Origin of the sequence: Lysinibacillus antri (genome assembly GCF_003977595.1) — a bacterium.
Lineage (GTDB): Bacteria > Bacillota > Bacilli > Bacillales_A > Planococcaceae > Ureibacillus > Ureibacillus antri.
Genome location: NZ_RYYR01000004.1, coordinates 1 through 57,671, shown reverse-complemented (window position 1 = coordinate 57,671; position 57,671 = coordinate 1). Strand labels below are relative to the sequence as shown.

Here is a 57,671-nt window from a genome sequence, read left to right as displayed (position 1 = left end):
TTGAAGTAAATTTTATTTCCATTCACATCGCCCTTCCATGCAATAGGTACATAAAGTAATTATATCATATGACTATTATAAAAGGGATTAGAAGAAATTAATATTCTTTCTGTTCTACTTTCATATGAATCGTCATGGATGAATAAGTTGAAAAATGTCAAAACGTGCGCTTGCCCGGGAAATTATTTTTATAATTTTCTAAATAATAAATTATTTCCTTTGTAGTTTCGATTCAATTCGCTTTAAACGTTTAGTCCATTCTGCTATTTTCTTTTGTTGTTGCTCTTTTTTAAAGAAATGACTTGTAGAAATGTATTCAATACCTTCCATTGTGTAGGCTAATGCTTTATCATATTGGCAATCATAATGTTCATAAATGATCGCCAATTGTTCAAACGCTTTTAGTTTTTCTCGATTATTGATATGCGGTATCGCTTTTTCAAAGGAATTAGCCGCATGCTCAAACTGTTTATTACGTTTTTGATTTATAGCTAAGTAATAGTAAGCTAACCCTGCTTCTTCATCATTAAAACTTTTCGTTACATTTAGTAGTACATTGTCACTTTGTTGAGTATGTTTTAAATCCCCAAACCATTTCCCAATATTCGTATACGTAGTCGCAGCTTCATCTGTTTTGCCTTCAAGTAATAAATTTGTAGAATGAATATATAACGATATGAGCGACAATAAGTCCCATTCATTATGAAAGAGTACTTTCATTAAACTTTCTGGATTGCCACTTTTCACTGCATCTGTATAAATGATTGGGGCCAAAAAACCTGGAATATCCCCGGACCGTTTAAATCCTAGCTTTTCTTCTTCAACCTGTGTTAACTTCATTCTTTCCAAATTATTTTTCCATATTCGTTTTGAACTATGTAATAAGTCAATTTGTCGATGGGTTTTTAATTTTGGCAATAGATGCTGGTTTAAAGTCCACCTTGTTTCTAATTGTGGCCAATCAAAACTTTTTCCATTATACGTAATAACCGTTTTTTTCTGTTGCCAAAACTTCGATTCAAATAAAAATGCAGCTTCATTGGCTGGATCCGCTAAAACATATTGGGTTAATACAAATGCATCCGATTGCGCTTCAAGTAAGCCAATTAAAAAAATATTTGTTCCCACACCTTTTAATCCTGTTGTTTCTGTATCGAAGAAAACAACTTGTTCATCATAACCGATTGAATATGGATGTTCAATGTTTGTCCCTTGCCATTTTGTTAAAGCGTCAAAGAACATACTTAATGGAAAATCGCCATGAACATAATCCATCGGGTATTCTACTTCCCTTTTGAATAGCACACCAAAATCATTTTCGACGATTGCTAATCCAGCCTTTTCCCATCGATGAAGATACTCGGGTTTGTCCGGTTTTTTGAACATTGGTTTTTCGCTCTGTTTATCCACTGTTTTTCCGAGCATTTGCTTTAGTTGCATCATTTTATTTTCATACGACATACAATCACATCATTTCACTCAATAGAATGGATAATACTTTTATTACTTTATGTTTGCTTTCACTCAAACTATCTTGAGCACCAATACAAGATGGACAACCTGTTTGACAAGGACAGTTGTTTACATGCTGGATCGTCTTCTCTAAAATCGGCACTAACAGATCGTAAACTCTTTCACTTAAACCAATTCCACCTGGATAACTATCGTATATAAATAGTGTTGGTTTATTATTATGAACGGCTTTTACTTGCGGAACGACCGATAAATCACTTCGATCACATTGTATATAAAGCGGAATAAAGGAACTAATTGCATACGCAGCTCCCGTTAAAGCGCTCGTTAACATTTCTTCAGACCAATTTTCTGGTAATTCGAAACTTGTCCACGTTGCATTTGTATGCATTTCTAATGGTGGAATATGAATTTTGCCCGAGCCAATATTTTCATGACTTTGGAATTTAATTTTTTTAAAAATGGTCGGGATCGCTAGCAAACTAATATCTCCATAGCTAACACTTGCTGCTTTATACTCTGCTTTTTTATCTTCGTTTAACACTTTTAATTCAACAGCCAAGTTGGCATCTGTAAAATAATCGACATCCACTTCTCGCACATAGGCTTTCTTTTCTTCCCAATCCAACTTCTCCACTTGGAATTGTGTTCCTTGATGTAAGTAGATTGCTTCTTCGTGTAATAACGTCATCGCACTATATGTATCCATCTCACCAATTACTTTTGTTCCAGCAGGGATGGATTGGTCAATGATGACAACATTTTCTTGGGAAGCAGATCTTAAGCTAATTTCATGGGCAGGGAATCGATCACTCATCCAATACCACTGGGAGCTTGTCTTAATGACGACACCTTCTTCTTGTAAAAACTCAAGTAATTGCTGGATATCGAATTCTCCATAACTATCGGTCATTGAAAATGGTAATTCAAATGCCGCACATTTTAAATGATCCATTAGAATTAAAATGTTTTCCGGATTAATTAATGCCTCTTCTGGTGTACTGCCGAGTAAATATTGTGGATGGTTCACGACATATTGATCCAAAGCCGTTGAATTGGCAACATAAATAATTAAGGAGGAATCTTGACGTCTTCCCGCGCGCCCTGCTTGCTGCCATGCACTTGCGATATTCCCTGGATACCCTGTCATAATACACGCTTGCAATTGGCCTATATCCACCCCAAGCTCTAGGGCATTCGTACTGACCACTATTTGAATTTGACCGTTCCGTAATCCCTTTTCGATTGCACGTCGTTCGGTTGGCAAATACCCACCTCGATACCCTTGAATAGAGTCATCCTGAATTTTATTTTTCGTTAAACTTTTTAAGTAGGTCACGAGCATTTCAACTCTGACACGAGATTTCGCAAAAACAATCGATTGAATACCAGCTTCATAGAGTCTCGTAGCTAAGTCTCGTACTTCTAAAATACTACTTCTTCTAACACCAAAAGTCGGATGTACAATGGGTGGATTATAAAATAAAAATGTTTTTTTCCCTACAGGAGCCCCTGAATCTGAAATTAATTCGTGTGTTGTATTCGTCAACTTTTCAGCTAGTTCTTTAGGATTTTTAATGGTTGCAGAAGTGCAAATGAAAATAGGATCACTTCCATAAAATGCACAAATTCTTTTCAATCTCCGAAGTACATGCGCAACATGGCTTCCAAATACGCCTTTATATGTATGTAATTCATCTATGACAATATATTTTAAGTTTTCAAATAGTGAAACCCATTTCGTATGGTGTGGCAAAATACCAGAATGTAACATATCTGGATTTGTCATAATAATATGACCTGCTTTTCGAACTTTTTGTCTTATGGCTGGTGCCGTATCGCCATCGTACGTATAACTTAATATTTCTTCTCCCATTAATTCGATTAAATCATTTAAATCGGTTTTTTGATCTTGTGCTAATGCTTTTGTAGGAAATAAGTAAATGGCACGGCTAGATTTGTCTTCTAAAATTTTTTGTAGGACAGGTAAATGATAACAAAGTGATTTACCAGAGGCGGTAGGAGTAACTGCAGTAAAGGATCGACCAGTTGATGCATAATCAAAAGCTTGTCGTTGGTGCGTATAAAGTTGTTCGATTCCTCGAGCTTGTAATGCCTTTACGATGGATGGGTGAAGTTGATCAGGTAGTGTCGCAAATCGTGCTGGTTTCGCATCTAACGTTTGCCAATGGATGATATTTTGCTTAAGTTCTTCATCGTACATCCATTCGTTTAATAATTCATCAATTGTGCGTTTTTTACTAAACATGTTCATCACCCTCCTCTAAATGTCGTAAAAAGAACGATAATGTATAATGAACAGATTGAATGGATTGTGTAAATCTCTTTTTACTTGTCTCTTTATAGAAGGACTGTACGACAAATTGGTTCATCGCATCCACCACATTGTCAATTTGTACAGGGTGAATATATTTCGGTTTCATTTCATTCATCCACCACAAGGACTGCTCTTTCCAATCCATAAGCAAAGTTTGAACCTCATCTGCATGTGGCTTCACTTCATTATAAAAATCAGGCGATGCGTCAAGTTCTCTTTGTTTATAAAAGCGATCCAGTGACGCATCACATTCATGAAGCAGTTGTTTCGTCAATATAATAAGTTGCATATAAAGTACCTCGTAATCAATCATTTTGTTGTTTTTAGTTTACCAAAAACAACAGCGTAACACTAGTGTTTAGGGGAACACCCATTCTTTACATAGAATTGCTTTTCTGCTAAGCTTATTTTTTGATAAGTAGTCCCTAATTGAGAGAAAAATTGGTCTTGCATTGAGGCGCGTTCATTTTCAATTTTAGCTGTCATCATTTTATCAACACAGTCAATTTGCGAAATGAGCATTTGAATTCTATCCATTGTCATTCCTCCTTTGACTGTATATTTCAGCTTAAATTTCGAAACTCCTTTACACCTGCCAAAACTAGACAAAGGACGATAAAACAACAAAATTTTCGCGCTTTTTCTATGATAAGATTAATTTAATATTCATCAATTACAAGAGGTGATTTAATGGTCATCCGTTATCCGAATGGCAAGCAATTTAAGTCCAATTCGAATGAAATGACAGAAAAAAAGAAAAGAATAATAAAAAAAGAAAAAGACATTTCATTTAGTAATCGAGGAAAAACTCTTGAAGATGAAATTAACGACACCAATATATATTACTTAAATCAACAAATTGCCATTATTCATAAGAAACCTGTTCCCGTACAAATCGTTAAAGTAGAGTATCCATCACGAAGCGCCGCCGTTATTCGTGAAGCATACTTCCGCACACCATCAACTACCGACTATAATGGTGTATGGAATGGCTATTACATTGACTTTGAAGCAAAAGAAACGGAGAATCGAACTTCATTCCCATTAAAAAATGTACACCAACACCAAGTGACCCACATGCAGCAAGTGACAAATCAAAAAGGAATTGCGTTTACAATTGTACGATTTTCATCATTAGACCGTTATTTTGTCGTCCCCTTCAACATTCTTTACGAAGCATGGACAACTATGGAAAATGGTGGTCGTAAATCCATTCCTTTAAATGTGTTCGAAACAAAAACTTTTGAAATTAAGCCTGGATATAATCCAAAAATCGACTATTTATCCGTCATGACGAATTTAATAGTGAACGAAGAATGATAGTTTGTTAAAGCGAGGAGATTAACTTGACCGAAAAACGACGTACACGCGAAGAATTGAAACGCCAGCGTGAACAACAAAAAAAAGCAACAAAAAAACCATTGAAGCAGTGGGTTAAAAGAATAGGCATTATTGCTGTGTTAATTGGTGTAGTTGGCTTTTTAGGTGGCTTAGGATTATTTGCTGTTTATGCAAGCTCTGCCCCAGAATTAGACGAAGAATTATTAAAAGACCCGATATCATCGGAATTTTACGATATGAACGGTGAACTATTTGCAACCATTGGTAAAATCGATCGAAAGTATGTGGAATATGAAGATATCCCCCCTGAAATGGTCGATGCAATCTTAGCAACAGAAGATGTTCGATTCTTTAACCATTTTGGTGTTGATATTCGACGTACAGCGGGTGCAGTACTAGCAAACTTCCGTGATGGCTTTGGTTCGCAAGGTGGTAGTACAATTACACAACAAGTAGTTAAAAACTCATTTTTAAGCTTCGATAAAAAATTAAAGCGTAAAGCCCAAGAAGCTTGGTTAGCAATTCAACTAGAGCGCCAATATGAAAAAGAAGAAATTTTTGAAATGTATTTCAATAAAATTCTTATGTCCGGCAGAATTTATGGATTCGGTACAGCTGCTAAACACTTTTACGGAAAAGAACTTAATGAATTAGAGTTAGATGAAATGGCTTTATTAGCGGGTATGCCACAAAGTCCAAATAACTATAATCCATTCCGAAATCCTGAACGTGCACAGCAACGTCGTGATTTAGTGCTAGATTTAATGGTTCTACATGACAAAATTACAGAACAAGAAGCTGCAGCAGCAAAAGAAATTGATGTGACAAGTCGCTTACTTCCAGAAGAAGAACGTCAATCGGTATCAGGTACTAAATATGATGCATTTTTAGATGTCGTTTTAAGTGAAATTGAAGCAAATGGTGATGGAGAATCACTCGCTGAAGGAATTAAAGTATATACGACATTAGATCCAAACGCTCAATCCGTAGTAGAGACTATTATGAATAATGGCGCAAACTTCCCTACTGAAACAATCCAATCCGGCGTATCGGTAATTGATACAAAGACTGGGCAAATTCGCGCAATTGGTGGAGGGCGAAGTTATGGTTCTGATCGTGGATATAATTTTGCCTATGACCTTAAAACGCGTGCACCTGGATCTACAATCAAGCCTTTATTAGATTACGGTCCTGCAATCGAAAATTTAAAATGGTCAACTGGTCAAACAATTGTAGACGAACGAATGACTTACACAAAATCAGATAAAGTCATCTCAAACTGGGATAATAAATATTTAGGTGCGATGACAGTGCGAGAAGCATTATATACCTCTCGTAACGTTCCGGCTGTAAAAGCCTTACAAGAAGTAGGGACAGATAAAGCAAAACAATTTATTGCAAAACTAGGGTTAGAAGTAGAAAATGTCTATGAATCCGATGCAATTGGTGGAGGGAATGTTAGCATGACACCGATCCAGATGGCTGCTTCCTATGCCGCATTTGGTAATAATGGTGTGTATAATGAACCTACTGCAATTAAAGAAGTTGTTTACCGTGATGGGTCGAAAAAAACTTACAAAAATGAGCCTGTAGTCGCAATGAATGACTATACTGCCTATATGGTAACCGATATATTACGTGATGTTGTTAGTAATAAACGAAACGCATCTGGTACGGCTGCAAATGTTCCAAATTTAGACATTGCAGGTAAAACAGGAACAACAAACTACGATGCAAAGGATTTTGCAGATTACAATTTACCAAGTACGGCTGTACCTGATTCTTGGTTTGCGGGGTATTCGACAAATTACTCCATCGCCATTTGGAGTGGCTATCGTGATCATAAAGAGCCTATTACAACATGGGATGAGCGCCGATTACCACAAACACTGTTTAAATCCATTATGTCTCAAATTTCAGCAGACATTGAAACACCAAGATTCACAAAACCAAGTACGGTGGTAGAAGCAACAATTGAAGTGGGTTCAATCCCATTAAAATTAGCTAGTGAATTTACCCCTTCTGAACGTCGACAAACGGAATTGTTTGTAAAAGGAACAGAACCAGTCGAAGTCTCAGACGAATTTGAACAAAAAGAATTACCTGCACCGTTTAACTTACAAGCAAATTACGGAGTGGGTGGACTAGTCGATTTAACTTGGGAATTTACACCACCAGAAATCGATGAAGAAGATGAGGATACAAACTCAAACATTACTTTTGAAGTATCGATGACTGTCGATAATGAATCCCCTGTTGTCATTACAACGACAAGTAACACGCAGGCGACATTATCAAATATTGAAGCCGGCCGAAATTATACATTCTCTGTTGTGGCCGTATCCGATGATGTACGTAGTCAGCCAGCAACTGTATCCATTTATATTGATAATGCAGTTTCCGATCCTGAAGTCGAGTGGCCGGAAGATGAATTTTATGAAGACAATAACGGAAACAACGGCAATGGTAACGGGAATAACAATGGTAATAATGGAAATGGCAACGGGAATAACGGGAATGGCAATAACGGAAACAACAGCAATGGAGATGGCAACAATAACGATTTAGAAGAATGGTTTGGACCTGGAGAAAATGGCGAAGTCGTTCCACCAACCCAACCAACAAATCCTACGACTGAAAATCAGTAAAATACGAAAGAACGGGGCTGTCCAAAAACAGCCTCGACTAGTTCCATAAATAAAGGGATAATTAACAAGTTTCGCTACTCGTTAATTATCCCTTTTCATTTTGATTTAATTCGGAGGCGAGCAAGACGTTTTCTCATCTCTTTAAATAACTCGTCTAATTGCCGATAACAAGCATATTGAGCTGGTCTCGCTTTAATGAACTGAAACCGCTCCATTCCATTAATCGGTAAAACTTCATACTGTTCTTTTTCGTTCATGACCATTCCATCAGCCTCTGAGCAAAAAATGACACATTGTTCAAATAACGAAATCCCTTGTTCCATTAGAGATTTGGCTTCACCGCTTCGTTCATCATGGGCTTCGAAAATTAATTGACTTAGCTTTTCCCATTGTTCAAAATACGGGTCAGTTTTATCCTTATCAATTGCATTCGTGTTTACGTGGATCATTGTTTCACCAACCCTTTTTTCAGGCGCTTTTGCCCTTCCCGACAATCATCAAGGAGTGGACAAGAACCACATTGCGGATTTTGAGCTTTACAATGGTACCTGCCAAAGAAAATAAGTTGATGATGGGTTTTTGACCATTTTTCCATTGGGGTTTTCTTCATAATCGTTTCTTCTACCTCAAGAACTGTATCTTTTAGACGACATAAGCCAAGCCGTTTTGTTACACGTTCAACATGGGTATCCACTGCAAGCGCTGGGATGTCGAATGCGACCGATAAAACTACGTTAGCCGTTTTTCGCCCTACCCCTGGCAAAGTAACAAGTTGTTCTCGTGTTTGCGGAATTTCTCCATTAAACTCACATAGTAACTTTTCACATAAAGCTTGTATATTTTTCGCTTTATTTCGATAAAGACCGATAGAACGAATGTCATTTTGTAACTCTTCCAATGATACGGCTAAATAATCTTCTGGTGTTTTGTATTTTTCAAATAGGCTTTTTGTTACTTTATTTACTAATACATCCGTACATTGTGCGGATAGCAATGTTGCAATTGTTAACTCGAATGGGTTATCGTGTACGAGCTCACAATGCGCTTCTGGAAACATTCTCTCCATTTCATCTAAGCAATGTTCCCATTGTTTCTTTGTTAGCACGACTGCACCCCCTACTCTCTTTCCTCAAGCCAATTGTAAAATGATACTTTTTGTTGTGTTGTTTCTTGTTGTTGCTGATTTCTTGTTTGTACCGTCGTTGTTTTATTATGAAATTGCTCCGTATGTTTTTCTACTTGTTTTACCGACGTAATGTTTTTCTTTTTCCATTCAAATAAAATCCGATCAATATAACGGAGTGAAAGTTTTCCAGCTAACACGGCTTCTTTTAGTGCCGCTTTAATAATTGCAGGTGAATGTTTATCTATGTCCATCCACATGGAGATTGATTCTATTTCCATCGGGGATAACAGGCGTCCGAATTCCTGTTCGAATAAGGAAAAGATTTCGCCCTCTAAATTTTTTTCTTCCTGTTTTTCTTTTGAAAGAATGGACGCTTCAATTAATTCTAAGATTCTTTCCCAAAGTGGATAAACGGAGTATTTTTCAAATAATTTTCCATTCGCATCGACTCCTTGAGTAATCTCAAGGAAGCCTTTTTGCATCAGTCTTTGTAGCTTTAACGAAATATCATTTTCATTGAAATGCAATCTTAAAGCTAAATCAGTAGGTGTTGGAAATTCATTTTTTTCAGAATGAAACGCTAGTAAGTGGAGTAATAGCAGGGCTTCATCATCTGTAATTCTTAACTCCTTATAATGTTGAAAAAAAAGCTGAGGAATTGTCACATTCCCCTGCTCAGTCCACATTCGGAGTCGTTGATTTTTATTGTTCATAAGTAGACTCCTTTCTTAAACTGAAGGAAAGCGCCCGAATACACGGACGCTTTTATTTGTTCTCTATGGGTAAAGTCTATTTAGTAAACGTGGGAATGGGATACATTCACGTACGTGTTCGGCACCACTAATCCAGGCCACAGTTCGTTCTAAACCAAGTCCAAAACCTGAGTGAGGGACCGATCCTTGTTTACGTAAATCTAAATACCATGCATACGCTTTTTCATCTAAATTATGCTCTGCAATACGTTGTTTTAATAAGTCATAATCATTGATTCGCTCTGATCCACCAATGATTTCTCCATAGCCTTCAGGAGCAATTAAGTCCGCGCATAACACAACATCGTCACGTTCTGGATGTGGTTGCATATAGAACGGCTTAATACCTACTGGGTAGCATGTAATAAACACTGGTTTGTCATAGTGTTCGGCGATCGCTGTTTCATGCGGTGCACCAAAGTCGTCACCCCACTGAATATCTGTAAATCCTTTTTCGTGTAAGAACTTAATGGCATCATCATACGTAATACGTGGGAATGGTGCTTGAATATGTTCTAACTTCGATGTATCTCGCCCTAAACGTTCTAGGTCAATTTTGCAATTTTTCAGCACAGATTGAACGATATACGATACATACTGTTCTTGTATTTCTAAGCTTTCTTCAAACTCACAAAAAGCAATTTCTGGTTCGATCATCCAGAATTCAATTAAATGACGGCGCGTTTTTGATTTTTCTGCGCGGAATGTTGGACCAAAGGAAAATACTTTTCCAAGAGCCATTGCCGCTGCTTCCATATATAATTGACCTGATTGTGATAAGTAAGCATCTTCATCAAAATATTTCGTTGCAAAAAGCTCTGACGTTCCTTCTGGAGCCGAACCTGTTAAAATTGGCGGGTCAATTTTCACAAAACCGTTCATATTGAAAAATTCATATGTTGCACGAATCACTTCATTACGCACTTTCATAATCGCATGTTGCTTACGAGAGCGTAGCCATAAATGACGGTTGTCCATTAAAAATTCAACACCATGTTCTTTTGGTGTAATTGGGTAATCTACTGCAGCATGAATCACTTCAATCGCAGTAACGTTTAATTCACAACCAAAAGTTGATCGCGTATCTTCCTTCACTACACCTGTAATATACATTGATGTTTCTTGAGTTAAACCTTTTGCTGTTGCAAATAGCTCTTCTCCTACTTCTTCTTTTACAATAACGGCTTGGACAAATCCAGAACCATCACGTAATTGTAAAAAAGCAATTTTTCCACTTGAACGTTTGTTAGCTAACCAAACGCCTAATTTTACAGTTTCGCCAATATGATTTGGCATGTCATGAATCATAATTTTTTTCATATTGTTCCTCCAACAAAAGAACTGATTTTTTAATAATTGGAACCTTCTCCGTCTCGAGTTGATTCTAATTTGGCACTATCCGTTAATTAGTCTTGCCATTTTGATTTAACGTAGTTGTCCATACGTCTAACTGCTTCTTCTAATAAATCTAAAGAAGTTGCATAACTTAATCGAATTGTATTTGGTACGCCAAATCCTGAACCAGGTATAACAGCAACATTTGCTTCTGTTAATAAAGCCGTTGCGAAGTCATCAACAGAATTAAAACCTGTTTTTGCTGCCGCTTCTGATACATCTGGTAATAAATAAAATGCACCTTGTGGCTTTAATACTTTGAACCCTGGAATCGCGCTTAGCTTTGGATAGATCACTTCTAAACGTGATTCAAATGCTTGACGCATTTTCTCAACAGAATCTTGAGATCCATTGTATGCTTCAATTGTTGCATATTGAGAAGTTGTTGTTGGGTTAGATGTTGAGTGAGATGCTAAGTCTGTCATTGCATTAATGATTGCTGCATTCCCAGCTGCATATCCGATACGCCACCCTGTCATTGAGTGTGATTTTGCTACACCATTTACTACGATTGTACGCGCTTTAACCTCTTCAGATGTTTCAGCAATTGAGTAATGTTCCACTCCATTGTATAAAAGCTTTTCATAAATTTCATCTGAAACGATTAGAATATCTTTTTCAACTGCGACTGCAGCAAGCTCGATTAACTCTTCACGTGTATAAACCATTCCAGAAGGATTGCTTGGTGAGTTAATGATAACTGCTTTTGTTTTATCTGTAATCGCATCACGTAATTGTGCAGGCGTAATTTTGAAATTTTGTTCTGCATCACTTTCTATATAGACTGGTACTCCCCCGGCAAGCTTCACTTGTTCTGGATAAGATACCCAATATGGAATTGGAATAATTACTTCATCGCCCTCGTTTAAAATAACTTGGAACAATGTATATAGTACGTGTTTTGCACCGATTCCAACGATAATTTCATTTTGTTTATATTCTAAGTTATTATCTCGTAATAGTTTGTCGATGATTGCCTTTTTTAAAGCTGGAAGTCCGCCAGCTGGAGTATATTTTGTGAATCCTTGGTTCATTGAGTCTAATGCTGCATCTAGTATATTTTGAGGTGTATTAAAATCTGGTTCACCTGCACCTAGACCAATCACATCGATCCCTTGTTCTTTTAATTCCTTTGCTTTAGCAGTAATTGCTAATGTAGCTGACGGTGATAATGTTTTTACTCGATTCGCTAGTAGTTCGTTCATTTTCGAAATTCCCCTTTATAAATTCAAAATTCTTTTCCACCATTCTCCATCTTCAAAGAGTATATAAACATAATTAAGATTTTCTGAATCGCTCGTATAGGTAATTTCCCAGACAGGACCCACTTCTTCATATCCTAATTTTGTATGGAGAATTTCTTTTGCTTTTACTTCATTATTTAAAACCGACAATGCTTGATCCTTAGTAATACCGTCTTGCAAAAACACTTCCTGAATCGAATTTTCTTCTAAACTGACCGGAACAAATATTGCTTTTTGTTTACCGTTTTCATCTTCCCCGAACACAGTAACATACGGTTTATTACCATTGTAAACATAGCTATCCGATACTTTTTCAAGCTTTCCAGATGACACTGCGAGTTCTTCTGCCTGCTTTTCGATTTTATTAAACGGAGCATCGGACTTCCATATTACGAGAACAGATATAACAAGGGCTAATGAAAGTAAAAAAACGGAAATGAAAATTATCCAGTTTTTCATTGAATCACCTTCATTGGTAAAGTATTACTTTTCATTGTTGCCAACCTGCTTTCTATCCTTATCATTGCTATTATACCAATGTTCTATCTCTAAAACCATATCTTGTAATGGTAGTTTATTAACAGAAATTTGTGGTAATGCGCGTAAAAATTCTACACCATAAGATTTTGTCTCTATTCTACGATCTAATACAATAAATACACCTTTATCATGGGAAGAACGAATTAATCTTCCAAACCCCTGTTTGAAGCGTAAAATGGCTTCCGGTAATGATAATTCGGTAAAAGAATTCCGTCCTTGTTGTTGAATCAATGAAGACTTCGCTTTAAATGTCGGTTCTTCTGGTGAAGAGAATGGAAGACGAACAATAATGACAGAAGATAAACCATCTCCCGGTACGTCTACCCCTTCCCAAAAACTATTTGTTCCAAACAAGACGGAATGACTAAATTTCTGAAATGATTTTAATAACCGCATGCGACTTCCATTTGTAACTCCTTGTGCAAATAACATGTAATCATGTAAAAGCTCACTTTCTGTAATAAGCTCTACTGTTTTCCTTAGCATGTCTTGTGAGGTAAATAAGACAAAACAACGACCATTTGTTGTACGAACAATTCTCGTAATGGCTAATGCCACCGATTCGATATAATCCGTTTGTGAAACCGATTGAATATCAGGCATGTCCGTTACAATATAGGCCTTTGCACCAGCATAGTAATTTGCTGGAGCTTGAAGTGAGAGAATGGGCACATTTTTGTCAATTCCTAATTGATCTGCAATAAAACGTTCGTTATTCGGAACCGATAACGTTCCTGAAGTCCAAATGACCGCACCCGACTTTCTGAAGGGTTCAAATAACTGGTGAATGGACGCGGTAATATTAATCGGCTTTTTCAATACACGTATACTACCTGGTACATTACGACGGTCGATTTCAATCCAAGTGGTTGAGTCAGTTTCTCCTTGTAAAAACAGCTCTTCCCATTGCGCAACTTTCATTTTAAATTCACGTATCCAATATTCCCATTGTTCCAGTACTAATTGATGTTCAGGTGCAATCTCTTCAACATCATTTTTGAAAGTAGTCGCAATTCGTTCAGCCAAATCAATCCAATTTTGAATCGCATGAGAAACACTTTTCATTAATCCGTTATCCAGCTCAATTTGCGATAAAAACACGGTATGTTTTGTATCTTGTTTTGTTTGGATTGTATAATTTTTCATTTGATGTACAAGTTCTTGCATCGCCTTATTAAATAAATTCGTTACACGTATATACTTCTTTTCTAATTGATTAAACAATTGAAGAGGTACTCGTTGTTTCTTTAGTGCGATTTTTTGAAACCTAGTAAATATTCCATTGTCTGTTGCAAGACCAATTTGTCCAAATAAATATTTCCAATTGGTATACGTGAAAATAGACTCGTCTTGATTGACTGCTGCCTGAATAAATTGATGTGCTTCGTCAATAATCCAACCATCAATTTTTTCAAAGATCGGCTCTTTTCGTACAAGATCTACTAGTATCATCGAATGATTGGTCACGATTAAATCGGCTTCTTCACTTTCACGTATAGCACGGTCATAGAAGTCAAAGTGTGGATCAATTGTTTGGGACTTTTCGTTACTTTTTCGGATTTTGTCAATAAATAATTGACCTCCACCAGAAACATTTAATTCCGTTACATCGCCAGTCTTTGTTTTAGATAGCCAAACTAATACTTGGAGTACCGTTAATGTTTCATCATAAGAAAGATCTTCAAATTTAATCAACTGTTCAAAAGTACCAATATCTACATAGTTCTGCTTCCCTTTTAATAGTGTTACGTTAATTTGACGTCCTAAAATTTCCTCCATTTTAGGAATTTCGTTAATAAGCAATTGTTCAAGTAAATGAGAAGTATACGTACTAATACAGATTTTTCTGTTATTTTGGATTGCATAAATTAATGCAGGAAATAAATAGCCAATTGTTTTACCGATTCCAGTCGAAGCTTCGATGGCGATTTCAGATTTACGATTTAACGACTCCCAAATGGAATCCATCATTTGAAATTGCTGTACCCGTTCTTCAAAGGCAGGAATTTTTTCAGTAAATAATTTGATTTTTTCTTCTTTCGACATCGGATACTGAAGCGGTTTTTCATTTGTTTTTGATCGGGCTACCGGTTGTTGTAGGGCAATTTTATTATAATAAATAATATTTTCTGTATCGATTACCGAACGACGCTTTGTTTGTAACGCATCAAAAAACAGCTGCGATAAATTTGATTTAAGACGAAATGATTTTTTATGCAACTGTTCTAATGTCGTTAATGGCAACGAAATTAACTCTTCCCAACATTTCTTCAATAAATGTGCACATGCTCTAGCATCGTCATCCGCGCGATGTGCATTATCTAAAGGAATATTTAAATCCGCAGCTAAATCCCCGAGTTTATAACTTAAAGATGTTGGAAATAAAATTTTTGCTAATTCAACAGTATCAATTTTCTTTCCGAACCATTTTGGCAACCCCGCTCGTTGAAATTCTGCTTGCAAAAACGACAAGTCAAAATCCGTATTATGAGCAACAAATATGGAGTCTTGCAGCAACTCATAAATATAATCTGCATGTGCTTCGAATGGTAAAGCATCTTTTACGTCTGCATCCGTTATGTTTGTTAAATCTTGTATAAACAGTGGAATTGGTTTTCCAGGATGAATGAATGATGTAAAAGTCTTTTCTATACACCAATCTTTCATAATGACAATTGCAATTTGAATCATACGATCTCCCGAAGCTGGTGAGTGACCTGTTGTTTCTAAATCAACAATTGCATATTTTTGACTTTCCATCATTTTTCTCAACTCACAATGTAAATAATTATAAGCGAATTTTATCATACTTACGGACTTCAGGTCACCCTAAACCCATTACAGAAATGGGTTGTTCAAACACATTTCAAATGTAAAACAAAAATCGCCTATTCTACTATTAGAATAGACGTTTCTATGTATATAAAAAGAGCAGGGGCTCATCTCCCTGCTCATGAAAAAAAGCATTCCGACAATCCGCGTCGTTAATGAATGCTTAGTTTGTAAAGTTATGCACTTTACTTAGGTTTGGCACCTAATATGATTCTATCAAGTGAACAAAAAATAAGCAAGAATTATTTTGGGATACATTAATTTTCGAAAATTTTAAAAAATTAAACTACACATCAGTAATATTAAGTGCTATATTATTTTATATATAATAATACTTTAGCCTCATTTATAGCACATGCTAGAATATTATTTTTAATAACGTATATAGGTGGGTTTTTATGAAAAAACAAAAAAATCTTGTATTACGTCTTTCTCTATTAACTATTAGTATTTTTATTCTGTTATTTGCAGTATTTAGTATCACAACGAATGTACTAGTTTATCGTAATAGTGTTGAACAAAGTGAAATCAATATCCAAGCAAAAACTGAAACTGCTTCAAAGGAAATTCAACAAGTATTCGAAAAGACAATTAGTTTATTAAAGACTGAGAAAGATTCTATAGCATCGTTATATAACCAAGGTGAGTTAAATACAGCTCAAGTGGTGAATTTACAACAACAAGTTCTATCCACAAATGAAAATATTTTAGGTCTTTCTATAATACTAGATCCTAGTAAATTACAAGAAACTAGTGAGAATGAAACCAATTACATTAACAACTCCAATCACTTTGCCCCTTATACTTATAGAGATACAAACAAAATCGACAATATGCCTATAGATGATACTGCACAAGCCGAGTGGTATACAAAACCAAAAGAGTTAAAGAAAACTTATATTACTGAACCATACGATTATGATCTTAATGGAGATATCGTTTCTTTAGTTTCCGTTACAGTTCCAATTATAATAAATGATGAATTTTTCGGCGTCGCTTTAGCCGATTTCACACTTAACTTTCTAGATGAGATTGTTGCTAAAAATGTACCAGATACAGCTTTACAACGTGTTATTTCACCAGCTGGCATTGTCATTTCTGATAGTTCAGGAATGGAAAGTAAACATCAACAAATGTCTAATTACGTTACGGAATGGGACAAGCACTCACAATCTTTGCAATCTGGTGAGAAGGTATCGTATTATGCAAAATCCGATATATTTAATGAAGAAACATTCACATTGCTTACGCCATTACAAATCGATGAAAATATAGGCAAATGGATAATTGAAACATCTATTCCGAAGTCATCTATATTATCAACTTTTAATTCAGTTATTAAAATATCAGTGGTTGCCGCAATATTAATGGCTATTATCCTGGCAGCATTAACTTATTATTTTATCTCAAAAAATTTAAAACCATTACAAAGTGTGAAATTTGCACTAGAAGAAGCAGCAGCGGGTAAATTAACGGTGGAAGTTGAAAAAAATCGCCTTAAAAATGATGAAATTGGCGCAGTTGGGAATGCATACAACTATATGCGTGAACAAATGTATACAGTGGTTCAAAATGTAAGTAATGCCTCTGATCTGATACTCGATCAATCAGAAAAAATGAATCGTTCAGTTGAAGAAATGTCTCAAAGTAGTGAAGAAATTTCTCGAGCGATTGAAGAAATTGCGAAAGGTGCACAAGTCCAATCAGAGGAAATTGACCAATCGAACAGTCAAATGTCCGCTTTAGGTGAAAAAATTGATATTCTTTCAAAACTGTCAAATGAAGTACTCATTAGTATCCAAGAATCGAACAACCAAGCGAAGATGGGAATGGATGAAGTAGAAAACTTACGTCAACAAACGAGTGAAGTAACTACCGTTAATAATGAGTTAGATATTCAAATGGGCAATTTAGAAGAAAAACTTCAAAGTATTAATAAAGTCATGGTATCCATTCAAAACATTACTGCGCAAACCAATTTACTTGCACTAAATGCATCCATTGAGGCAGCCCGTGCTGGTGAACATGGGAAAGGATTTGCTGTTGTTGCTGAAGAAGTGCGTAAATTAGCAGAGCAATCCCAACATGAAACCGAAGAAGTACAAAAAACAGTGTCATCCATCCTTCAACAAGCCGAGCAGACATCTCAAATTGTCCAAAAAAGTAATGTATTAGTGTCTCACCAAAAAGAATCTGTTAGTCGTACAGAACTTGCATTTAAACAGCAACTAACTGCGGCAACCCATATAGAAAGTCGTATCAACCAGTTTATTGAACGCTTAAATGTTATGCTTCAAGAAAAAGAAAATACAATGTTAGGTATGCAACAGATTGTAGCAATTTCCGAGCAATCCGCTGCAAGTGCAGAAGAAGTAACAGCAGGTGCAGCCGAGCAATATAACGAGATGGAAAAAGTAGCAATTATGATGAATGAATTAAAGGATTTAGCCCATGAATTGAAAATCACTACACAAAAATTCACGTTATAACACCCAAAAAGTGTACCTTAGATCAGCTATTCTAAGGTACACTTTCAAATTAGTTAAGAATGAATCGCCTTCCAAAAAACTGCTCTAGCAGCATCGCCTATATGTTCACTAACGGTTGGGTGTGGGAAAATCATTTTTGATAGATCATCTGCATTTCCACCTGCTACTTTTACCGCTAACATCGAATTTAAAATTTCCGTCGCACCGTCGCCAACAACACAAGCTCCTAAAATCTCATGTTGATCTTGGGAAGCGATGAACTTAATAAATCCTTCTGTATTCCCTTCCATCAATGCTTTTGGATTTGTTCTGAGCGGTAATGTTGTTACAATACATGGTTCTTTTACTTCCTCTTCCAATAAGCCAAACGTTGCAATTTCCGGGCTCGTATACACACATCGAGGTACTGTTGTTTGGTCGATTGGTTTTGGTTTATTTCCTAATATTGCTTCTACTGCATGAATCCCTTCAGCACTTGCCGCATGAGCTAGCTGGAATCCTCCGATAATATCCCCGATTGCATAAAGGTTTGGAATGCTCGTTTCATATTCATCATTTACTTTAATAAAACGCCCATCCATTTCCAAATTCAAATCTTTTACAATTTCAAGATTTGCTCTTCTTCCTGTGGCAAATAGTAAATTTTCGTATTCATAATTCCCACGAGATGTAACGATTGAGTTTTCACGTATTTCTTGGAACTCAAAATCGAGTACGAGATTAATGCCTAAATCGTGCATTTTCTGACGTATAATTGGCCGCGCTTCTGGTTCTTCCGTTTGTAAAATGTCTTTACTATGATTTAAAATCGTTACTTTTGTGCCAAACGGAGCTAAACTAAAGGCCATTTCGACAGCAATGACTCCCCCACCGATAATCGTTAATTGTTTCGGTAGTTCGGTAATATTAAAAATCGTATCAGTTGTGTGATAGTTGGCTGTTTCAATCCCTTTAAATGGTGGAACAAAGGGCTTGCTACCAGTTGCCAAAATAATATGTTTCGATTGAATTTTTTCATCATTTACCGCCACAACGCCATCTTGTAGTAGTTTTGCTTCGCCTGTAAAAAATGTAATTGATGCATTTTGGACAAATACATGGATATCATCAAGAAGTTGTTGAATCACCACTTCTTTACGTTGCATCAATTTTGGGAAGTCAATGTCAATGGTTGGTACATGAATCCCCCACTCATTGGCACGACGTATTGTTTGGATGACTTTACTATGCTCAAGCATAATTTTTGATGGAATACATCCAAGATTAAAACAAGCGCCACCCACTTTTCCTTTCTCCACAAGTGCTACTTTCAATCCACTCTTCGCTGCATGAATGGCTGCTACATACCCACCAGCACCTGCTCCAATTACCGTTAAATCAAATTTCTTCATGGTCTTCACCTCATTGTTAACGATAGCATTACTCCATTGGTAAAATCAATTATTGTTATAATATTCGCATTTTGCTGGAAAATTAAGAAGCTCAAACATAGAGCGGATATCTATCCAAGTTTGGCGGGATTTAAGTCTGATTTGGCGGAATTCCACGCGATTTTGGCGGAAATCGAGCGTGATTTGGCGGGATTCTATACGATTTTGGCGGAATTATCTCTATTTAAAATATAAAAAAGCATTCTAACGGATTGGATTATCCAAAAGAATGCTTTCTACCATTATAGTACTGTCGCTTCAGGTTCGTAGCTAATCATATCCACAATCGTGTTATTTTCTCCCATAATAGCTACGGTTGGTTGATGATTTTTTACTTCATTGTTATCAACATAAACATAAGAAATAATAATGACAATATCACCTTTTTGAACAAGTCGTGCAGCTGCACCATTTACACAAATGACACCACTTCCACGTTCTCCAGCAATTATATACGTCTCAAAACGTGCACCGTTATTATTATTTACAATATGAACTTTTTCATTTGGTAACATTCCAACTGCATCTAATATATCCTGATCAATTGTAATGGAGCCAACATAGTTTAAATCAGCTTGCGTCACCTGTGCTCGATGGATTTTACTATTCATCATCATTCTAAACATTTTTAGTTTCCCCTTTTAGCGCAAAAATTATATTATCTATTAATCTCGTTGTGCCAATATAAACAGCAGTTGCCAATAAAAATTGTTCTGTATCTTCTTTTATATCCGATAAATCTGGGTAGGAAAGGAATTGTAAATAATCGATTCGTCCAGATGTTTTCTTTTCAATATGGTTTGTCGCTAGCGCCACCGCTTCTTTTACTTCTCTCGTTGCTAAAAAATGTTCCTTAGCAATTTGTAGCGCCTCATAGATAGCAGGTGCTTCTTGGCGATGCTGTTTTGATAAATAAACATTTCGAGAAGATTTCGCCAGTCCATCTTCCTCCCGTACAATAGGAACAGTACGGATTTCAAGCGGGAAATTAAAATCTCTCACAAGGGTTTGGATAATTGCTACTTGTTGCGCATCTTTTTGCCCAAAATAGGCAGTCGTTGGTTCTACAATATTGAATAATTTTGATACGACTTGTAACACACCATCAAAATGACCTGGTCGGGATGCCCCACATAATATTTCGGATTGTCTACCTGCACGAATCGATATTCCCCCATCTGTTGGGTACATTTCTTCTACTGATGGTGCGAAAATGACGTCCACACCAACAGAGTTCGCTAGTTTGCAATCTCTATCTAAATCTCGTGGATACGATTCAAAATCTTCATTTGGACCAAATTGTGTTGGATTTACAAAGATACTCATCACAACAAGATCATTTTCTCTTTTTGCTGTGCTCGCTAGTGTTAAATGGCCTTCATGTAAATAGCCCATCGTTGGAACTAAGCCAATTGTTTCGCCTTCATTTTTGCTATTTTTAATAATTGATTTTAGTTCTGCAATTGCTGTTACAACTTTCATTTATTTTACGCCCCCATAAATTTGCGTTAATTCTTCTTCTTTCATCGTAAAACTATGGGCAAGTGTAGGGAAAGTATTACTTTTCACAGCCTTTGTATAAGCTTTAATCCCCCGCTCCACCTCATCCCCTACAAATGAGAAACTCTCGACAAATTTAGGGATATGATGTTTCCCAAAACGTAATAAATCATGGAATACTAATACTTGACCGTCTGCATTTGGACCGGCACCAATTCCGATTGTTGGGATCGTTAATTGGGCAGTTACCACTTCTGTTACTTGATGTGGGATACATTCTAATACGACAGCACATGCACCTGCTGCTTCCACTGCTTTTGCTTCTGTCAGTAGGATTTCAGCTTGTTCTGCCGTTTTTCCTTGCACTTTATATCCACCTAGTACGCCTGCTTGTTGTGGTTGTAACCCTAAATGCGCTACAACAGGAATTCCAGCATTCGATAACTTTTTAATAACATCACAAACTTCTCCTGCACCCTCTACTTTTAAAGCATTCGCACCTGTTTCTTGCATCATTTTTACGGCTGTTTTTAATGTATCATTCACATCACCATGGTAAGATCCAAAAGGCATATCCACAACGACAAATGTATCTTTGGCACCTCTTCGTACAGCCTTAGAATGATGAATCATATCATCAACTGTAACGGGCATGGTAGAATCATAGCCTAAAACAACCATTCCTAATGAATCACCAACTAAAATCATATCTACTCCTGCTTCTTCAGAAAATTTCGCAGCAGGATAATCGTAAGCGGTAATCATCACAATTTTTTCGTGCTTTTCTTTCATTTTCAAAAAATCCGATACACTTTTCATTATTTTCTCCTCCTTTTTTGTAAAAGAAGAAAACAGTTGAAAAACCACTAGAGTGCTAGGTTTGTAGTTTTTCGTATACTGAAAAACTTTATTCCAGTAAAAAACCCTTCTGTCCAAAAATGAACAGAAGGGTAGCGTCGTCAAAATTAAAAACGCAATTGTTTTCTTCCGTCCCTGTCTATTTAGATCAAGGCAGATCTTTTTAGTAGTTTGTAAGTTTAAAAGGTACAGTTCCACATAGATACTGTCCATAAACTACTATAACAAGTTTTGAAGAAAACGTATAGTAAATAATATTGACCTATTCTTTTAATCTAATATACAACCTATTCAAAGATTTACGTCAATTCAATATCAGCGGAATAGACACCTTTGATTTCCCCATTATCTAGTTGAATTTCCAAGACACCTGATTCTGTAATTCCAATGGCTGTACCTTCAATCACTTCACGTAAAGTAGTTGCTTTAATCCGTTTGCCTATCGTACCTGATGATTCTTCCCATAATGCTTTAATCGGTAAAAATCCTTCACTTAAATAAACATTCGTATAGTTTTCTAAATAGCTTAAGATCGTTGCCACCAGTTGCGCCCGATTAATTGGTTCATGTTCTTCGATGGATAGAGACGTGGCAATGGATTGTAAACTTTCAGGAAAATCTTTTAGTTGCTGATTGGCATTAATGCCGATTCCAATTAATAATGCTTCTACTCTGTCCATTTCAGCTAGCATCTCTGTTAAAATCCCCGTACATTTACGCCCATTGATTAATATATCGTTTGGCCATTTAATCGTTGGCGTAAAGTTTTTGTACAAGGACTTAATTGCATTGACTATCGCAACTGCTGCCACTAACGTAAATTGAGGTGCCTGGGATGGGGGGACATTCGGTCGAATAATGACGGTCATCCATATCCCCTTGCCTTTTGTCGATTCCCACGGTCTTGCCATACGCCCTTTTCCATTCGTTTGCGTTTCAGCAATGACTAATGTACCGTCCTGTGCCCCATCTTTAGCTAATTCATGGGCGATTATTTGTGTAGAAGTACATTCCTCTAAATAATGAATACGCTGACCGAATCGTTCAGTAGTTAAAAAGGAGGTTACTCTAGCAGGATCTACCTTATCCGGAGTTGATGATAAAAGATAACCTTTTTTCTTAATCGTCTCAAAACCATATCCTTCTTCTTGCAGGGTCTGCAAATGCTTCCAAATAGCTGTGCGAGAAATTCCTAGTTCGTCGGCTAAATGTTGGCCAGAGATGGGGGTGTTATTAGCAAGTAAAAAACGTTTTAATATTTCATCTTTCATTGATAAAGTCATTCATAAACCATTCCTTCAACGTCAGTTCGTCATTTTTTACATATCCATTTAACACGGCAACAATTGCGGCATCTAATGCTACTTTGATCCATGGACCTCTTTTTTTATCTGTCCACTTCATTAAATGATTGCCGTTTATCGCTAGTTCATCAACCGATTGAATTGTTAAATGATCTTTTGTTTCTTTGATTGTTGTTTTTTCAAAGGGAATATCTTTGTTTTGCCAAATTGCAAAATCATAGGCAGTTTCTAACACAATTAAATCGTTGGAGAAGTAGTCCATCACATTCCATTCTTTTAACAATGCATTATACGCATTTAACACTTTTCGAACAAAGGTCTTTTCTCGATTCGATAAACGATAAAAATCAAATATATCCTGAATTTCATCACGATTTAAAAGACATAAATATGCCCAACCAACCTCTGACTTGTCTGTACGAAACTGTTCCCAATGATTTTTATTCTCCTGAAAATTACCAACTAAATAAGTAGCTAATTGGCTTTCAATTAGTGCTAAAATCCCCTGGTAAACATTTTGGCCTTTCCACATTTTCGAAAACTCCATAGCAATTCTTTCACGCGCAATAAATTCGATTAGGTCACTATCTTGTTTTATTGCTTTTAATGTGCTTTCATCAATTGTAAATCCTAATTGGGCACTAAATCGAATCGCTCGTAGCATACGTAGGGCGTCTTCACGGAAACGAACGGATGCATCACCTACAGAACGAATGACACCGTTTTTTAAATCGTCTTTCCCATTAAAACTGTCAACAATGTCACCGTCTTTAGTAATCGCCATTGCATTAATTGTAAAATCACGACGTTGTAAGTCTTTTTCTAAGTTCCGTACGAATGTTACTTGTTCTGGTCTGCGGTAATCGATATATGTACTTTCTGTGCGATAAGTTGTCACTTCAATCGGTAGACCTTCATCTAGAACAAGTATTGTACCATGTTCAATCCCTACATCAACTGTGGCTGAAAATATTCTTTTCACTTCCGTTGGCAAAGCACTTGTGGCAACATCAATGTCATTTACTTCTTTTCCAAGTAAATAATCCCTGACTGCACCACCGACAATAACTGCTTCAAAACCTGCTTCTTCAATTCGGTTCACAACACGATGAGCTACTTGCCATTCCTCACTGTTCATCATACTCGTAATGCCACCAATCGTTCATATAATTGTACATAATGATCGATAATCGGATCAGCTAAAAATTTTGTTTGTACGGTATTAATTGCCGCTTGACGGAAAGTGATTAATTTTTCAGGATCAGATAATAATTCAATTGCGTATTGGGCTGCTTGATCTACATCTCCAAGTTCTACAACAAAACCATTTTCACCATGATCAATTACTTCTGGAATCCCACCAATATTTGTGCCGATTCCAGGAACTCCACAAGCCATTGCTTCTAATAAGACTAATCCAAACGCTTCTTTTTCAGATAACAATAATTTCACATCACTAATACCGAAAAGTTCTGCCACATTTTCCTGTTTTCCTAAAAATAAAACATCCTCTTTATAAGGAGACATTTTTACTTCTTCTAATACACGATGCTTTTCAGGACCGTCTCCAACTAATAATAGCTTTGCTGGCATTTTTTCACGCACTTTAAAGAACGTACTGATGATATCTGGTAAATTTTTGATTTTCCGGAAGTTCGACACATGGATCAAAACACGCTCATTTTCTTTTATTCCATATTGATCTTTTAATAAACTCGAATCGATCGGTTTAAAAACGGACTCGTCTACAAAGTTATAAACGGTCTCAATTTCTTTCGTTGTGCCGATATAGTCATACGTTTGTTCTTTTAACGAATTGGATACAGACGTAACAATATCTGATTTTTCAATACCATAACGGATTGCTGGAGCAAGGGTTGAATCTTGACCTAAAACAGAAATATCTGTTCCATGTAATGTTGTGACGATTCCAATATTTTCACCAGACATTTCACGAGCCAGTACTGCACAAACCGCGTGAGGTATTGCATAATGAACGTGTAGCACATCTAATTTTTCTTCTTTAATTACATCCGCCATTTTACTAGCTAATGCAATGTCGTATGGCGGATATTGAAATACTGAATAATTACTTACTTCTACTTCGTGGAAAAATACGTTCGGATATAATTTTTTCAGTCGAAAAGGAACGCTTGAGGTGATGAAATGAATTTCATGACCTCTCTCAGCTAACATTTTTCCTAGCTCGGTTGCAAGCACTCCAGATCCACCCACTGTTGGATAACATGTAATACCTATTTTTAATTTTTTCATCCGACGTTCATCCCTTCTTTACAATATTTAATTATTTAATTCATTTATTGTTGTCATTCAATTAAACGAGTCAATTAATCAAATACCTGTACCTTGTTCCTTTTATTTTGTTTTTGCCAAAATAAAATCGCGCATTCATCAGAAGGTCAATCTATTCAGCTTTAACTATTTCTTCTTTCTTGAATTAGTCTCCAGTCCACAAAACCTTCCTGTAAACCTTTTAATAAAATTTCAGCTGTTCCCATATTTGTTGCTAACGGTATATGATAGACATCACATAAACGGACAAGTGCTGTTACATCTGGCTCATGCGGCTGCGCAGTTAATGGATCTCGGAAAAAAAAGACCATATCCATATCATTGTTCGCAATCATAGAACCAATTTGTTGATCTCCACCTAATGGGCCAGATCGAAATCTTGTAACTGTTAGACCCACTTCATCTTGAATGCGTTGACCTGTCGTGCCTGTAGCAAACAAGTCATGCTGTTGTAGTATATCTTTATAGGCGATGGCAAACTCAACTAGACTATCCTTCTTACGGTCATGAGCAATTAGTGCTATTTTCATTTCAACCATTCCATTCTTATAGGATATTTTCTAATCCGTATACTAATTCTTCTAAAGTCATTACAGTTTCTACACAGAACATAACACCACTCATGAAAGACTCCCGATTGAAAGAATCATGACGAATCGTTAACATTTGTCCTTCCCCACCAAATATTACTTCTTGATGAGCAACTAATCCAGGTAAACGAACTGAATGAATTCGCATTCCTTCAAAATCTGCACCTCTTGCACCTGCAATTGTTTCAATCTCGTTTGGATGCCCTTGTTGCTGACTTTCACGTACTTCAGCAATCATTTGTGCTGTTTTCTTACCAGTACCTGATGGCGCATCCAGTTTACGGTCATGATGAAGTTCAATAATTTCAACATTTGGTAAATACTTCGCTGCTTCTTTTGCAAATTTCATCATTAAAATTGCCCCAATTGCAAAGTTCGGTGCAATGATACAGCCACAATGTTTATCTCTAGCTAAATTTCTTAGTTCCTCTAATTGTTCATCAGTAAAACCAGTAGTACCAATGACAGTACGAACATTATGTAACATCGCTTCTTTTGTATGCTCATAAACGGAATGAGGATTTGTTAAATCAATTAATACATCAGGGGACGTTTCGGATATTAATAATGATAAGTTTGTATAAATAGGAACATCTAAGTTTGGAGGAAACATTTCAAGTTGTGATAAACTTTCTCCAACATGTTTATAATCTAATGCTGCAACAAGTTCCATGCCCTCACGATTTACTACTGTTTTTACAGCTTCTGAGCCCATTTTCCCTCGAGCTCCTGCAATTGCTACGCGTATTGTCATATTTGTTCGTCCTTTCGTGTCCAACGATCTTTATCTCTCGTTTCAAACTTCTTTACTACTTTTAATAATGCTTCATCTAATCGGATACCTTGCGCATTTGCAAAACATACTAACACAAAGAATAAATCACCTAGTTCTTCTTCGATACTATTGTCCGACTCAGATTGTTTTTTCTTCTTTTGACCATAGACGTGTTGTACTTCTCGAGATAATTCGCCAAGTTCTTCTGACATTCTAGCCAAAAGTTCAAATGTCGGAAAATACCCTTCCTTATATTGACCTATGTATTGATCTACTTTTTCTTGTAGATGTTGTAAAGTGTATTCATTAGACATTATTATCTCACGCTCCGTTATTATCGTATATAATTTAACCTATAGTTGTCAAAAGAAGAAATGAACAACATAATAAATCGTACATCACAGAAATAGAAATGGAAATATCTTTTGTAATTAATTGGAGGGTTTATTTTGAAAGATTTGAAATTACGTAATATTCTTGGAATACTATTTGGTGCTGCCATCTATAGTTTTGGTTTTGTTCATTTTAATATGCAAAATGAATTAGGTGAGGGTGGATTTAGTGGGATTACATTAATTCTCTATTTCACGCTCCATTTAGATCCTGCAATCATGAATTTAATCTTAAATATTCCCATGTTTATTATAGGATGGAGACAATTTGGTCGGAAAGAATTTATCTACACAATTATCGGAACAGTAGGGGTTTCTATATTTTTAAGAATCTTTCAACGATATGAAATTAACTTAAATTTACAAGATGATCTATTTTTAGCCGCTCTCTTTGCAGGTGTATTTGTCGGGGTAGGTCTTGGCATTATTTTCAGAATGGGTGGCACTACTGGCGGAGTCGATATCATTGCTCGTGTCGCAAATAAGTATTTAGGTTGGAGTATGGGCCGTACGATGTTTTTATTTGATTTCATTGTGCTACTTGCATCATGGGCTACCTTCTTAGATGCACGTTCTATGATGTATACGCTAGTGGCAGTATATCTTGGTGCGCGTGTCATTGATATGGTACAAGAAGGCGCTTATTCTGCAAAAGCCGCCCTCATCATTTCAAATACCCCAGAAACAATTGCCAAAGACATTTCAGAAAAAATGGGACGAGGTATTACCATTTTCCATGGCTATGGACATTATACAAAACAATCAAAGGATGTATTGTATTGTATCGTCGGAAGGAATGAACTCGTTCGTTTAAAATCGATTATTCGCGCCAATGATCCGAGCGCATTCGTATCGATAACCGATGTAAAAGATGTTACAGGTGAAGGATTTAGGATTGATGAATAAGAAAAGGCTTAGCGTTACATGCCAAGCCTAATTTAATAAGAGGCAAATTTTCGTGTTGTTTGTCTCTTATTATTTACTCATCTAATTTTGTTAGCAATTCATTTACATACTTTGCAACTGCTTCAATTTCTTCTTCACTTAAATTATCAGCAAATGCAGGCATTGTGGTACCGCCATTTTTAATTCGATCTACTACATTATCGTAATCCTCTGCGAATTCACTTAATTGTAAATTTGGTCCGTTATGTCCATTTACGCCCAGATTACCATGGCAAGATAAACAATTCCCCTCATAAACTGAAGCACCTGCTGCATAAGGGTCTGCCTCTGCTGTTGCACCAGTTGTATCTTCTTTTACTGCTTCTTCATTTTTACCTACCGATTCTCCTTTAGTACCTTCTGAAGCATCAATCACTGTTCCATCCCACGAGCCGTCTAATTTAAACGTATACACTTTATCTCCATGAACAGATCCCGCTAAAGAGTTCCCAGCAGCAAAGATTGAAAGATATTGTTCGCCATCAATTTCATACGTGATAGATGGCGCATTTGCACCAGCATCCATTTTGTAGCTCCATACTTCTGCTCCGGTTTTAGCATTGAATGCAACTAGGCGACCATCATTATGTCCGACGAAGATTAAATCACCAGCTGTGGCAAGTACACCTGAGTATGCATTGGTATCCCATACAACTTGCCATGCAATTTTATTTGTTTTTACATCCATGGCCGTGATTGTTCCACGTACAGGTGCATCCGTTACAGGGACAAAAATACTACCAATCCACATACCACCTTCTTCATATGCATCCTCATCATGACGTGTTAACGCAATGTATGCATCTGTTCCAATAACATAAAAGTATTCTGTTTCTGGTGAGTAAGCTGAAGGCGGCCAGTTCGCCCCACCAAAGGCTGAAGGTTTAAGCGTTATTGGTTCATCCCAGAATGGAGTAAAAATAGAACCGATCTTTCCTTCAAAATCATCACTTAAATCTCGTTCTATATCTTCCTCTGTTACTTGTTGCGGAACAAAGGAATCACCGACTGGGAATGGCTGCGTTGGCGATGTTTTTTGTTCAGCTAGTTGAGGCACAGGCTTTTCTTCAATTCCAATTAAAGGCTCCCCAGTTTCCCGATCTAAGAAGTAAATCCATCCTGTTTTACCTGCTTCACCAAGTGCTTTTCTCATTTCACCATTAATTTCAACATCAAACAGAATGACAGGGTTCGTTGGATCTAAATCCCAAATATCATGATGAACTTGTTGGAAATGCCATACATATTCACCCGTTTCAGCATTGAGCGCAACAATGGAGTTCGCGTATAAGTTATCACCTTCACGCTTACTACCATCTAAATCTGGTGCAGTATTTCCTGTTACAAAGTAAATATTCCCTAGTTCTGGGTCTACTGCAGGCGTATTCCAAACTGGTGCTCCACCATGTAACCAGTTTTTATTTTCATCATTTGGCCACGTATCGCCATGTTTCTCATACGGTGTAGGAATTGTATACCATCTCCACACTTCATGACCATATTCCGCATCATAGGCCATAATACGACCCCGAATTCCATACTCACCACCAGATACCCCAGTATAAACTTTCCCGTTGTAATATAATGGAGCACTTGTAACTGTATAGCCTTCTTCCCAATCTGCAACTTCTGTTTCCCATACTACTTCTCCAGTTTTTTGATCTAATGCCACTAATCTAGCATCTAATAGTCCCGCAAAAACTAAACCTTCACCAACAGTTACGCCTCTAGTAGTCCAACCACAACAAACTGTATCAAGCTTTTCCTCTATATGTGGTCTATACTCCCATATTTTTTCTCCTGTTTTTGCATCCATTGCTAAAACATCATTTTCAGCAGTTGCGATATACATGACACCATCTTCAACAATCGGTGTCGCTTCACCGGAAAATTTCATATCTAAACTTGCACCTAAACTCGTTACCCATTCCGGTTTTAAATCTTTTATTGTGTCCAGGTTAATATCTTCTAATTGAGAAAAACGACGATTATAGTAGTCTCCCCCATGATAACCCCATTCTTCTTTAGCATAATCCACTGCAATTTCTGGTTGACTAGAACTTTTACCTTCTTTCGTACTTTCCTCTTCATTTGTTGACCCAATACTAAATCTAGTAGTTTTTTCTTCCGGTTCGTACATAATTTTTTTAGTAACTGCTCCAGCATAAAATGCAAAAAAGATGATGACAAGGATACCGATTAAACCGAATAATAGCATTTTTGATGCATTGATCTTCATTTAATCCCCCCTTATTGTTTAATATGTAATGTGCAAAATAGCACTTACATAACCAAATGTTGGTCGTACATTTTATTACTAAAGGAGGAAATATATTATTCATTTTAAAATATAATTTTACTAAATGGCTCAACACCTTATTAAAAAAACAAAAAACCCAACCAATGATGGCCGGGTTTTTTAATGAAAATTAATCGTCAGATCTCATACCAGTATAAATTAAAATTAAACGTACTAACTCCAATACTGCGACTGCTGCTGCTGCAACATATGTCATTGCCGCTGCACTTAATACCTTTTTCGCACTTCTCTCTTCATTATTAGAAATAATGCCTAACTGGACAACTTCATTCATTGCCCGTTTCGATGCATCAAACTCAACTGGTAATGTCACAATTTGGAACACCACACCTGCTGCTAATAACGCAATCCCTAATAATAAAAAGCCTGAAATTGAAGAAAAAATACCAATCATTACAAAAATCCAAGAAGCGTTAGAAGAGATATTTGCAACTGGCACTAATTTAGAACGTAATGTTAAAAATGAATACGCTTCTTTATGCTGAATCGCATGACCTACCTCATGGGCAGCTACTGCTGTACCAGCGATTGAAGAGTTATAATAATTATCCTCAGATAATGCTACCGTTTTTGTAGCAGGATTGTAATGGTCAGATAAAACACCTTGTGTAGGCACTACCCTTACATCAAATAGTCCATGGTTGTCTAAAATCATTCGAGCTACTTGTGCTCCTGACATTCCCTTAGTTGCTGGAACTTGTGCAAACTTACTATACGTCTTTTTTACTTTTATTTGAGCATATATCGGTAATATTAAAATGATTAGAAAGTAGATAATATACATCCCTAAACTCAATTATTCTCTTCCTCTCTTTTTTATTAAATATAATACTAATATTAATGAATCGTTACAGTTTGTGCAAATATTCACGCTTATTATAAATCAAATAAGCAATAAAAATACAAGAAATTGATAACCAAAATGTAAAGTATCCAATATGGCTAGCATACAAATCTAATACACGATAAGTCGGCATTTGACCGTAAACATAATCAATAACATCATTATGCAAAGTCCAAATGGCTGCAATAATGATATGAATGTGCGAAAAACGATATTTTCCCATATAAAGGATTGCTTCAACCGCCATTAAAAAGTGGGAAGCAACCAACATCCAACCTGTCAAACCAATACTTCCAGTTTCAGCCAATGTTAATAGATTCATGACAACTGCCCATAAACCATATTTTACTAATGTTATTACCGCCAACGCTTCAATTAATTTAAAATTCTTTCCAAATAACCATCCTACAATCGCAATACAAAAGAAAAGACTTGCAGTAGGACTATCGGGAACGAATATTAAAAAATGGGGTTCAGTTACCGATAGTTGCCCCTTATACCAGTAATAACCGTATAGAGTACCGAAAAAGTTAATAATCAATATTAACGTTAAAAACGATCGGTGTGTTAATGCATACCATGCAGGAGCGAAGAATGATTTCATAGTTTTACCCCTTTAAATAAAAATTATATATTTAGTATGTACTATTTCTCGTGTTGATTTCATATGTAATAAGAAAAGAAAAATTTTATTATGCCTATTTAAAAATTTAAAATATAAAAGAGAAGAGAGTCAGTTTCCCGACTCTCTTTTTAAAACATCATTTTATTCTTCAGCTTTTAAACTAGCAATGAATTCAGCTACTACTTGAAGTTCTTCATCAGTACCAGCAAATTGGCCACCAGGCATTGCACCACGACCATTTTTCATTACTTCTGCAACCTCTTCTGCTGTTAATTCGTTACCTAATAAAGCAGGTGCTGCACCGCCACCAGCTAAGTCAGCTCCGTGACAAGCGATACATGATTTACCTTGGTCACCTGAGAGAATTAAGAAACCTTCTGCATTTTCGTCGAATTCGATTTCTGGAGTAGGTTCTTTAATTTCACCTTGAGCATGTACTTTTTCCCAGTTCGTGTTGTGAACTGATTCCCAAGTTAAGTATACGATTGCACATAATGTTAATAACATAAATACAGTTGGTAATGGACGTTTAGATGGACGGCGCTCTGGCGATCTATCTAAGAACGGCATTAATGCTAATGAACCAAATGCTAAACCAGGAATTACCATTGCACCAATCACGTTATACGGACCAGATGCGTAAGCATATTTTAATAATTGGTACATCTGTAAGAAGTACCAGTCTGGTAATGGAATATATGAAGCATTTGTTGGATCTGCCGGGCCTTCAAGTGGTGAAGGATGAGCGACAGTTAATAATAAATATCCAATTAAGAAAACTGCACCAACCATCCATTCTTTTAATAAGAAGTCAGGCCAGAAAGCTTCCGTTTTACCTGGATACTCGGAATAATCTTTAGGTATGTTCGGCATACGATCGTTCATTTTAACGCGCGAATCACCTACGAATTTCATCCCTTTTCCGCGATGCATAGTGTCCCCTCCTTTTAAAACTCATAAAAACAAATTGTCTATATTATAGTGGTCCAGAAATACCTTGACGGCGAATCATAATAAAGTGAGCCGCAAGTAATGCAAATAATACTGCAGGTAAGAAGAATACATGAATTGCGAAGAAACGTGTTAACGTTTGTGCACCAATAATTGTTGCATCCCCTGCAAGTAAGATTTTAATAAGTTCACCAATAAATGGTACAGAAGCCGCAATTTGGATACCTACTTTTGTAGCAAATAACGCTTTCATGTCCCAAGGTAGTAAATAACCAGTAAATCCTAACCCAAGCATTACTGCAAAAATACCTACACCAACAATCCAGTTTAGCTCACGAGGTTTTTTATATGAACCTGTGAAGAATACACGAAGCGTATGTAAGAACATCATTACGATAACCAATGAAGCTCCCCAGTGGTGCATACCACGTACGATTTCACCGAAAGCTACTTCGTTTTGTAAATAATAAACTGATTTCCAAGCATTCTCTACGTCTGGCACATAGTACATTGTTAAAAACATACCAGATAAAATTTGAATAACAGTAATAAAGAATGTTAAACCGCCGAAACAGTAAACGAATGCTGAAAAATGATGTGCAGGGTTAACGTGCTCTGGCACTTCGTGGTCGGCAATATCACGCCAAATTGGTGTGATATCTAATCGTTCGTCGACCCAATCATAAATTTTGTTTAGCACAATTGCCTACCCCCTAACTAAATTAAACTAAAGTATTCGCGACTTTTTTCCCAAGCATTAAATAGCCATCTTTTTCTGCTACTTCATACTCATCTAATGGTCCAAGTGGTGGTGTTCCCGCTACATTTTTACCATTCTTCTCATAACGTCCAGCATGACATGCACAGAAGAATTGGTCTGGGTGAGCAGAATCACCAGCCCAGTTAATAGTACAACCTAAATGTTTACATACTGGAGAAAGTGCTATGACTGTATCTCCATCTTTGTACACCCAAGCAGCCTCCGTTACATCTGATTTGTACCAAGCATCTACCTGTTCAAATGTAAAATCAACTTTTACAGGCTCTTCTGTAAGATCCGCAATTTTTTGGCTAGTTTGTACAAAATTACCTTCCGCTTTTGTTTGTAAAGCTGGATCAATTGCGAAACGAACCATAGGCATTAGCATACCCGCAGCCATAAATCCACCAACACCAGTTAATGTGTAGTTAAGAAATTGACGTCTTGAAACTCGATTGTTACTCATACTTTTCCCCCCTCTAACTAAAAGGTCAGTCCAATGGACATACTTTTACAAATAGTAATTACTAGGACATATCTATGATATATCAATAAAATAGGTTGGTCAATATTGCATTGACTTAGATTAAACAAGTTTGTGAACATTTAATGAAACAATTTACTAACTCTGTGTCCATTTGGAAGATAGAATTGGAATGACCTGTTTTAATTGATCTTCTAACACCGTTTTCTTTACTTCTTTATCCATAGATTCTAATGGTATAGAAGGTAACCAGATGACATCAATTTGGTCCATTAAGCTTGTCCATGAATGGTCACAAGTTAAAAATAGGACATGCTTAAACCCTACATTATGCAACTCCTCCTTTAATAGAGGAACAAATAATCCACTTTTTGTTTGCTCTGTGTAAGAAAATGGTGGAAGTAACATAAGTCTTCCTTTGAACTGTTGTTCAATGAACGCCGTTAGGGACATTAAATATTCTGCTGCAGAACTACTCTGTTTTATACCCTCATCAAACTTCAAAGATAATAATGGTACAATGGCAGTATCAATAAATTCTTTCTGTGCTTCAAATTGTTGTACATCTTTTACATTAAAATACATTTGCCCATCCTCCGTTTACATCAATATCTACTATTCCCAAAAAACAATAAAGAATAAACAAACTTCTTTGAATTCTTTAATCCATATGTATTTTACAAAATTTACTTGTATTCCGACATTAGAATATCATATAAATTTAAGTTTTTGTTACAATTCCTAAAAAATACAAACTTTTTAATTAAGAAAAGCAAAAGGCTCTAGGGTGGCTTGCGCCAGACACTGTTCTAAGTCCGAAATTTTATACTTTCTTATTCTTAAAAAAGGAAAAGTAGTATCAGTAACGAGTCTGATACTACTTTTTGGCTTTTGAGTCCGAATTATTAACTATTTTTCGAAGTTTGTTTTAATGCTTGTAGTAAGTTGGATAGCTGATAAAATTTATCTTTATCTCCTTTATCAAGCGCTTCATCGATTTCTTTTAATAATTTTCCTTCCTGAAATGCTAACATACTATTATTTAACATTTCTTCAGCAATTAGTCGGTCCTTTTCACTAATATGAAGATATTTTGGCATGTATGGATTTTCCTCTAATACCGCTAAGTATTGCTGACTCGGAGGTATATTCGGAAAATTTAATTGGATATACATACTTTCATTTGGATTTAGCCTTAGATCATGAAAAGATTTTTCTGCATCACTTGTCATAATGTTTCCTTTATAAAATCTAAACGGAACACCATTGGAATCTACAGAAGACATGACAATTGCTCGCGGACAGTAGTGTGCTTCTTCAACAAAATGAACGTTTTCAAGTAAACTATCATTACTTAACAAATAATTTAAAATCCAAACGCATTCTCTTCTTTTCAGTTGAAAATTTTTTAAAAACCAACGAACAAAAGTTTTTTTGTCAATAATCGGAATGGAAGAAGTCATTTAGCTATCCCTCCTTTTATTCAAGAGTGTCAAGCAAATCTAACCATTGTTGTTCATACGGCTGTAGTGCATTTAATTGCAGAGCGATTTTACGTGCTTCATGCCGTTGTCCATCTTCTATCAAGAAATAACAATATTTGCTTAAAAACGACGCATCCTCTTTAAATTCATTATATGCTAGCTTGTAAATTTCGTATGCGCGATTTACTTGTTCTTCTTCGGAATATGCATCCGCAACGATTGGATATAGGGCACTCCAATCAAATTCTTCGTTTTTAAGATCTTCATAAAGCGCAATAATATCAGAATAACGTTCTTCCCCTGCATATATCGACATTAATACAAGGATTGCTTCCATATACTCTGGATCTAACGCGATGGCTTGTTGTAAGTGGTCGATTGCCTCATCTGTCAAATGATTTTTCAATGCAATTTTTCCCGCAAATAAATAAAACGATTTTTCATACTCATCTCGTTTAATACCTTCTAAAATAACTTTATATGCATTTTTGTTGTCTTCTAACATGGCAAAGCTTTCTGCTAATAATAAATAAGCACTAAAGTAATCAGGATCTAATTCTTTTAAATCTTCTAATTGTTTAATAGCCAATTCAAATTTTTCACATTGAAATGCCGCGTATCCAGAACCAAATAATAAATCTGGCGTTACAATCTCCTCTAATGCTTCCATATAATAATCAAGAGCAGTCTCATATCCACCACCAGCTCGATAAACTTCAGCTAGACGTGTCGATAAAAGTACTCCTGCAACATTTTTTTCCTTTTCATGTAATTCTTCATACAAACGAACTGCCTCAGAAAATCGTCCCGTTTCAAATAATAATTCCGCCTTAGCAAACTTGAGTAATGGTTCATGAGGCATAATTTCAAGCGCTTCATTAATTCGCTGCTCTGCTACTTCGTATAACCCTTGCATTTGATAGTAGTCTGCAAGTAATAGTAAGCTTTGCGGGTATTCGGGTGCCTCATTATCAATACCCATTAATAATTGTAAGGCTTCATCTTCTTCACCTAATTCTATCAAAACAGAGGCACGGTCAATTGATAATTGCGCCTCATTTGGAAAGATAAATTGCAAATGTTCATATACTCGGTTTGCTTCATTTAAATAACCATATTGCATAAATAAATCTGCAATTTCGTATTGAGCTTCTGGCTCTTCGTTCATTAAGAAGTACTCGAATAAACTATTTATTTTTTGTAAGTCGCCATTTTGGATAGCTTGTAACATCTCCGTCGTAGTAGTTGTCAAATTTGCTCACCTTTTTTCATATAGTCATTTCTATGCTACAGGAGTCTAGTAGTAAAAAACAAGAAAAAAGGTCCTTCCAAATGAAAGGACCTCAAAATTAATTTTCCAATAAACTATTGACATGTTCAAAAAATGTAGGATATGAAACCGCAATACAATCTGTATCATCAATTTCAATCGGTGAATCAGCAATTAATGCCGCAATTGCCCCCATCATACCGATACGGTGGTCGCCATAAGATTGTAAACTAGCCCCTTGAAGTTTTGTCGGACCATGAATAATCATACCGTCATCTGTTGCTTCAATATTTGCACCTAGTTTTTTCAACTCTGTCACAACCGCTGTAATACGATCGGTTTCTTTCACTTTTAATTCTTCAGCATCCCGAATAATTGTCGTACCAGTTGCTTGTGTCGCTAGTAGAGCTAGAATCGGAATCTCATCAATCAGTCGAGGAATAATATCCCCCTCGATTGTAGTTCCTTGTAATTCGGAAGTTTGAATCGTAATGGTAGCAGTTGGCTCTGCTGCACTTTCATCATCCACTGTTACGACCATATTCGCACCCATTTTTTCTAAAACATCGACTATTCCGGAGCGAGTTGGATTTACCCCAACATTGTTCATAACAATTTTACTATTCGGAACGATTGCTCCAGCTACTAAAAAGAAAGCAGCTGATGAAATATCCCCTGGTACATTAACATGTGTTGCCTCCAGTTGTTGGCCACCTTTAAAAGAGACAACGCCATTTTCAACATGAATGTCTGCACCAAATTGTTTTAACATTCGCTCTGTATGGTCACGTGAAACTTCTTTTTCTCGCACGATAGTAGTACCTTCTGCGCGTAAACCAGCTAGTAGGATAGCCGATTTCACTTGTGCACTAGCGACAGGCATTGTGTAATCAATCGCCTGAAGTTGTGTACCTTGGATGGCAAGAGGTGTAAATTGGCCATTTTCTCTACCTGCAATGCTAGCACCCATTAAACGAAGCGGGTCGGCTACACGACGCATTGGACGTTTACCAATCGAAGCGTCCCCTGTCATAACTGTATGTAGTTTTGTACCAGATAAAATTCCAAGCATTAATCGCGTTGTTGTGCCAGAGTTCCCTGTGTATAAAACCTCTTTTGGTTCTTGCCACTGGTCCATCCCTTCACTTGTAATTGTGACATTTGTTCCCTCGACATTGATTTCAACGCCTAATTTTCGAAAACAATCAATTGTACTTAAACAATCTTCTCCAAGAAGAAAGCCACTTACGGTCGTTTTCCCATTCGCGATAGCTCCGAACATGACTGAACGATGGGAAATTGATTTATCTCCTGGGACTGTAATTGTTCCATTTAAACTTGGATTACGATAATTTAAAACTTTTGTGGAAGACATTTAAGCGCTCCTTTCAAACAGCAATTGGCTTGATCTATAGTTATGATACATACATTTCAAAATTTGTTCTTCTACTAATACATTTTTCAGCTTTTTCTCGGTCCTCAGCTGATTGGAAGCTAATTACTAAGATACCAAAAATGTCTTCACGTGCTTCAACAACGCGGATATTTGTAATGCTAATTCGTTCATCTGCTAAATAACCCGTAAGTTGAGAAATAACCCCTGGATAGTCTGGGATATCCACATACAAATCGAACGTTGTATAAAAGGCACCCGTTGTAATCGGCAAATCATCTCGTACTTTTTTTGCTATTGCAAAATAGTCTTCAATTGATTTTTGCTCATTGCTTAAAATAATCTCTTTTACACGATTCATTTCTTCAAGCCAGGAATCTAATTGCCCAATTAGTTCCTGTCGATTTTGCAATACAATATCTTTCCACATTAAAGGATTTGATGAGGCAATCCGTGTAATATCACGAAAACCTCCTGCTGCTAATAATGTGGTCATTGGATAATATTTTTGTTCAGCATCCAATTGATGAACTAAGGAAGCTGCCACAATATGTGGGAAATGACTTACAACCGCTGTCATGTGATCATGCTCTTGGGCATCTACTTTCACGATTTTAGCGAGTGTAAATTTTAATAATTGTTCAAGCTCCGTCACATTTGCTTCATCTTCACCTTTTAATGGCGTTAACATGTAATAGGCGTTTTCAAATAAATGTGGTTTTGCGGCCATTACCCCACTTTTATGCGAACCAGCCATAGGGTGACCTCCAATAAATGTAATGCCACATTCCCGAAGTTCTGCCCCTTTAGCCATAATCAACCCTTTTGTACTTCCTGTATCTGTTACAATGACATTCTCTTTTAGTGGCCATTGTTTTAGTTGATCTAGCCAATCTAGAGTGGCATTAACAGGTGTTCCAAAAATGATTATATCTGCTATTTTAGCCGCTTCAATCACATCTTCTACAACGTCATCAACAATTTTTAATGTTGACGCAAGCTCTCGCGTTTTTTCTGAGGCATCATAGCCAATTACTCGCGTATGGGGGGCCTTTTTACACGAAAGTGCAATAGACCCTCCGATTAACCCTAAACCTATGACAAAGACATTGCGTGTCATTTAAATAACTCCTTGTTCCTTTAACACTTCTTCAAGTAACGATAAAAACTTCTCATTTTGCTCTTCTGTTCCGATTGTTACACGGATGAAACCAGGAGTACCTAAAGCATTCCCACTTCTAATAATAAAGCCACGTTTCATCATTTCTTGGAACACTACATCACTATCGGCTTTTACTTCAAATAAAATAAAGTTCGTTTGAGATGGATAGTATTTTAATCCATGTTTATTACAGAATTCAACAAATTGATTTTTCCCAAGTTCGTTTTTCTCACAGCACTCTTTAATAAACTCTTGGTCAGTAAGGGCAACAATTGCTACTTTGGAACTTAACACTGTATTGTTGAACGGTGCACGTACTGGATCTAATTTTGCAATCACATCTTCTTGAGCAATTGCATAACCAACTCGGAATGACGCTAAGCCGTACGCTTTAGAAAATGTACGCATAATAATAACGTTAGGATATTCATTGACATAATGCAGTGTATCTTTATATTCTGGTGCATTGATATATTCAAAATACGCTTCATCAAGAACAACTAAAACGTCAGAAGGTACTTGTTTTAAGAAGTTTTGAATCTCATCATCACTAACAATCGTTGCGGATGGATTGTTCGGATTACAAACCCAAACAATTGAAGTATTTTCATCAATTGCAGCAAGCATCGCTTCTAAATCATGTGTGCCATCTTTTAATGGTACTTTTTTAACTTCCGCGCCTTCAATGTCTGCATTGTGACTGTATTGAGAGAATGATGGATCTGCCATTACTGTATTTACTCCTGGATATAAAAGCGCACGCGTAACGATTGCAATCAAGTCATCAGAGCCATTCCCAAATAAAAGTTGTGTCTCTTTCACACCAAGATGATTGGCAACTGCTGTACGTAGACTTTGCGCATAACCATCAGGATAGATTGCGTGGTTTGTTGCATCCTTTTGTAAAAATTCTTTTACTTTAGGCGAAAAACCATATGGATTTTCATTTGATGCAAGTTTTACCACTTCATCTAAACCGAATTCTTTTTTTACTTCTTCAATTGGTTTTCCTGGTTGATATGCCTTCATTCCATAAATTTGTTGTTTCCATTTCATAATGAACATCTCCTTCAATTCTGACTTTACTTAACTAAATCAGGACGTAAACTAACCGCATTGTTTAAGTAAATATGTTGTATATCTTTTTGGTGAACTTCTGTATTTACATGCATTAGTACACGCATACACATTGGCAAGGCACCTGGCACATCGATTTCGTGGGTGCACATTGTCGGTACGTACTGCCAACCTTCTAAAGATCGAACTGCTTTTGCTGGGAAAGCCGATTTAATATCCGTTGTTGTGGAAATTACGACCGAGCTAATATCTTCTGGTTGAATATTATTGGCTGTCACGATTTCTTGTACAAGCTTTGTAATTTCACTAAAGATAATTTCTGGTTCATCCTTCTCGATTGTTGTTGCTCCTCTTACACCGCGAATCATTTATATACCTCCGTAAGTAAAGAACGATACTCATGATCTACTTCTTTACATTCTGCTAGTTCAATTGGTTGTACAAATGGTTCACCAATTTTATTTAATAAAACAAATTGCAGTTGCCCATATTCAACCTTTTTGTCTTTCACTAAATAGTGCTCTAATGTTTCAAATGAATAGTTAAATGTTTCATCTAATGGGTAGTCATTGTCATAGGCATATTGTAAAAACTGTTTCGTAAACTCTCGATCAAGTTGACCATATCGTTCACTTAATAGTAATGCATAAACGATCCCAATCATGACTGCTTCACCATGAGCTAGCCCGCCATACCCTGCAGCAGCCTCAATTGCATGTCCATACGTGTGGCCAAAATTTAAGTATTTACGTACGGATTGTTCTGTTTCATCTTCAGCAACAATTTTAGCCTTTACTTCTATACCTGATTTTAAATGGAGTGCTAGCTTATCTTCTGCAATATTCGTTATAGAAGGAATGTCCATTAATTCACTTAACCAGTTTTCATTCGAGATAAGCGCGTGTTTAATTACTTCCGCCATACCTGAACGAATTTCACGTTCACTTAATGATTGTAGAAGATTTGTATCATAAATGACTGCTTCTGGTTGATAAAATGCCCCGATTAAATTTTTCCCATGTGGGTGGTTAATGGCTGTTTTACCACCAACCGCCGAATCATGAGCTAAAATCGTAGTCGGAATTTGAATAAACGGAATGCCACGCATAAATGTTGCTGCAACGAATCCAGTTAAATCTCCAACTGCCCCGCCACCAAAGGCAAATACAAAGGATCTTCTGGTACACTTTTTATCTATTAGAAATGTATGAGCATTTTGAAAATTCCCAAAGCTCTTACACTCCTCACCAGCAGGCATTACAAAGACTTCATACGCATAAGGAAATTGGCTTTCAAAATAATGCTGCTGTGCTTCCCAAACATTTTCATCTGTAAAAACAATTAATTGATCGGCCTTTTGTAATTTTTCATCAAAGGATTGGACAGCCATTTTTAAAACCGCGCTACCAATAACAACCTCATATTGATGAGATGCTGTATTTACCGGAATTCTCATGATTAGTACCCCTTTGCATACTCACGCATTGCATCGATTTGTGCTTTTAATTGTGGCAACTGGTCACTATGATATTGTTCGATAATGCTTCTTGCAATCTCCCATGCTATAACACTTTCAGCAACGATGGAAGCAGCAGGGACAGCACAACTATCTGAACGCTCTACACTTGCTTTGAATGGTTCCTTCGTTTCGATATCGACACTTTGTAAAGGTTTGTATAAAGTAGGGATTGGTTTCATAACACCTCGGACAACAATTGGCATTCCCGTAGACATACCGCCTTCTAAACCACCTAAACGGTTTGTCGCACGCGTGTAACCATTTTCTTCGTCCCATAAAATTTCATCATGTACCTCAGACCCTTTTCGACGCGCCATTTCAAAGCCAATACCAAATTCTACACCTTTAAATGCATTAATTGATAACATAGCTTGCGCAAGTCGTCCGTCTAATTTGCGGTCATAATGTACATATGAACCGATTCCTGCTGGTAGACCTTCTACGATTACCTCAACAACTCCACCAATTGAATCTCCAGCTTTTTTAGTATCATCAATCATTTCGACCATTTTTGCTGAAGCTTCTGCGTCTACACAGTAACATGGATCTTCTTCAACAATCGCACGGATTTCATCAGCTGATTTCCCTTCCACTTTCGAAGTATCCGCTTTGATACCGGCAATCTCTGTTACATGAGCAACAACGGAAATACCTAATTCGTTTAGTAACGCTTTGGCAACTGAACCTACTGCTACACGAACAGTCGTTTCACGCGCACTTGAACGCTCTAAAACATTTCGTAAATCTCGGTGCCCATATTTCATGCCTCCAACTAAATCCGCATGCCCTGGACGTGGACGTGAAATTTGACGCTTAATCTCATCTGGATCAATATCTTCTGGAAGTGGCTCTGCACCCATAATTTTTGTCCAATGCTTCCAATCGTCATTCGTAACAATTAATGCAACAGGAGACCCTAATGTTTTCCCGTGACGAACACCGCCTACAATTTCAACAGTATCCGTTTCAATTTGCATACGTCTGCCTCGACCATGTCCACCTTGACGACGTTTTAAATCATAATTTATTTTTTCTGCACTTATTGGTAAAAGGGATGGTAACCCCTCGATAATCGTAGTTAATTGTGGTCCATGAGACTCTCCTGCTGTAAGGTAACGCATAAAACACTTTCTCCCTTCAACTCGCTAAAGTATGTATTTTTTAATATAACATATATTATAACCTAAAAAACAGTCTATTTTGGTATGTATTTTAATATAATAACGAATATTCTGAACATAAAAGAAATCGGCGTACACGAAGAGCTGACATTTGCAGTAATTTTTTAGAAATTTGAAAAAAACGCTCTTCGTATTATTCGAAAAGCGCTAGTCCCAAATTGGACAAACTATTTTTTTCGATAAAAGAACGTATCCTCTACTTCGAAATCGTAACGGGCTGGGTTAAAGATTTGTTCGGTAGAGCCAACAAATAATATTCCGCCAGAGCGTAATGACTTGCTAAAGTTTTGATAAATTTGATCTTTCGCCTCTTCAGTAAAATAAATCATCACATTACGACACACAATGAGATCTAAACTTGATTCATAACTATCTTTTAATAAATTATGTTTTTTAAACGTAACGGTTTTTTTAATTTCGTCCTTTACTTTATAAAACTGACCTTCTTGATGGAAATATTTACTTTTCACTTCCTTAGGTACTTCTGCAAGGGATCGTTCTGGATATAATCCTAGTTTCGCCTTTTGAATGACATTTTCATCAATATCCGTTGCCGTTACTTGAACTTGGGATAAAGGTAAGTGATGAGATAAAACCATCGCAATTGAATAGGGCTCTTCTCCAGTAGAACATGCCGCACTCCAGATTTTCAGTCTTTTATTTGATTGCAATAATAATGGGAAAATTTTGTTTTGTAATACTTCCCAACGTTTCCCATTGCGATAAAATTCTGAAACATTGATTGTCATACGGTCTAAAAATTCATTCATTAAATCTTTATCTTTTTCCAGTGCTTGTAAAAATTCTACAAAATTTCGATAACCTTTCTTCTCATATAATGATGTTAAACGTCTTTTCATTTGTGCTTCTTTATATAGGGCGAGGTCAATTCCCGTTTTTCTTTTTATACCATCTATGAATTGCTGATAATCTGACATTTATCCATCTTTCCCCTCGATTGTCGTAAATTTATTATAGCTGAAATTTATAAATTCTGAAATAATTCATTTCAACAATCTACAATTTAGGAACATATCCAAGGTATTATTGTTCTCTTATATCTCCTAATGGTAGCTGGGTTGGTATATGAAGTGCTGAATCCAACGATAATTGTTGCCTTGTCTGTTCTATTTCTAATCGTAATTTTTCCGTTTCAATTAAATAATTATCTTTCCGTACTTTTTCTAATTCAATCTCTTGCTTTAACACTTCTAACTTTAATTTTGATTGTTTACTAAAATAATGGGTGATGATTGCGGTTATTGGTATTGCAGCACCAATTGTTACAATTCCTAATACGAGTATTACATAATCTGCCATAATTTAACCTCCTATGAATAGGTACGTTTTACTTTAAGTTGAGTTTCAATTATTTCATTATAAATTCATCCGTAACACTGCAGACAAATATTAACAATCTATGCAAAACGAACTTAACAAAAATAAAAAAAGCAACTATCACAGGTGCAATAGTTACTCTTGATGTTTTCTCGATTGTTATTCGTCGATTAAACTAGTTCTCCACCGAACCATAAGCTAATTTCACGTTCAGCTGAAGCTGGTGAATCTGAACCGTGGATTACGTTTTCAGAAATTGTTACAGCATAGTCACCACGGATTGTACCTGGTTGAGAGTCAGATGGTTTTGTAGCACCCATCATGATACGAGCTAAAGAAATTACACTTTCGCCTTCCCATACCATTGCAAATACAGGACCAGAAGTGATGAAGTCAACTAATTCACCGAAGAATGGTTTTTCAGCATGTTCTGCGTAGTGAGCTTCTGCGATTTCACGTGAAGCAACCATAAGTTTTGCACCTTTTAGTTCAAATCCGCGACGTTCGAAGCGGTCAACGATGTCTCCGATTACTTGACGTTGTACGCCGTCTGGTTTAATCATTAAAAACGTTTTTTCAATTGCCATAATTTAATATACACTCCTTCAAATTGAATAAGGCATTACACCTACCGATAAATATTACCAAAATAACATACATTCATCAACTCTTACAATTTAAACTAAGGTAAATTGTAGAAATTTGATGTTAGAATTTTCTCTTCCCGATGAATAAAGCAATATCTCGCAGCTTTTTCTTCATTGGATGATTCGGTAATGCATCCACTTCTTTTAAAGCTTTTCGTAAATATTGATTGCTAACCGTGATAGCTTGTTTAATGGCATCTGATTTTCGCACAATATTTAACATTTCTTTACGTTGCTCTTCTGTTACCTCACCTTTTTGGGCAAGTTCAATAAATTTTGCAATTGTTGGATGATCCTTTAATAAAAGAATTGGTAACGTAATGTTTCCTTGTAACAGGTCACTGCCAGCAGGTTTTCCTAATTCTTTATCTGTTGCAGTAAAGTCCAAAATATCATCAACAATTTGGTAACTCATGCCGACATAGTAGCCGAATTGTTTCAAATGTCGAACATTTTTATCATCCAACCCACTTACTACAGCACCTAGCTCACAACTCGATTCAATTAATAAAGCTGTTTTCCGCTTGATACGACGGAAATAGTCTTTTATATTTTGATTTTCGCGAAACTTATCTTCAATTTGGATCACTTCGCCGTTACAAATTTCAACCATTGTTTTGGCTAAAATTTGATGGACTCTTTTGTTTTCAATCGATGTTACATACTCTAAAGCACGTGCGAAAATAAAATCACCTGTATACATGGCAACGCGATTATTCCATTGTGCTTTTACAGTATGTCGACCTCTTCTCAAATCAGAATTATCAATTACATCATCGTGAACGAGTGATGCTGAATGAATTAATTCAAGCGGCACAGCAATATTTTTTACCTGTTCAATACTATAATGCCCAAATTTTGCACTAATTAAAACAAAAACTGGGCGTATTCTTTTACCGCCCGCTTGTAGTAGATGGAGAGAGGCATCATTTATCAAGTGCGAAGACGAGTTTAACGCTATTTCTAATTCTTTTTCGATGATGTCTATATCCGCTTTCAAATCGGAATAGAGTAATTTTAACTTCATCTTTTCCACGCTTGAAACCTTCTCCCCCTAGATTTGTTTTTTAAAGCCCATGTGCATTGCTGCTGCACCACCGCTATAGCCTTTATATCTTACTTGACGGAACCCCGCTTGTTCAAACATTTTCGCTAACTTTTTCATTCCTGGGAAGTCTTTTGCAGATTCTTGTAGCCATGAATATTCTTTATAGCTTTTTGCAAAAACCTTTCCAAATAGTGGCATAATATAATTAAAATAGAAACGGAATAGTTGTCTATAACCCGGAATTTCCGATTGAGACGTTTCCAAGCATACGGCCATTCCACCTGGTTTTAATACGCGATTCATTTCACGTAGTACTTGCATATAATCTGGTACATTACGTAAGCCAAAACCAATCGTTACATAATCAAATGTGTTATCCTCAAATGGCAGTTCCATGGCATTTCCGTGGAGTAACTCTATTTGAGGGTAGGGTTTTACCTTTTGCTCGCCAACCTTCAGCATGTTTTTACTAAAATCTAAGCCTTTGACAAGACCCTTCTCACCGGTAGCTTTTGCTAATGCAATAGTCCAATCTGCTGTACCACAACAAACATCGAGACATTTCGAACCCGGCTTGACGTCCATCTTTTTCATTGTATCTTCACGCCATTTCACATGAAGTTGAAAACTAATAACGGAATTCATTTTATCGTAACTTTCCGATATACTTTCAAATACCTCGTGAACGTGCTCTTCTTTTGATTTTGCCATCTTTTTCAGAACCTTTCTTCCTATCACTTCATAAGAAAAGCGTAAGCGCCCTCGCGCGAGCCCCGAAAATTCTTTCGAAAGGGGCTAGGGTGGCTTTCGCTAGACACTGTTCTAAATCCAAAGTTTTATACTTATACTTTTAAAAAGCAACCTTTTGCTTTATGTATAGCTTTAGTTCGTCCTTTAAAATAGACGAACGAAGATTTTCATCGAGTAAATCTTTTAATGCATCTATTTTATTTTGTAGCTCTTGTTCAAGAGACTTCCCATCTGCTAGAGCACTGTCACTCATCTTTCTCATGATTGAAGAGTAATGCCCATCTTGTATATGTTGCATTTCCTTTTGTAATTGTTGCAACAACAAGTCGGTATGTAGGAATGTACTATACTGTTCAAACCCATATACTTGATAAAAGCGTTTAATTAACTCAGTTTGAATTACGGAAATTGTTTCATACCACTCATCTAAAGAATAGGAATTTGATTCATAAACTTTAATTTGATGCTCACAACGATTGGCAATTCCTTCTGATAATTGTTTAATCAATGGTATATTGCCTACTTGAGCTAAAATCTCATAGTAACGCCCACTATAGTAATCACCTGATAAGACCGTTAATTGTTGCTCTTTAGTTGTTGCATTGTTTTCATTTATTTTATCATGTTCATTTAGTGAAGCATGTACAATCCCTACTGTAATCGCACTTTCACCAATTTGATCATTCCATGTTTCTCCATTTAGAAATGGTAACAACAAGTAAAACAATTGATTTTCATTTAAAACTGGTGTTCCAACATAACGCAGTAATGTTCTATGACGAACATGCATGAAAATATTTGTTTTGAATTGTTCGATTGACTCTTGAATGTATGTTGCATCCATAGATATTACTCCATTCCACTTATGTGCAATTTGATTTTTCAATTGCATTTGTTTATTACATCATCCAAAAATTACTTTTTTGTCCCACTTTCAATTACACCGTGAGCTGAAAAGATTTTGGCTTTCCCACGAATTTTCATTGCAGAAGTATGTTCTGTAAATTGAGCAATCATTACTTCTCCAGCATCTAACTTTTCTGAATGATGGAATTTTGTGTCTGTTCCTCTTGTTAAACCGATTACATGAACGCCATCTTCTTCTGCTTCAATGATAATATAGTCAGGGTGTGTCATTGTATTTGCTCCTCTTAAACATATTCTTGTACATCATACCACAATCAATTACCTTAATTAAGACATTTGAATAAATGAAATCACTTCACGTCGTAAAACGTCATCTTCCCCATAAACACCACGAGCTGCAGATGTAACTGTCTTCGCTCCTGGCTTTTTTAATCCGCGCATTGTCATACACATATGTTCCGCTTCTACCACAACATATACACCTTTTGGATCTAACATTTCCATAATTGCGTCGGCAACTGTTGCTGTGATTCGTTCTTGTAATTGTGGTCTACGAGCAACCGATTCAACACAACGACCAAGCTTACTTAATCCAGCTACCCTTCCTTCTTTCGGAAGATAGGCAATATGTGCTTTTCCATAGAATGGCACTAAATGATGTTCACACATAGAGTGAAATGGAATATCTTTCACTAGAACTAATTCTTCATGTTGTTCGTTAAAAACTGTACTAAAATATTCTCTTGGATCTTCATGAATACCACTAAACATTTCTTCGTACATTTTTGCTACTCGTGACGGTGTATCTAATAGCCCTTCACGATCTATATCTTCCCCAACAGCTTCTAAAATCATTTTTACTGCTTCTTCTATTTTATTTAAATCGACTTTCGACATAATATTATCCTCCTTCTTCGAAAAGCGAAGAACGCTCGCGAAAGCTCCGACAACAACTAGAGGAGCTGACAAAAGGGCGCTTTTTGCCCTTGCAGACAACACCGAAGTTGTCGACGAGCTAGCGTTCGCTGCTACACACTGTTCAAAGTCCAAAATTTATATTTCCCTTCAAAAAAAAGACTGCCAAATTAAATCATAACATATTGGTTCTCTTCGAAAAAAGCGTTTCTTCTTTTTTAAAGTAACCCGCGCATGAATAATCAATTCATCGCTATTTTGCCCTATAGTTAGTTGAATTAGTTTAGAAAATTCGTATGTATTAGATTCCGCTTTTTTACCTATGTATGTAAATGTAAAAAGAGCAGTCATCATGCTTGTCCATGACGACTGCTCTATGTAACTTGCGCACAATTTTTATTTTACAGCATCCTTAAGAGCTTTACCTGGTTTAAAAGCAGGTACCTTGCTTGCAGCGATTTCGATTTCTTCGCCAGATTGTGGATTACGTCCTTTTCTAGCAGCACGTTCACGTACTTCGAAATTACCAAAACCGATTAATTGTACTTTGTCACCCTTTGCAAGAGCATCTTGAATTGTATCAAATACAGCTTCAACTGCTTTAGAAGCGTCTTTTTTAGAAAGACCTGCAGCTTCAGCAACAGAGTTTACTAATTCTGTTTTATTCACACCATTCACCTCCTCTCAAAGGGTAGAGCTAAATCATGTAAAAAGAGTAACATATAGAAATCCTTGGTGCAACTGTATTTGTCCATGTTTTTCTATATAAAATTGCTTTTTTTCACATAAAAAACAAATAACAGGACTTTTCACCTGTAAAATGAAAAATCCTGTTACTATTTTATCCCAATTATTCTTATTTTAAACAATCTTAAATAATGAAAGTTACTAAACCACGTTCACCTTCATTAACCATTCGTTCGATTGTTTGACGCATTCTTTTCTTCGCATTTGGTGGTACAGCATTCATTTTATATTTGATACCTTCTTTTAACACCTCATGTAAAGTTGTACCAAATAATTGCGTTTGCCATAAAGCTTCACGATCATGGTTATAAGAATATTGTAAATCCTTTAAAAGCTGCTGGCTATAGAATTCGGTACCAATTAATGGGGCAAATTCCGTTTCCATATCCACACGGATAATATGGTACGAAGGTGCATACGCCTTCATGCGAACACCATAGAAATTATTTTGTTTAATAATTTCCGGTTCACTTGGCTCAAACTCTTCCATTGTTGGTAAAGTTACACCATAACCTGTATCACTTGCTTCCTCAATTGCTTCTCTGAAACGTTTATGAGCTTGTTTTGCTTCTGCTGCCTCTTTAATAAATAAGAGCCAATCTTTTTTCGTATCAATTGGCGAATCGAGCCATTCATTACAAACCGCTTTATAAATTTCAGGTTTTAATGTAACACGAACTGTGGCAACACCCAGCCCAGCATCCACTCGCTCGATTTCACTTTCTTCCACAAAATCAATGTCACGAAGCTCATTAGCCGCTTGAGAAACATCACGGATTTTCGTGATGGAATTTAAAACGTTCCCCACTGCATCCGACAACGTTAAATTTAGCGGATGCGTCATATCAAGTACATCTAGCCAATCTGGTTTCTCTACTTGAATGTCTTCGATCGGGAATTCATATAGCGCTTCTTTTAAAATATATTCCATATCATTAATAGACATTTTATCAATTGCTACTGGAATTACTGGTACGCTATACTTTTCAAGTAGCTCATTACGTAGAGATTGCGTATAGTTATTCCCTGGCATTTGACAGTTTAAAACAATAACAAAAGGTTTACCAAATTCTTTTAATTCACCTACAATTTGTTCCTCTGCTACTTCCACAGCGTTTCGATGAATCCCATTGACCGTACCGTCCGTCGTCACGACAATGCCAATATTTGCGTGATCACGAATCACTTTATCCGTACCAATTTTTGCAGCTTCCTGGAATGGAATTGCTTCTGAACTCCATGGAGAATTTACATATCTTGGACCATCTTCATCTTCATACCCTTTTACACCATCAATCACATACCCAACACAATCAGCAAAACGAATGCGGAAAGGAATTTCGCTTTCCCCTATTGTGATTTCCGTCCCTTGTGCAGGAACAAACTTAGGTTCAGCGGTCATAATAACAGGGCCAGGTGAACTTTGTGGCAGCTCGTCCAGTGCTCGTTTGCGATCTTCTTCATCTTTAATATTTGGGAGCACAATGGACTCCATCATTTTTTTCACTAACGTAGACTTTCCGACTCTCACAGGCCCTACAACACCAATATATACGTCCCCATTCGTTCTTTCTGCTATTTGATGAAAGATTTCTTCGCCTATTGTAGCTCCTCCTTTACGTAATTCAGTTTATGATTAGGTTTCATTAAATATGAAATAATGAATAAAAAAAGCTAGCTCACTTGCACTAATAGTGTACGAGTTTGCTAGCAGTTTAATGACTACCTAATCATATTTTATTCTTTTGTTGGATCATACATAAAGACAGGCTCGTTGTTTTCATCAACTGTATATGGTAAAGAATATGCTGGAACAACCGGATATTTATCTACTAATAAATAACGAATATCTTCCCCTGGTTCTGGTTTCAAGTTATTATCTTGTAAGAATAAATTCATATCTACGGAATAATCAACAAAAATATCCCCTTCTGTTGTAACAATTAAAGGTAGATGATTATTCGAGTATGGACTTGGCACCGTTATTTCTTCTTTTATTCCAATTTTCTCGTAATCAATTGTATAAATATAATCTGATATTTTTTCTTTAAATGTTGGATAAAGTGTTCCAATAAAATAAATATTTAATTCCCGAATTCTTTCGGCTGCACGTAAATCCACTAACTTGACGGTTGGGTTTTCTTCTGCATCCCAAATGATATATTGGAAAATACCACCCTTTTCATAGGAGTTTGTAGGTGGATTGGCCATATATTTCGGAACTAATTTCGAAAAGTCAATTGGGTATTTAATAAAGATATCTGTTTCCATATCTCTTGTTTTAATAGGAAGTACACCTGTATCGGCTTGGAATTGTTCAACAGCCGTTTGGACCGCATCTAATTGATCTTGATAAGGTATTTGATTACCAGCCTTCTCTTCTTCAGGGAATAGACACCCAGATAATAGGATTGATGAAATTAGAAGAATTCCGAACATGCTCCATTTTCTTTTCATTGGTTATTTCACCTCTTTTGACATCGTAATATTAATTTGGCCATGTAAATACAACAAGTACCATTAACAGTGATCCTATTGCAAATAAGCCAAATGCAAACAGGCGGATGATGAACGATAAAACGCCATTGTTCACCCATTTACGTGCTGCTGAAACGATTAGAACCGAGATTAACATGGCTCCAATTGAATAGAAAGAAACCCACATCACATCAAGAGAATGCATACTTGCAAGTGGTCCTCTGGAGGAAGCTAGTACAAATCGGTCCATTGAAATAAATGGTAAATACAAATTGAAAAACCACCTTTCAAAACTTTTATGTATCATATTTCGACAAAAAGAAATCAAAAGAAGAGGAGGTACAATTTATATACCTCCACATAGGAAAAGCGGAAGCACCCTCGCGCGAGCCCCGAAAATTCTTTCGACTTCCGACAAGCATGCTTGCATGTGTAGGAGGAAGTTGAAGTTTCCGAGGGGCTAGGGTGCTGGAGCTAGACATTAATTCCAACTCGAAATTTTATACTTTCTTATTCAGTAAGAAAAACGGAGAACCGTTGCCTAACTTATAATCAACCATACTAAACTGCGGCTCTCCAATTTCTTTTTAGTGCAAATCATCAATTTCTCGTTTTTTCATACGAATCATTAATTCATCTACCGCAACTTTCGGATCTTTACTATTAAATAAAATATCGTAAAGAGCTGTCGTAATCGGCATTGGCACTTCATATTTCAATGATAATTGGTAGGCCGCTTTAGTTGTTCGAACACCTTCAACTACCATACCCATTTCATCTAGCACCTGCTCGAGCTTCATGCCTTTGCCTAACAGATTACCCGCTCGCCAGTTACGCGAATGAACACTTGTACATGTCACGATTAAATCGCCCATTCCTGTAAGTCCTGCAAATGTAAATGGGTTACCGCCCATTTTAACGCCCAATCGAGTGATCTCGGCAAGTCCACGGGTAATTAATGCCGCTTTTGCATTATCTCCATAATCTAACCCATCCGAAATACCCGCCGCAAGCGCGATAACATTTTTTAACGCGCCACCTAACTCAACACCGACCACATCATCATTTGTGTAGACACGGAAATATTGGTTCATAAATAAATCTTGAACTTTTTCCGCTGCATGTAAGTTGCTACTTGCAGCCGTAATCGTAGTTGGGTGATGTAAGACAACCTCTTCTGCATGGCTAGGGCCTGATAACACAACAATGTCTTCGATAACAGTTGGTGATAAGCTTTCTTCGAGCATTTCAGAAATTCGCATAAGTGAATCGGGTTCAATCCCTTTAGATACATGAACAAATAGCACTTTCCTTGTTAAAAACGTCATCATTTTTTCACAAACTTCACGGATTGCCTTTGTCGGCACTGCCACAACGACCATTTCAGAAGTAGCTACAGCTTCTTCTAAGTTACTTGTTGCAAATAAGTTGTTCGGTAACATGATTTCTGGTAAGTATTGCTGATTTGTATGTTTTTCATTAATTTCGTTTGCTTGGTTCTCACGATGTGTCCATAATAGGGTATTATGTCCATTTTCAGCCAAAACGATTGCTAAAGCTGTTCCCCAAGAACCTGCACCTAAAACCGTTACATTACCCATCTATAAACCCCCTTAAGTTTCGTTACTCGCGTGCACGTGCAATTAAACGAATTGGTGTCCCCTCAAAATCGAATGTTTCACGAATACGATTTTCTAGGAACCGTTCATAAGAGAAATGCATTAATTCTGGATCATTTACAAATGTAACGAATGTTGGTGGCTTCACTGCAACTTGTGTTGTGTAGTAAATACGTAAACGGCGCCCTTTATCTGCTGGTGCTGGGTTACGTGCAATGGCATCTTCAATGACTTCATTTAAAATAGATGATTGAATACGCATTGCATGGTTTTCGCTTACACGTTGTACAATTTCTAAAATTTGATGTACGCGTTGTTTCGTTTTAGCTGAAACGAAAATAATTGGTGCATAGTGTAAGAATAAGAAATGTTCACGAATTTGTTGTGTGTAATGATTCATTGTTTTTTCATCTTTTTCAATGGCATCCCACTTATTCACAACGATAATGACTGCTTTTCCTGCTTCATGAGCATATCCGGCAATTTTTTTATCTTGTTCTTGAATACCTTCTTCTGCATTGAATACAACTAAAACAACATCGGAACGTTCAATGGCTCTTAAGGCTCTTAACACAGAATATTTCTCTGTCGTTTCATAAACCTTCCCTTTTTTACGCATCCCGGCTGTGTCAATGATGACATAGTCTTGTCCATCATAAGAGTATGGCGTATCAATGGCGTCGCGTGTCGTTCCTGCTACATCACTAACAATCACTCGCTCTTGTCCTAAAAATGCATTTACCAATGAGGATTTCCCTACATTTGGACGCCCAATCAAACTAAATTTAATTGTTTCATCTGGATATTGCTCTTCATCTTCTTTCGGGAAATGTTTCGCACATTCGTCTAATAAATCCCCAAGACCTAACCCATGAGATCCTGAAATTGGGAAAGGTTCCCCAAAGCCTAAGGAATAGAAATCATAGATCATTTCACGCATATCTGGGTTATCGATTTTATTAACTGCTAGAACAATCGGTTTTTTTGTTTTATACAAAATTTTAGCCACTTGTTCATCCGCTAATGTTACCCCTTCACGTCCATTTGTCATAAAAATAATGACATCTGCCTCGTCAATAGCAATTTCAGCTTGCTGACGAATTTGATCTAGGAATGGTTCGTCTCCTATTTCAATTCCACCTGTATCAATTATGTTAAATTCATGTGTTAACCAATCTGCCGAACTATAGATGCGGTCACGCGTTACACCTGGAATATCTTCCACGATTGATACCCGTTCACCAACAATACGATTAAATATTGTTGATTTTCCAACGTTCGGACGACCTACGATGGCGATTACTGGTTTTGTCATCTGTACTTCATCCTTCCAAATTCTTATCTTTTCGTATTATACACGAAATTATTGTGGATATCATTTTTTCACTTCAAAAATGCCAAATACAATAAGGAAATAGTAATTTCTATAAGATTTTTTGCCATAACTTACATCAAGCTAATTGCCTTAAACTCTATTATTATATAGTAGAAAATAGAGAGGAGCTGCATATGTGAAAAGATTGTCACAATTTTATATATTATTTAGTCTTATATTTATTTTTACTATACCGATAAGCGACAAAGTCCAGGCAAACACGACTTTTCCCGATGTAGTGCAATTTAAAGAAGAAATCATGTTTCTAAATAATAAAGGAATCATTTATGGCTATGGGAATGGGAATTTTGGTCCTAATAACCCTATTACACGGCTTCAGGCAGTCCAAATGATTTTAAGGGAAATGGGCGTCGATTTAAAAGATGCACCTAACCCCCATTTTAAAGATGTCACGCCTTCAAGTTATGGATATGACGCCATTTCCAAAGCGGCTGAACTTGGCATCATTTCTGGAAAAGGTGATGGTCGCTTCGATCCTAATGGAACCCTTACGAGAGGACAAATGGCAATTATTCTTGTCAATGCCTACCAGTTAAAAGGGACATCTCCATATTCTTTTCCTGATGTGAAAAAAAGTCATTACATGTATCCATACATCGACACTTTAGCAAGTCATCACATTACGGTTGGAGGAACAGACGGAAAGTTCCGACCGAATGAACCATTAAAACGAGCGCATTTTGCCGTCTTTTTAGCTCGCCTATTAGACAGAGATTTTGTTAGCTATCCTAGTTTTTCGCATAATACAGAAACAATTGCGAATTTTGCACAAAGTGTTTTAATTATAGAACTTTATGATGAAAATGACGAATTGATTTCACAGGGTAGCGGTTTTATCGTCGGAAATCAACTAATTGCTACGAATTTGCACGTAATCAGTGGCGGTGTTAAAGCAGTGGCCATTACAAATGATGGCGAGGAATTTGAGCTTGAAGGTGTTGTTGCATATGATGAATACCTTGACCTTGCCTTAGTAAAGCCGGCTGGAAAAATTAGCTATCCTGCCTTACCTCTTGCTAGCTACAATTCGATCAAAATAGGTGAAAAAGTTGTTGCGATTGGTAGTCCATATGGTTTGCAAAATTCCGTAACGGAAGGGATTGTTTCTGGCAAACAAACATTTAGAGATGAATTTGGTACTGTTAATGTCATTCAATCCACTGCACAAATTACGTTCGGTAGTTCAGGAGGGCCCCTTTTCAATATGAAAGGGTTTGTTATTGGGATGAACTCTTTTGGGATGGAAGAATTGAACTTTGCCGTTACATCCGATTATGTTGCCCAAATGTTACAGCCTTTTAAAGCAGTTAAATTTGCAGCACTTCAAACGGAAGCTTTTAGCGATATGCCAGAAATCTACTTTGAAGAAGAGGACGAACCTAGTTCAAATGAAGAAGAAAAAATTCCAGAACTAGATGAATATATTCCAGTAAATCCTCCTACGCCTAGTGAGTTGCAATTATTAGCAGAAATGAAGCAAACCACTTCAGAACTATTTATTGATGTAGTACATGACAATAACCAACCTATCATTTATGGAATTAATACGTATGGAGAGCTCATTTCATTTAACTATGAAACAAATGAGGTAAAAACATTATCCTTTGATGAACCAGCAGAAAGCCTATTCTATGCAAATGGTGAGCTTTATATTACATTACTACAGGGTGAGCATAGTTCTTATTGGTGGGATGAATTACAAAAAGGTGCAGTTGCTATTGTTGATACGGCAACATTTGAAATTAAAAATAAATTTAATATAAAAATAGATCCATATGATATCGTAGCAGATGATAACTATTTCTATGTTTCATCAGGTTCAGGTCAATGGACAACGATTAAAAGTTATAATAAAGAAACCGGAAAAGAAGTGTCATCACAAATGATACGCCAACAAAGCTCTATTTTCTTACACCCAAGTAAAAATCGAATTTATGCAGTCGATTCGGATTCTTCACCTAGAGATATGGAAGTCTTCTCGATTTCTAACGGCATGATTACAGCAGGCGCTGATTCGCCATACCATGGTGATTACGAACTTTTACCACACATGTCATTGTCGCCAGATGGAAAATATATCTTTAATAACTATGGAACGATCTTTACAGCAAGTCGTTTAAAATCAACGGATATGCAATTTGTTACGGAATTAGATACGGCATTTTACGATGTTGCCTTTAATAACGAATTAACAAAGTTTTATTTAACAATTGACGATTTACTTTTCGTATACGATTATGCAGGCTTTACACTTTTGGACACATACAAACTAGATGGCGAAGGTTTTTATCTGTTTAACTACAAAGGTAATTTAATAATTGTTGGTGAAGAAATCGCCCCAAAAACAAACCTTCCAAAAACGTTTGTATTAAGAACAAATATGAAGTAAAACTAAAAACACGTAATGGGTATGATGTGATATGCTCCCCAATAGGTAGACAGATGAAAAAACAAAATCTGTTTATCTATTGGGGGGTATTTTTTATGGGGCGAAGTAAGCATACGATTGAA

56 protein-coding genes (1 of these 56 running past the window's edge) are annotated in these 57,671 nt (G+C 36.5%); 5 read left to right on the top strand and 51 right to left on the bottom strand.

Translation table 11 applies throughout. The features are described 5' to 3' along the window. From gpsB to EK386_RS04055, 5 genes are all read right to left on the bottom strand, one after another. Positions 1-22 carry the 5' portion of a cell division regulator GpsB gene (gene gpsB / locus EK386_RS04075; RefSeq protein WP_126657752.1) on the bottom strand. It extends 275 nt beyond the left edge of the window, so only the first 22 of its 297 coding nucleotides appear in the window; it begins with the start codon at positions 20-22; its stop codon lies off the left edge, out of view. 188 nt (positions 23-210) lie between these two features. Beyond that, the gene (locus EK386_RS04070) at positions 211-1,461 is read right to left on the bottom strand and encodes a ribonuclease H-like domain-containing protein (protein ID WP_126657751.1); all 1,251 of its coding nucleotides are present in this window, start codon (positions 1,459-1,461) and stop codon (positions 211-213) included. 4 nt (positions 1,462-1,465) lie between these two features. Beyond that, positions 1,466-3,742, bottom strand: coding sequence for a DEAD/DEAH box helicase (locus tag EK386_RS04065; protein ID WP_126657750.1), 2,277 nt, complete (start codon positions 3,740-3,742; stop codon positions 1,466-1,468). After that, positions 3,735-4,100, bottom strand: a complete 366-nt coding sequence (locus tag EK386_RS04060; protein ID WP_126657749.1) for a YppE family protein — start codon at positions 4,098-4,100, stop codon at positions 3,735-3,737. Before EK386_RS04060 ends, EK386_RS04065 begins: the two co-directional genes overlap by 8 nt. Before the next feature lie 62 nt (positions 4,101-4,162). Next, entirely contained in the window at positions 4,163-4,348 is a 186-nt protein-coding gene (locus EK386_RS04055; protein ID WP_126657748.1) for a hypothetical protein, read from the bottom strand. A 153-nt stretch (positions 4,349-4,501) separates the two neighbouring features. Here EK386_RS04055 and recU point away from each other — a divergent pair, with 153 nt between their 5' ends. Next, positions 4,502-5,131, top strand: a complete 630-nt coding sequence (gene recU / locus EK386_RS04050) for a Holliday junction resolvase RecU (protein WP_126657747.1) — start codon at positions 4,502-4,504, stop codon at positions 5,129-5,131. A 26-nt stretch (positions 5,132-5,157) separates the two neighbouring features. After that, positions 5,158-7,800, top strand: coding sequence for a penicillin-binding protein 1A (locus tag EK386_RS04045; RefSeq protein ID WP_179965997.1), 2,643 nt, complete (start codon positions 5,158-5,160; stop codon positions 7,798-7,800). A gap of 95 nt (positions 7,801-7,895) precedes the next feature. Here EK386_RS04045 and EK386_RS04040 read toward each other — a convergent pair whose 3' ends face one another. The 7 genes from EK386_RS04040 to dinG form a co-directional block, all read right to left on the bottom strand. Then, positions 7,896-8,249, bottom strand: a complete 354-nt coding sequence (locus EK386_RS04040; RefSeq protein ID WP_126657746.1) for a YpoC family protein — start codon at positions 8,247-8,249, stop codon at positions 7,896-7,898. Then, the gene (gene nth / locus EK386_RS04035) at positions 8,246-8,905 is read right to left on the bottom strand and encodes an endonuclease III (protein ID WP_126657745.1); all 660 of its coding nucleotides are present in this window, start codon (positions 8,903-8,905) and stop codon (positions 8,246-8,248) included. The genes EK386_RS04040 and nth overlap by 4 nt, the downstream gene beginning before the upstream one ends. An 11-nt stretch (positions 8,906-8,916) precedes the next feature. After that, the gene (locus EK386_RS04030) at positions 8,917-9,639 is read right to left on the bottom strand and encodes a DnaD domain-containing protein (protein ID WP_126657744.1); all 723 of its coding nucleotides are present in this window, start codon (positions 9,637-9,639) and stop codon (positions 8,917-8,919) included. A 63-nt stretch (positions 9,640-9,702) separates the two neighbouring features. Continuing rightward, positions 9,703-10,998: an asparagine--tRNA ligase gene (gene asnS / locus EK386_RS04025; RefSeq protein WP_126657743.1), complete on the bottom strand. Its 1,296-nt coding sequence runs from the start codon at positions 10,996-10,998 to the stop codon at positions 9,703-9,705. Positions 10,999-11,084: 86 nt separating this feature from the next. Beyond that, complete coding sequence (locus tag EK386_RS04020) at positions 11,085-12,278, bottom strand: pyridoxal phosphate-dependent aminotransferase (RefSeq protein ID WP_126657742.1); 1,194 nt, start codon at positions 12,276-12,278, stop codon at positions 11,085-11,087. A gap of 15 nt (positions 12,279-12,293) precedes the next feature. After that, a complete protein-coding gene (locus tag EK386_RS04015; protein WP_126657741.1) occupies positions 12,294-12,776 on the bottom strand; it encodes a cell wall elongation regulator TseB-like domain-containing protein in 483 nt (160 codons plus the stop codon). 24 nt (positions 12,777-12,800) lie between these two features. Continuing rightward, positions 12,801-15,620, bottom strand: coding sequence for an ATP-dependent DNA helicase DinG (gene dinG, locus EK386_RS04010; RefSeq protein ID WP_126657740.1), 2,820 nt, complete (start codon positions 15,618-15,620; stop codon positions 12,801-12,803). Positions 15,621-16,087: 467 nt separating this feature from the next. Between dinG and EK386_RS04005 the strand changes: the two genes are divergently transcribed. Beyond that, entirely contained in the window at positions 16,088-18,178 is a 2,091-nt protein-coding gene (locus EK386_RS04005) for a methyl-accepting chemotaxis protein (protein WP_126657739.1), read from the top strand. A 53-nt stretch (positions 18,179-18,231) separates the two neighbouring features. Here the strand turns inward: EK386_RS04005 and lpdA are convergent, their stop codons facing one another. The 10 genes from lpdA to EK386_RS03955 form a co-directional block, all read right to left on the bottom strand. After that, positions 18,232-19,569, bottom strand: a complete 1,338-nt coding sequence (lpdA, locus tag EK386_RS04000; RefSeq protein ID WP_126657738.1) for a dihydrolipoyl dehydrogenase — start codon at positions 19,567-19,569, stop codon at positions 18,232-18,234. Positions 19,570-19,850: 281 nt separating this feature from the next. Beyond that, positions 19,851-20,234, bottom strand: a complete 384-nt coding sequence (gene panD, locus EK386_RS03995; RefSeq protein ID WP_126657737.1) for an aspartate 1-decarboxylase — start codon at positions 20,232-20,234, stop codon at positions 19,851-19,853. Then, complete coding sequence (gene panC, locus EK386_RS03990; RefSeq protein ID WP_126657736.1) at positions 20,227-21,090, bottom strand: pantoate--beta-alanine ligase; 864 nt, start codon at positions 21,088-21,090, stop codon at positions 20,227-20,229. Before panC ends, panD begins: the two co-directional genes overlap by 8 nt. Continuing rightward, positions 21,091-21,927, bottom strand: a complete 837-nt coding sequence (gene panB / locus EK386_RS03985) for a 3-methyl-2-oxobutanoate hydroxymethyltransferase (RefSeq protein ID WP_126657735.1) — start codon at positions 21,925-21,927, stop codon at positions 21,091-21,093. 338 nt (positions 21,928-22,265) lie between these two features. Then, entirely contained in the window at positions 22,266-23,249 is a 984-nt protein-coding gene (locus EK386_RS03980; RefSeq protein ID WP_126657734.1) for a biotin--[acetyl-CoA-carboxylase] ligase, read from the bottom strand. Then, a complete protein-coding gene (locus EK386_RS03975) occupies positions 23,227-24,411 on the bottom strand; it encodes a CCA tRNA nucleotidyltransferase (protein WP_126657733.1) in 1,185 nt (394 codons plus the stop codon). Before EK386_RS03975 ends, EK386_RS03980 begins: the two co-directional genes overlap by 23 nt. Next, entirely contained in the window at positions 24,408-25,544 is a 1,137-nt protein-coding gene (gene bshA, locus EK386_RS03970; RefSeq protein WP_126657732.1) for an N-acetyl-alpha-D-glucosaminyl L-malate synthase BshA, read from the bottom strand. The genes EK386_RS03975 and bshA overlap by 4 nt, the downstream gene beginning before the upstream one ends. A 161-nt stretch (positions 25,545-25,705) precedes the next feature. Further along, positions 25,706-26,113, bottom strand: a complete 408-nt coding sequence (mgsA, locus tag EK386_RS03965) for a methylglyoxal synthase (protein WP_126657731.1) — start codon at positions 26,111-26,113, stop codon at positions 25,706-25,708. 16 nt (positions 26,114-26,129) lie between these two features. After that, positions 26,130-26,927 (bottom strand): 4-hydroxy-tetrahydrodipicolinate reductase, encoded by a 798-nt coding sequence (gene dapB / locus EK386_RS03960; RefSeq protein ID WP_126657730.1) that lies wholly within the window; start codon positions 26,925-26,927, stop codon positions 26,130-26,132. Continuing rightward, positions 26,924-27,262 (bottom strand): nucleotide pyrophosphohydrolase, encoded by a 339-nt coding sequence (locus EK386_RS03955; protein WP_126657729.1) that lies wholly within the window; start codon positions 27,260-27,262, stop codon positions 26,924-26,926. Before EK386_RS03955 ends, dapB begins: the two co-directional genes overlap by 4 nt. 132 nt (positions 27,263-27,394) lie before the next feature. Between EK386_RS03955 and EK386_RS03950 the strand changes: the two genes are divergently transcribed. Beyond that, on the top strand, positions 27,395-28,246 hold the full coding sequence (locus EK386_RS03950) for a YitT family protein (RefSeq protein WP_179965999.1): 852 nt from the start codon (positions 27,395-27,397) through the stop codon (positions 28,244-28,246). 73 nt (positions 28,247-28,319) lie between these two features. Here EK386_RS03950 and EK386_RS03945 read toward each other — a convergent pair whose 3' ends face one another. The 29 genes from EK386_RS03945 to der all read right to left on the bottom strand — a co-directional run bounded on the left by EK386_RS03945 (position 28,320) and on the right by der (position 55,079). Continuing rightward, the gene (locus EK386_RS03945) at positions 28,320-30,524 is read right to left on the bottom strand and encodes an outer membrane protein assembly factor BamB family protein (RefSeq protein WP_246027571.1); all 2,205 of its coding nucleotides are present in this window, start codon (positions 30,522-30,524) and stop codon (positions 28,320-28,322) included. A 190-nt stretch (positions 30,525-30,714) separates the two neighbouring features. Continuing rightward, entirely contained in the window at positions 30,715-31,389 is a 675-nt protein-coding gene (locus EK386_RS03940) for a zinc metallopeptidase (RefSeq protein WP_126657876.1), read from the bottom strand. Positions 31,390-31,453: 64 nt separating this feature from the next. Continuing rightward, positions 31,454-32,053, bottom strand: a complete 600-nt coding sequence (gene lhaT / locus EK386_RS03935) for a lipoprotein heptaprenylglyceryl N-acetyltransferase LhaT (protein WP_126657727.1) — start codon at positions 32,051-32,053, stop codon at positions 31,454-31,456. A gap of 162 nt (positions 32,054-32,215) precedes the next feature. Then, positions 32,216-33,007, bottom strand: coding sequence for a menaquinol-cytochrome c reductase cytochrome b/c subunit (locus tag EK386_RS03930; protein ID WP_126657726.1), 792 nt, complete (start codon positions 33,005-33,007; stop codon positions 32,216-32,218). A gap of 43 nt (positions 33,008-33,050) precedes the next feature. After that, complete coding sequence (gene qcrB / locus EK386_RS03925) at positions 33,051-33,725, bottom strand: menaquinol-cytochrome c reductase cytochrome b subunit (protein ID WP_126657725.1); 675 nt, start codon at positions 33,723-33,725, stop codon at positions 33,051-33,053. Positions 33,726-33,747: 22 nt separating this feature from the next. Continuing rightward, entirely contained in the window at positions 33,748-34,251 is a 504-nt protein-coding gene (locus EK386_RS03920; protein ID WP_126657724.1) for a QcrA and Rieske domain-containing protein, read from the bottom strand. Positions 34,252-34,407: 156 nt separating this feature from the next. Then, positions 34,408-34,854: a YpiF family protein gene (locus EK386_RS03915; RefSeq protein ID WP_126657723.1), complete on the bottom strand. Its 447-nt coding sequence runs from the start codon at positions 34,852-34,854 to the stop codon at positions 34,408-34,410. Positions 34,855-35,174: 320 nt separating this feature from the next. Beyond that, positions 35,175-35,732, bottom strand: a complete 558-nt coding sequence (locus EK386_RS03910) for a ReoY family proteolytic degradation factor (RefSeq protein WP_126657722.1) — start codon at positions 35,730-35,732, stop codon at positions 35,175-35,177. Between the two features lie 16 nt (positions 35,733-35,748). Beyond that, the gene (locus tag EK386_RS03905; protein ID WP_126657875.1) at positions 35,749-36,984 is read right to left on the bottom strand and encodes a tetratricopeptide repeat protein; all 1,236 of its coding nucleotides are present in this window, start codon (positions 36,982-36,984) and stop codon (positions 35,749-35,751) included. A 118-nt stretch (positions 36,985-37,102) separates the two neighbouring features. Further along, positions 37,103-38,398: a 3-phosphoshikimate 1-carboxyvinyltransferase gene (aroA, locus tag EK386_RS03900; RefSeq protein WP_126657721.1), complete on the bottom strand. Its 1,296-nt coding sequence runs from the start codon at positions 38,396-38,398 to the stop codon at positions 37,103-37,105. A 40-nt stretch (positions 38,399-38,438) separates the two neighbouring features. Further along, the gene (locus EK386_RS03895; RefSeq protein ID WP_126657720.1) at positions 38,439-39,536 is read right to left on the bottom strand and encodes a prephenate dehydrogenase; all 1,098 of its coding nucleotides are present in this window, start codon (positions 39,534-39,536) and stop codon (positions 38,439-38,441) included. Beyond that, on the bottom strand, positions 39,537-40,634 hold the full coding sequence (gene hisC, locus EK386_RS03890) for a histidinol-phosphate transaminase (protein WP_126657719.1): 1,098 nt from the start codon (positions 40,632-40,634) through the stop codon (positions 39,537-39,539). Between the two features lie 26 nt (positions 40,635-40,660). Further along, positions 40,661-41,023, bottom strand: coding sequence for a chorismate mutase (aroH, locus tag EK386_RS03885; protein ID WP_126657718.1), 363 nt, complete (start codon positions 41,021-41,023; stop codon positions 40,661-40,663). Continuing rightward, positions 41,020-42,111, bottom strand: a complete 1,092-nt coding sequence (gene aroB, locus EK386_RS03880; protein ID WP_126657717.1) for a 3-dehydroquinate synthase — start codon at positions 42,109-42,111, stop codon at positions 41,020-41,022. Before aroB ends, aroH begins: the two co-directional genes overlap by 4 nt. 2 nt (positions 42,112-42,113) lie before the next feature. After that, the gene (aroC, locus tag EK386_RS03875) at positions 42,114-43,295 is read right to left on the bottom strand and encodes a chorismate synthase (RefSeq protein WP_126657716.1); all 1,182 of its coding nucleotides are present in this window, start codon (positions 43,293-43,295) and stop codon (positions 42,114-42,116) included. A 227-nt stretch (positions 43,296-43,522) separates the two neighbouring features. After that, entirely contained in the window at positions 43,523-44,293 is a 771-nt protein-coding gene (locus tag EK386_RS03870; RefSeq protein WP_126657715.1) for a CheR family methyltransferase, read from the bottom strand. A gap of 106 nt (positions 44,294-44,399) precedes the next feature. Further along, complete coding sequence (locus EK386_RS03865; RefSeq protein ID WP_179965996.1) at positions 44,400-44,675, bottom strand: hypothetical protein; 276 nt, start codon at positions 44,673-44,675, stop codon at positions 44,400-44,402. A gap of 188 nt (positions 44,676-44,863) precedes the next feature. Further along, entirely contained in the window at positions 44,864-45,280 is a 417-nt protein-coding gene (gene ndk, locus EK386_RS03860) for a nucleoside-diphosphate kinase (RefSeq protein WP_126657714.1), read from the bottom strand. Positions 45,281-45,401: 121 nt separating this feature from the next. Next, positions 45,402-46,376, bottom strand: coding sequence for a heptaprenyl diphosphate synthase component II (hepT, locus tag EK386_RS03855; protein WP_126657713.1), 975 nt, complete (start codon positions 46,374-46,376; stop codon positions 45,402-45,404). An 18-nt stretch (positions 46,377-46,394) separates the two neighbouring features. Next, positions 46,395-47,099: a demethylmenaquinone methyltransferase gene (locus EK386_RS03850; RefSeq protein ID WP_126657712.1), complete on the bottom strand. Its 705-nt coding sequence runs from the start codon at positions 47,097-47,099 to the stop codon at positions 46,395-46,397. A gap of 139 nt (positions 47,100-47,238) precedes the next feature. Next, positions 47,239-47,982: a heptaprenyl diphosphate synthase component 1 gene (locus EK386_RS03845; RefSeq protein WP_126657711.1), complete on the bottom strand. Its 744-nt coding sequence runs from the start codon at positions 47,980-47,982 to the stop codon at positions 47,239-47,241. 71 nt (positions 47,983-48,053) lie between these two features. Next, positions 48,054-48,275 carry a trp RNA-binding attenuation protein MtrB gene (gene mtrB, locus EK386_RS03840; RefSeq protein WP_126657710.1) on the bottom strand — a complete coding sequence of 74 codons (222 nt, stop codon included), beginning with the start codon at positions 48,273-48,275 and terminating at the stop codon, positions 48,054-48,056. A gap of 57 nt (positions 48,276-48,332) precedes the next feature. Continuing rightward, the gene (gene folE / locus EK386_RS03835; protein ID WP_126657709.1) at positions 48,333-48,902 is read right to left on the bottom strand and encodes a GTP cyclohydrolase I FolE; all 570 of its coding nucleotides are present in this window, start codon (positions 48,900-48,902) and stop codon (positions 48,333-48,335) included. 414 nt (positions 48,903-49,316) lie between these two features. After that, a complete protein-coding gene (hbs, locus tag EK386_RS03830) occupies positions 49,317-49,589 on the bottom strand; it encodes a non-specific DNA-binding protein Hbs (RefSeq protein WP_053994313.1) in 273 nt (90 codons plus the stop codon). Positions 49,590-49,791: 202 nt separating this feature from the next. Beyond that, positions 49,792-51,270, bottom strand: coding sequence for a stage IV sporulation protein A (gene spoIVA / locus EK386_RS03825; RefSeq protein ID WP_126657708.1), 1,479 nt, complete (start codon positions 51,268-51,270; stop codon positions 49,792-49,794). 134 nt (positions 51,271-51,404) lie between these two features. After that, positions 51,405-52,124 (bottom strand): YphF family lipoprotein, encoded by a 720-nt coding sequence (locus EK386_RS03820; protein WP_179965995.1) that lies wholly within the window; start codon positions 52,122-52,124, stop codon positions 51,405-51,407. Between the two features lie 31 nt (positions 52,125-52,155). Beyond that, on the bottom strand, positions 52,156-52,416 hold the full coding sequence (locus EK386_RS03815; RefSeq protein WP_246027570.1) for a DUF2768 domain-containing protein: 261 nt from the start codon (positions 52,414-52,416) through the stop codon (positions 52,156-52,158). A 316-nt stretch (positions 52,417-52,732) separates the two neighbouring features. Continuing rightward, a complete protein-coding gene (locus EK386_RS03810; protein WP_126657707.1) occupies positions 52,733-53,746 on the bottom strand; it encodes an NAD(P)H-dependent glycerol-3-phosphate dehydrogenase in 1,014 nt (337 codons plus the stop codon). A gap of 22 nt (positions 53,747-53,768) precedes the next feature. Beyond that, entirely contained in the window at positions 53,769-55,079 is a 1,311-nt protein-coding gene (gene der, locus EK386_RS03805; protein WP_126657706.1) for a ribosome biogenesis GTPase Der, read from the bottom strand. A 196-nt stretch (positions 55,080-55,275) separates the two neighbouring features. Here der and EK386_RS03800 point away from each other — a divergent pair, with 196 nt between their 5' ends. Continuing rightward, positions 55,276-57,549: an S-layer homology domain-containing protein gene (locus EK386_RS03800; protein ID WP_126657705.1), complete on the top strand. Its 2,274-nt coding sequence runs from the start codon at positions 55,276-55,278 to the stop codon at positions 57,547-57,549. Positions 57,550-57,671: the final 122 nt, after the last annotated feature.

Excerpts from the sequence above, each read along its gene's own strand:
- EK386_RS04070 (WP_126657751.1), bottom strand. The coding sequence starts at position 1,461 with ATGTCGTATGAAAATAAAATGATGCAACTAAAGCAAATGCTCGGAAAA.
- EK386_RS04065 (WP_126657750.1), bottom strand. The coding sequence starts at position 3,742 with ATGTTTAGTAAAAAACGCACAATTGATGAATTATTAAACGAATGGATG.
- EK386_RS04060 (WP_126657749.1), bottom strand. The coding sequence starts at position 4,100 with ATGCAACTTATTATATTGACGAAACAACTGCTTCATGAATGTGATGCG.
- EK386_RS04055 (WP_126657748.1), bottom strand. The coding sequence starts at position 4,348 with ATGGATAGAATTCAAATGCTCATTTCGCAAATTGACTGTGTTGATAAA.
- recU (WP_126657747.1), top strand. The coding sequence starts at position 4,502 with ATGGTCATCCGTTATCCGAATGGCAAGCAATTTAAGTCCAATTCGAAT.
- EK386_RS04040 (WP_126657746.1), bottom strand. The coding sequence starts at position 8,249 with ATGATCCACGTAAACACGAATGCAATTGATAAGGATAAAACTGACCCG.
- EK386_RS04030 (WP_126657744.1), bottom strand. The coding sequence starts at position 9,639 with ATGAACAATAAAAATCAACGACTCCGAATGTGGACTGAGCAGGGGAAT.
- asnS (WP_126657743.1), bottom strand. The coding sequence starts at position 10,998 with ATGAAAAAAATTATGATTCATGACATGCCAAATCATATTGGCGAAACT.
- EK386_RS04020 (WP_126657742.1), bottom strand. The coding sequence starts at position 12,278 with ATGAACGAACTACTAGCGAATCGAGTAAAAACATTATCACCGTCAGCT.
- EK386_RS04015 (WP_126657741.1), bottom strand. The coding sequence starts at position 12,776 with ATGAAAAACTGGATAATTTTCATTTCCGTTTTTTTACTTTCATTAGCC.
- dinG (WP_126657740.1), bottom strand. The coding sequence starts at position 15,620 with ATGATGGAAAGTCAAAAATATGCAATTGTTGATTTAGAAACAACAGGT.
- EK386_RS04005 (WP_126657739.1), top strand. The coding sequence starts at position 16,088 with ATGAAAAAACAAAAAAATCTTGTATTACGTCTTTCTCTATTAACTATT.
- lpdA (WP_126657738.1), bottom strand. The coding sequence starts at position 19,569 with ATGAAGAAATTTGATTTAACGGTAATTGGAGCAGGTGCTGGTGGGTAT.
- panD (WP_126657737.1), bottom strand. The coding sequence starts at position 20,234 with ATGTTTAGAATGATGATGAATAGTAAAATCCATCGAGCACAGGTGACG.
- panC (WP_126657736.1), bottom strand. The coding sequence starts at position 21,090 with ATGAAAGTTGTAACAGCAATTGCAGAACTAAAATCAATTATTAAAAAT.
- panB (WP_126657735.1), bottom strand. The coding sequence starts at position 21,927 with ATGAAAAGTGTATCGGATTTTTTGAAAATGAAAGAAAAGCACGAAAAA.
- EK386_RS03980 (WP_126657734.1), bottom strand. The coding sequence starts at position 23,249 with ATGACTTTATCAATGAAAGATGAAATATTAAAACGTTTTTTACTTGCT.
- EK386_RS03975 (WP_126657733.1), bottom strand. The coding sequence starts at position 24,411 with ATGATGAACAGTGAGGAATGGCAAGTAGCTCATCGTGTTGTGAACCGA.
- bshA (WP_126657732.1), bottom strand. The coding sequence starts at position 25,544 with ATGAAAAAATTAAAAATAGGTATTACATGTTATCCAACAGTGGGTGGA.
- mgsA (WP_126657731.1), bottom strand. The coding sequence starts at position 26,113 with ATGAAAATAGCACTAATTGCTCATGACCGTAAGAAGGATAGTCTAGTT.
- dapB (WP_126657730.1), bottom strand. The coding sequence starts at position 26,927 with ATGACAATACGCGTAGCAATTGCAGGAGCTCGAGGGAAAATGGGCTCA.
- EK386_RS03955 (WP_126657729.1), bottom strand. The coding sequence starts at position 27,262 with ATGTCTAATGAATACACTTTACAACATCTACAAGAAAAAGTAGATCAA.
- EK386_RS03945 (WP_246027571.1), bottom strand. The coding sequence starts at position 30,524 with ATGAAGATCAATGCATCAAAAATGCTATTATTCGGTTTAATCGGTATC.
- EK386_RS03940 (WP_126657876.1), bottom strand. The coding sequence starts at position 31,389 with ATGTATATTATCTACTTTCTAATCATTTTAATATTACCGATATATGCT.
- lhaT (WP_126657727.1), bottom strand. The coding sequence starts at position 32,053 with ATGAAATCATTCTTCGCTCCTGCATGGTATGCATTAACACACCGATCG.
- EK386_RS03930 (WP_126657726.1), bottom strand. The coding sequence starts at position 33,007 with ATGCATCGCGGAAAAGGGATGAAATTCGTAGGTGATTCGCGCGTTAAA.
- EK386_RS03920 (WP_126657724.1), bottom strand. The coding sequence starts at position 34,251 with ATGAGTAACAATCGAGTTTCAAGACGTCAATTTCTTAACTACACATTA.
- EK386_RS03915 (WP_126657723.1), bottom strand. The coding sequence starts at position 34,854 with ATGTATTTTAATGTAAAAGATGTACAACAATTTGAAGCACAGAAAGAA.
- EK386_RS03910 (WP_126657722.1), bottom strand. The coding sequence starts at position 35,732 with ATGACTTCTTCCATTCCGATTATTGACAAAAAAACTTTTGTTCGTTGG.
- EK386_RS03905 (WP_126657875.1), bottom strand. The coding sequence starts at position 36,984 with ATGTTACAAGCTATCCAAAATGGCGACTTACAAAAAATAAATAGTTTA.
- aroA (WP_126657721.1), bottom strand. The coding sequence starts at position 38,398 with ATGTCTTCCACAAAAGTTTTAAATTATCGTAATCCAAGTTTAAATGGA.
- EK386_RS03895 (WP_126657720.1), bottom strand. The coding sequence starts at position 39,536 with ATGACACGCAATGTCTTTGTCATAGGTTTAGGGTTAATCGGAGGGTCT.
- hisC (WP_126657719.1), bottom strand. The coding sequence starts at position 40,634 with ATGAAATGGAAACAACAAATTTATGGAATGAAGGCATATCAACCAGGA.
- aroH (WP_126657718.1), bottom strand. The coding sequence starts at position 41,023 with ATGATTCGCGGTGTAAGAGGAGCAACAACAATCGAGAAGGATGAACCA.
- aroB (WP_126657717.1), bottom strand. The coding sequence starts at position 42,111 with ATGAGAATTCCGGTAAATACAGCATCTCATCAATATGAGGTTGTTATT.
- aroC (WP_126657716.1), bottom strand. The coding sequence starts at position 43,295 with ATGCGTTACCTTACAGCAGGAGAGTCTCATGGACCACAATTAACTACG.
- EK386_RS03870 (WP_126657715.1), bottom strand. The coding sequence starts at position 44,293 with ATGTCAGATTATCAGCAATTCATAGATGGTATAAAAAGAAAAACGGGA.
- EK386_RS03865 (WP_179965996.1), bottom strand. The coding sequence starts at position 44,675 with ATGGCAGATTATGTAATACTCGTATTAGGAATTGTAACAATTGGTGCT.
- ndk (WP_126657714.1), bottom strand. The coding sequence starts at position 45,280 with ATGGCAATTGAAAAAACGTTTTTAATGATTAAACCAGACGGCGTACAA.
- EK386_RS03850 (WP_126657712.1), bottom strand. The coding sequence starts at position 47,099 with ATGGCAAAATCAAAAGAAGAGCACGTTCACGAGGTATTTGAAAGTATA.
- EK386_RS03845 (WP_126657711.1), bottom strand. The coding sequence starts at position 47,982 with ATGGATGCAACATACATTCAAGAGTCAATCGAACAATTCAAAACAAAT.
- mtrB (WP_126657710.1), bottom strand. The coding sequence starts at position 48,275 with ATGACACACCCTGACTATATTATCATTGAAGCAGAAGAAGATGGCGTT.
- folE (WP_126657709.1), bottom strand. The coding sequence starts at position 48,902 with ATGTCGAAAGTCGATTTAAATAAAATAGAAGAAGCAGTAAAAATGATT.
- EK386_RS03820 (WP_179965995.1), bottom strand. The coding sequence starts at position 52,124 with ATGAAAAGAAAATGGAGCATGTTCGGAATTCTTCTAATTTCATCAATC.
- EK386_RS03810 (WP_126657707.1), bottom strand. The coding sequence starts at position 53,746 with ATGGGTAATGTAACGGTTTTAGGTGCAGGTTCTTGGGGAACAGCTTTA.
- der (WP_126657706.1), bottom strand. The coding sequence starts at position 55,079 with ATGACAAAACCAGTAATCGCCATCGTAGGTCGTCCGAACGTTGGAAAA.